Source organism: Microbacterium sp. LB12 (assembly GCF_037150835.1).
Classification (GTDB): Bacteria; Actinomycetota; Actinomycetes; order Actinomycetales; family Microbacteriaceae; genus Microbacterium.
Genome location: NZ_JBBCPF010000012.1, coordinates 1 through 54,124 on the forward strand (window position 1 = coordinate 1; position 54,124 = coordinate 54,124).

The 54,124-nt window shown below is 65.4% G+C and carries 66 protein-coding genes (1 of these 66 cut by a window edge); 28 read left to right on the forward strand and 38 right to left on the reverse strand.

The genetic code is table 11. The annotated features are described in order from the left end of the window. From WFM69_RS16665 to WFM69_RS16685, 5 genes are all read left to right on the forward strand, one after another. The coding region (locus tag WFM69_RS16665; protein WP_337006679.1) for a transporter substrate-binding domain-containing protein at positions 1-422 on the forward strand (422 nt) is incomplete at its 5' end. Positions 423-475: 53 nt separating this feature from the next. Further along, positions 476-1,270 (forward strand): amino acid ABC transporter permease, encoded by a 795-nt coding sequence (locus WFM69_RS16670; RefSeq protein WP_137772155.1) that lies wholly within the window; start codon positions 476-478, stop codon positions 1,268-1,270. Then, entirely contained in the window at positions 1,267-2,037 is a 771-nt protein-coding gene (locus tag WFM69_RS16675; protein ID WP_137772156.1) for an amino acid ABC transporter ATP-binding protein, read from the forward strand. Before WFM69_RS16670 ends, WFM69_RS16675 begins: the two co-directional genes overlap by 4 nt. Beyond that, the gene (locus WFM69_RS16680) at positions 2,037-3,068 is read left to right on the forward strand and encodes a Gfo/Idh/MocA family protein (protein WP_137772157.1); all 1,032 of its coding nucleotides are present in this window, start codon (positions 2,037-2,039) and stop codon (positions 3,066-3,068) included. The genes WFM69_RS16675 and WFM69_RS16680 overlap by 1 nt, the downstream gene beginning before the upstream one ends. Positions 3,069-3,093: 25 nt before the next feature. Further along, positions 3,094-4,269: an NAD(P)/FAD-dependent oxidoreductase gene (locus WFM69_RS16685; protein ID WP_137772158.1), complete on the forward strand. Its 1,176-nt coding sequence runs from the start codon at positions 3,094-3,096 to the stop codon at positions 4,267-4,269. A gap of 651 nt (positions 4,270-4,920) precedes the next feature. Here WFM69_RS16685 and WFM69_RS16690 read toward each other — a convergent pair. From WFM69_RS16690 to WFM69_RS16705, 4 genes are read right to left on the reverse strand one after another with little or no spacing between them, the layout of a single operon-like run. Next, on the reverse strand, positions 4,921-5,202 hold the full coding sequence (locus WFM69_RS16690; protein ID WP_337006685.1) for a hypothetical protein: 282 nt from the start codon (positions 5,200-5,202) through the stop codon (positions 4,921-4,923). Positions 5,203-5,247: 45 nt separating this feature from the next. Continuing rightward, entirely contained in the window at positions 5,248-7,368 is a 2,121-nt protein-coding gene (locus tag WFM69_RS16695; RefSeq protein ID WP_271986247.1) for a heavy metal translocating P-type ATPase, read from the reverse strand. 54 nt (positions 7,369-7,422) lie between these two features. Continuing rightward, positions 7,423-7,749, reverse strand: a complete 327-nt coding sequence (locus WFM69_RS16700; RefSeq protein WP_129172371.1) for a heavy-metal-associated domain-containing protein — start codon at positions 7,747-7,749, stop codon at positions 7,423-7,425. Positions 7,750-7,781: 32 nt separating this feature from the next. Further along, on the reverse strand, positions 7,782-8,063 hold the full coding sequence (locus tag WFM69_RS16705; protein WP_167255901.1) for a metal-sensitive transcriptional regulator: 282 nt from the start codon (positions 8,061-8,063) through the stop codon (positions 7,782-7,784). A gap of 216 nt (positions 8,064-8,279) precedes the next feature. On the opposite strand from WFM69_RS16705, the gene WFM69_RS16710 reads away from it, so the two are divergent. Beyond that, positions 8,280-8,609 (forward strand): DUF7882 family protein, encoded by a 330-nt coding sequence (locus WFM69_RS16710; protein WP_045264356.1) that lies wholly within the window; start codon positions 8,280-8,282, stop codon positions 8,607-8,609. Here WFM69_RS16710 and WFM69_RS16715 read toward each other — a convergent pair. The 5 genes from WFM69_RS16715 to WFM69_RS16735 all read right to left on the reverse strand — a co-directional run bounded on the left by WFM69_RS16715 (position 8,606) and on the right by WFM69_RS16735 (position 11,288). Then, the gene (locus tag WFM69_RS16715; protein ID WP_127481599.1) at positions 8,606-8,881 is read right to left on the reverse strand and encodes a hypothetical protein; all 276 of its coding nucleotides are present in this window, start codon (positions 8,879-8,881) and stop codon (positions 8,606-8,608) included. The two genes, WFM69_RS16710 and WFM69_RS16715, sit on opposite strands and share 4 nt — an antisense overlap. Before the next feature lie 54 nt (positions 8,882-8,935). Continuing rightward, a complete protein-coding gene (locus tag WFM69_RS16720) occupies positions 8,936-9,274 on the reverse strand; it encodes a DUF7882 family protein (protein WP_127481600.1) in 339 nt (112 codons plus the stop codon). A 300-nt stretch (positions 9,275-9,574) separates the two neighbouring features. Further along, on the reverse strand, positions 9,575-9,751 hold the full coding sequence (locus tag WFM69_RS16725; RefSeq protein ID WP_082066565.1) for a CsbD family protein: 177 nt from the start codon (positions 9,749-9,751) through the stop codon (positions 9,575-9,577). Positions 9,752-9,788: 37 nt separating this feature from the next. Beyond that, entirely contained in the window at positions 9,789-10,550 is a 762-nt protein-coding gene (locus tag WFM69_RS16730) for a DUF2382 domain-containing protein (RefSeq protein ID WP_127481601.1), read from the reverse strand. A gap of 75 nt (positions 10,551-10,625) precedes the next feature. Next, positions 10,626-11,288, reverse strand: coding sequence for a hypothetical protein (locus tag WFM69_RS16735; protein WP_206516654.1), 663 nt, complete (start codon positions 11,286-11,288; stop codon positions 10,626-10,628). 214 nt (positions 11,289-11,502) lie between these two features. Between WFM69_RS16735 and WFM69_RS16740 the strand changes: the two genes are divergently transcribed. The 4 genes from WFM69_RS16740 (at position 11,503) to WFM69_RS16755 (ending at position 14,321) form a co-directional block, all read left to right on the forward strand. Then, positions 11,503-12,210 carry a hypothetical protein gene (locus WFM69_RS16740; RefSeq protein WP_127481602.1) on the forward strand — a complete coding sequence of 236 codons (708 nt, stop codon included), beginning with the start codon at positions 11,503-11,505 and terminating at the stop codon, positions 12,208-12,210. Then, entirely contained in the window at positions 12,188-12,601 is a 414-nt protein-coding gene (locus tag WFM69_RS16745) for a phage holin family protein (protein ID WP_046746438.1), read from the forward strand. The genes WFM69_RS16740 and WFM69_RS16745 overlap by 23 nt, the downstream gene beginning before the upstream one ends. Next, positions 12,598-13,161, forward strand: a complete 564-nt coding sequence (locus WFM69_RS16750; protein WP_058631421.1) for a DUF3618 domain-containing protein — start codon at positions 12,598-12,600, stop codon at positions 13,159-13,161. The genes WFM69_RS16745 and WFM69_RS16750 overlap by 4 nt, the downstream gene beginning before the upstream one ends. A 62-nt stretch (positions 13,162-13,223) precedes the next feature. Next, positions 13,224-14,321 (forward strand): YihY/virulence factor BrkB family protein, encoded by a 1,098-nt coding sequence (locus WFM69_RS16755; protein WP_127481603.1) that lies wholly within the window; start codon positions 13,224-13,226, stop codon positions 14,319-14,321. 32 nt (positions 14,322-14,353) lie between these two features. Here WFM69_RS16755 and WFM69_RS16760 read toward each other — a convergent pair whose 3' ends face one another. Further along, complete coding sequence (locus WFM69_RS16760) at positions 14,354-15,070, reverse strand: TetR/AcrR family transcriptional regulator C-terminal domain-containing protein (protein ID WP_127481604.1); 717 nt, start codon at positions 15,068-15,070, stop codon at positions 14,354-14,356. 799 nt (positions 15,071-15,869) lie between these two features. Here WFM69_RS16760 and WFM69_RS16765 point away from each other — a divergent pair. Further along, the gene (locus WFM69_RS16765) at positions 15,870-16,466 is read left to right on the forward strand and encodes a recombinase family protein (protein WP_337006695.1); all 597 of its coding nucleotides are present in this window, start codon (positions 15,870-15,872) and stop codon (positions 16,464-16,466) included. 127 nt (positions 16,467-16,593) lie between these two features. On the opposite strand, the gene WFM69_RS16770 is transcribed toward WFM69_RS16765, so the two are convergent. After that, positions 16,594-17,115: a hypothetical protein gene (locus tag WFM69_RS16770; RefSeq protein ID WP_337006697.1), complete on the reverse strand. Its 522-nt coding sequence runs from the start codon at positions 17,113-17,115 to the stop codon at positions 16,594-16,596. A 49-nt stretch (positions 17,116-17,164) separates the two neighbouring features. Then, a complete protein-coding gene (locus tag WFM69_RS16775; RefSeq protein WP_337006699.1) occupies positions 17,165-17,689 on the reverse strand; it encodes a hypothetical protein in 525 nt (174 codons plus the stop codon). Positions 17,690-17,790: 101 nt separating this feature from the next. Between WFM69_RS16775 and WFM69_RS16780 the strand changes: the two genes are divergently transcribed. The 4 genes from WFM69_RS16780 (at position 17,791) to WFM69_RS16795 (ending at position 23,289) form a co-directional block, all read left to right on the forward strand. After that, positions 17,791-19,437, forward strand: coding sequence for an HsdM family class I SAM-dependent methyltransferase (locus WFM69_RS16780; RefSeq protein WP_337006701.1), 1,647 nt, complete (start codon positions 17,791-17,793; stop codon positions 19,435-19,437). After that, the gene (locus WFM69_RS16785; protein WP_337006703.1) at positions 19,430-20,455 is read left to right on the forward strand and encodes a hypothetical protein; all 1,026 of its coding nucleotides are present in this window, start codon (positions 19,430-19,432) and stop codon (positions 20,453-20,455) included. The genes WFM69_RS16780 and WFM69_RS16785 overlap by 8 nt, the downstream gene beginning before the upstream one ends. Before the next feature lie 54 nt (positions 20,456-20,509). After that, entirely contained in the window at positions 20,510-22,222 is a 1,713-nt protein-coding gene (locus WFM69_RS16790; protein ID WP_337006706.1) for an AIPR family protein, read from the forward strand. A 731-nt stretch (positions 22,223-22,953) separates the two neighbouring features. Next, complete coding sequence (locus WFM69_RS16795) at positions 22,954-23,289, forward strand: hypothetical protein (protein ID WP_067117672.1); 336 nt, start codon at positions 22,954-22,956, stop codon at positions 23,287-23,289. 95 nt (positions 23,290-23,384) lie between these two features. Here WFM69_RS16795 and WFM69_RS16800 read toward each other — a convergent pair whose 3' ends face one another. From WFM69_RS16800 to WFM69_RS16810, 3 genes are read right to left on the reverse strand one after another with little or no spacing between them, the layout of a single operon-like run. Beyond that, entirely contained in the window at positions 23,385-24,272 is an 888-nt protein-coding gene (locus tag WFM69_RS16800; RefSeq protein ID WP_067117675.1) for a hypothetical protein, read from the reverse strand. Between the two features lie 11 nt (positions 24,273-24,283). After that, positions 24,284-25,828 carry a relaxase/mobilization nuclease domain-containing protein gene (locus WFM69_RS16805; RefSeq protein WP_337006709.1) on the reverse strand — a complete coding sequence of 515 codons (1,545 nt, stop codon included), beginning with the start codon at positions 25,826-25,828 and terminating at the stop codon, positions 24,284-24,286. 26 nt (positions 25,829-25,854) lie between these two features. Continuing rightward, positions 25,855-26,253, reverse strand: coding sequence for a MobC family plasmid mobilization relaxosome protein (locus WFM69_RS16810; protein WP_337006711.1), 399 nt, complete (start codon positions 26,251-26,253; stop codon positions 25,855-25,857). A gap of 138 nt (positions 26,254-26,391) precedes the next feature. On the opposite strand from WFM69_RS16810, the gene WFM69_RS16815 reads away from it, so the two are divergent. After that, positions 26,392-26,676, forward strand: a complete 285-nt coding sequence (locus WFM69_RS16815; RefSeq protein ID WP_067117683.1) for a hypothetical protein — start codon at positions 26,392-26,394, stop codon at positions 26,674-26,676. A 169-nt stretch (positions 26,677-26,845) separates the two neighbouring features. On the opposite strand, the gene WFM69_RS16820 is transcribed toward WFM69_RS16815, so the two are convergent. The 22 genes from WFM69_RS16820 to WFM69_RS16925 all read right to left on the reverse strand — a co-directional run bounded on the left by WFM69_RS16820 (position 26,846) and on the right by WFM69_RS16925 (position 42,665). Beyond that, positions 26,846-27,856: a zeta toxin family protein gene (locus tag WFM69_RS16820; protein WP_082914300.1), complete on the reverse strand. Its 1,011-nt coding sequence runs from the start codon at positions 27,854-27,856 to the stop codon at positions 26,846-26,848. Next, entirely contained in the window at positions 27,853-28,326 is a 474-nt protein-coding gene (locus WFM69_RS16825; RefSeq protein WP_137772170.1) for a hypothetical protein, read from the reverse strand. The genes WFM69_RS16820 and WFM69_RS16825 overlap by 4 nt, the downstream gene beginning before the upstream one ends. A 47-nt stretch (positions 28,327-28,373) precedes the next feature. Then, positions 28,374-28,592: a hypothetical protein gene (locus WFM69_RS16830; protein WP_067117690.1), complete on the reverse strand. Its 219-nt coding sequence runs from the start codon at positions 28,590-28,592 to the stop codon at positions 28,374-28,376. Between the two features lie 235 nt (positions 28,593-28,827). After that, entirely contained in the window at positions 28,828-29,301 is a 474-nt protein-coding gene (locus WFM69_RS16835; protein ID WP_067117693.1) for a hypothetical protein, read from the reverse strand. A gap of 14 nt (positions 29,302-29,315) precedes the next feature. Continuing rightward, on the reverse strand, positions 29,316-29,903 hold the full coding sequence (locus tag WFM69_RS16840) for a thermonuclease family protein (RefSeq protein WP_337006715.1): 588 nt from the start codon (positions 29,901-29,903) through the stop codon (positions 29,316-29,318). 72 nt (positions 29,904-29,975) lie between these two features. Then, positions 29,976-30,578, reverse strand: a complete 603-nt coding sequence (locus WFM69_RS16845) for a hypothetical protein (protein WP_067117699.1) — start codon at positions 30,576-30,578, stop codon at positions 29,976-29,978. A gap of 41 nt (positions 30,579-30,619) precedes the next feature. Further along, a complete protein-coding gene (locus WFM69_RS16850) occupies positions 30,620-31,411 on the reverse strand; it encodes a ParA family protein (RefSeq protein WP_067117702.1) in 792 nt (263 codons plus the stop codon). Beyond that, positions 31,408-31,743, reverse strand: a complete 336-nt coding sequence (locus WFM69_RS16855; RefSeq protein ID WP_171011028.1) for a hypothetical protein — start codon at positions 31,741-31,743, stop codon at positions 31,408-31,410. The genes WFM69_RS16850 and WFM69_RS16855 overlap by 4 nt, the downstream gene beginning before the upstream one ends. A gap of 26 nt (positions 31,744-31,769) precedes the next feature. Further along, positions 31,770-32,216 carry a single-stranded DNA-binding protein gene (locus WFM69_RS16860; protein ID WP_067117708.1) on the reverse strand — a complete coding sequence of 149 codons (447 nt, stop codon included), beginning with the start codon at positions 32,214-32,216 and terminating at the stop codon, positions 31,770-31,772. Between the two features lie 102 nt (positions 32,217-32,318). Continuing rightward, a complete protein-coding gene (locus WFM69_RS16865; protein ID WP_067117711.1) occupies positions 32,319-32,555 on the reverse strand; it encodes a hypothetical protein in 237 nt (78 codons plus the stop codon). Between the two features lie 3 nt (positions 32,556-32,558). Beyond that, positions 32,559-32,804, reverse strand: coding sequence for a glutaredoxin-like protein NrdH (nrdH, locus tag WFM69_RS16870; protein ID WP_067117713.1), 246 nt, complete (start codon positions 32,802-32,804; stop codon positions 32,559-32,561). 435 nt (positions 32,805-33,239) lie between these two features. Continuing rightward, complete coding sequence (locus tag WFM69_RS16875) at positions 33,240-34,178, reverse strand: DUF3560 domain-containing protein (protein ID WP_337006719.1); 939 nt, start codon at positions 34,176-34,178, stop codon at positions 33,240-33,242. 88 nt (positions 34,179-34,266) lie between these two features. After that, a complete protein-coding gene (locus WFM69_RS16880) occupies positions 34,267-34,485 on the reverse strand; it encodes a hypothetical protein (protein WP_067117720.1) in 219 nt (72 codons plus the stop codon). A gap of 54 nt (positions 34,486-34,539) precedes the next feature. Continuing rightward, positions 34,540-35,907 carry a ParB/RepB/Spo0J family partition protein gene (locus tag WFM69_RS16885; RefSeq protein ID WP_067117723.1) on the reverse strand — a complete coding sequence of 456 codons (1,368 nt, stop codon included), beginning with the start codon at positions 35,905-35,907 and terminating at the stop codon, positions 34,540-34,542. Between the two features lie 76 nt (positions 35,908-35,983). Then, positions 35,984-36,202, reverse strand: coding sequence for a hypothetical protein (locus tag WFM69_RS16890; RefSeq protein WP_113681848.1), 219 nt, complete (start codon positions 36,200-36,202; stop codon positions 35,984-35,986). A 357-nt stretch (positions 36,203-36,559) separates the two neighbouring features. Further along, positions 36,560-38,455, reverse strand: a complete 1,896-nt coding sequence (locus WFM69_RS16895) for a helix-turn-helix domain-containing protein (RefSeq protein WP_137772175.1) — start codon at positions 38,453-38,455, stop codon at positions 36,560-36,562. A gap of 242 nt (positions 38,456-38,697) precedes the next feature. Beyond that, entirely contained in the window at positions 38,698-38,949 is a 252-nt protein-coding gene (locus WFM69_RS16900; RefSeq protein ID WP_067117872.1) for a hypothetical protein, read from the reverse strand. Between the two features lie 79 nt (positions 38,950-39,028). Continuing rightward, positions 39,029-39,379, reverse strand: coding sequence for an ArsR/SmtB family transcription factor (locus tag WFM69_RS16905; RefSeq protein ID WP_067117729.1), 351 nt, complete (start codon positions 39,377-39,379; stop codon positions 39,029-39,031). A gap of 96 nt (positions 39,380-39,475) precedes the next feature. Next, positions 39,476-39,778: a helix-turn-helix domain-containing protein gene (locus tag WFM69_RS16910; protein ID WP_137772176.1), complete on the reverse strand. Its 303-nt coding sequence runs from the start codon at positions 39,776-39,778 to the stop codon at positions 39,476-39,478. A 15-nt stretch (positions 39,779-39,793) separates the two neighbouring features. Beyond that, positions 39,794-41,278 carry a hypothetical protein gene (locus WFM69_RS16915; RefSeq protein ID WP_337006726.1) on the reverse strand — a complete coding sequence of 495 codons (1,485 nt, stop codon included), beginning with the start codon at positions 41,276-41,278 and terminating at the stop codon, positions 39,794-39,796. Further along, positions 41,275-42,246: a M15 family metallopeptidase gene (locus WFM69_RS16920; RefSeq protein WP_337006728.1), complete on the reverse strand. Its 972-nt coding sequence runs from the start codon at positions 42,244-42,246 to the stop codon at positions 41,275-41,277. Before WFM69_RS16920 ends, WFM69_RS16915 begins: the two co-directional genes overlap by 4 nt. Before the next feature lie 119 nt (positions 42,247-42,365). Further along, positions 42,366-42,665, reverse strand: a complete 300-nt coding sequence (locus tag WFM69_RS16925) for a hypothetical protein (RefSeq protein WP_067117740.1) — start codon at positions 42,663-42,665, stop codon at positions 42,366-42,368. 315 nt (positions 42,666-42,980) lie between these two features. On the opposite strand from WFM69_RS16925, the gene WFM69_RS16930 reads away from it, so the two are divergent. The 12 genes from WFM69_RS16930 to WFM69_RS16980 all read left to right on the forward strand — a co-directional run bounded on the left by WFM69_RS16930 (position 42,981) and on the right by WFM69_RS16980 (position 53,887). After that, positions 42,981-43,634, forward strand: a complete 654-nt coding sequence (locus tag WFM69_RS16930; RefSeq protein WP_147251370.1) for a DUF6668 family protein — start codon at positions 42,981-42,983, stop codon at positions 43,632-43,634. Next, positions 43,631-43,912: a hypothetical protein gene (locus WFM69_RS16935; protein WP_067117746.1), complete on the forward strand. Its 282-nt coding sequence runs from the start codon at positions 43,631-43,633 to the stop codon at positions 43,910-43,912. Before WFM69_RS16930 ends, WFM69_RS16935 begins: the two co-directional genes overlap by 4 nt. 14 nt (positions 43,913-43,926) lie before the next feature. Further along, entirely contained in the window at positions 43,927-44,691 is a 765-nt protein-coding gene (locus tag WFM69_RS16940; protein ID WP_137772146.1) for a hypothetical protein, read from the forward strand. A gap of 104 nt (positions 44,692-44,795) precedes the next feature. After that, complete coding sequence (locus tag WFM69_RS16945) at positions 44,796-46,034, forward strand: hypothetical protein (protein WP_171011025.1); 1,239 nt, start codon at positions 44,796-44,798, stop codon at positions 46,032-46,034. Then, on the forward strand, positions 46,027-47,538 hold the full coding sequence (locus WFM69_RS16950) for an SCO6880 family protein (RefSeq protein ID WP_067117755.1): 1,512 nt from the start codon (positions 46,027-46,029) through the stop codon (positions 47,536-47,538). The genes WFM69_RS16945 and WFM69_RS16950 overlap by 8 nt, the downstream gene beginning before the upstream one ends. Positions 47,539-47,543: 5 nt before the next feature. Beyond that, positions 47,544-49,223, forward strand: coding sequence for a hypothetical protein (locus WFM69_RS16955; RefSeq protein WP_212742678.1), 1,680 nt, complete (start codon positions 47,544-47,546; stop codon positions 49,221-49,223). Further along, complete coding sequence (locus WFM69_RS16960) at positions 49,223-50,968, forward strand: type IV secretory system conjugative DNA transfer family protein (RefSeq protein ID WP_137772147.1); 1,746 nt, start codon at positions 49,223-49,225, stop codon at positions 50,966-50,968. Before WFM69_RS16955 ends, WFM69_RS16960 begins: the two co-directional genes overlap by 1 nt. After that, positions 50,961-51,341 carry a DUF4913 domain-containing protein gene (locus WFM69_RS16965; RefSeq protein WP_067117765.1) on the forward strand — a complete coding sequence of 127 codons (381 nt, stop codon included), beginning with the start codon at positions 50,961-50,963 and terminating at the stop codon, positions 51,339-51,341. The genes WFM69_RS16960 and WFM69_RS16965 overlap by 8 nt, the downstream gene beginning before the upstream one ends. 98 nt (positions 51,342-51,439) lie before the next feature. Further along, positions 51,440-52,021: a hypothetical protein gene (locus WFM69_RS16970; RefSeq protein ID WP_337006739.1), complete on the forward strand. Its 582-nt coding sequence runs from the start codon at positions 51,440-51,442 to the stop codon at positions 52,019-52,021. Between the two features lie 6 nt (positions 52,022-52,027). Next, the gene (locus WFM69_RS19435) at positions 52,028-52,426 is read left to right on the forward strand and encodes an A1S_2505 family phage non-structural protein (RefSeq protein WP_137772149.1); all 399 of its coding nucleotides are present in this window, start codon (positions 52,028-52,030) and stop codon (positions 52,424-52,426) included. A 241-nt stretch (positions 52,427-52,667) separates the two neighbouring features. Continuing rightward, positions 52,668-53,306 (forward strand): hypothetical protein, encoded by a 639-nt coding sequence (locus WFM69_RS16975; RefSeq protein WP_337006740.1) that lies wholly within the window; start codon positions 52,668-52,670, stop codon positions 53,304-53,306. After that, a complete protein-coding gene (locus WFM69_RS16980) occupies positions 53,303-53,887 on the forward strand; it encodes a hypothetical protein (protein WP_337006742.1) in 585 nt (194 codons plus the stop codon). Before WFM69_RS16975 ends, WFM69_RS16980 begins: the two co-directional genes overlap by 4 nt. A 60-nt stretch (positions 53,888-53,947) precedes the next feature. Here the strand turns inward: WFM69_RS16980 and WFM69_RS16985 are convergent, their stop codons facing one another. Then, on the reverse strand, positions 53,948-54,124 hold the 3' portion of the coding sequence (locus WFM69_RS16985; protein ID WP_137772152.1) for a MarR family winged helix-turn-helix transcriptional regulator. 69 nt of this gene lie beyond the right edge of the window; 177 of the gene's 246 nt are visible here — the last part of the coding sequence; its start codon lies beyond the right edge, outside the window; its stop codon occupies positions 53,948-53,950.

Below are 54,124 nucleotides of genomic sequence, written 5' to 3' on the forward strand. Positions count from 1 at the left end.
CCGACGAGGACAGCCTGGCTGGCAAGCGTCTCGGCGTCGTGCAGGGCACTCTGCAGGAGGCGTACGCGGTGAAGAACTTCACCGACACCGAGCTCGTGCGCTTCCCCGACAACAACTCCGCGATCTCCGCCGTCAACAGCGGCTCGGTCGACGCGCACTTCCTCGACTTCGAGGCGGCGAAGGAGTACGCCGAGCAGTACGGCCTCAAGAACGCCATCGACATCCCGTCGTTCGACGCCCCGGCCGGCTTCGCGATCGCCAAGGGCAAGGACGAGTTCAAGAAGGCCCTGGACGACGCCCTGCACGAGGCGATGGAGGACGGCACGTGGAAGGAGCTCTACGAGAAGTGGTTCCCCGGCTCCCCGATGCCCGACCAGTACCTCCCCAGCGCAGAGCAGGGCGAGGGCGACGACGGCGAGTAGTCGCCCCCAACGGATGCGGGGCTTCGGCCCCGCATCCTGACTAGGAGATCCTCATGGACTGGCTCGACAAGATCATCAAGACGTTCCTCGACTTCGACGCGATGCTGCAGGTCATGCCGCAGCTGCTCGGAACAGGCCTCGTCAACACGCTCATCATCTCGCTCGCGGCCACGGTGCTCGGCATCGTGATCGGCATGATCCTCGCGGTCATGGGCGTCTCCCGCACCGCCTGGTTGCGGGTTCCCGCCCGCATCTACACCGACATCTTCCGCGGCCTCCCCGCGATCCTCACCATCCTGCTCATCGGCCAGGGCTTCGCGGCACTGAGTCGGCAGGTCTTCGGCCCGTCTCCCTACCCGCTCGGGATCCTCGCGCTGAGCCTGATCGCCGGTGCCTACATCGGCGAGATCTTCCGCGCCGGCATCCAGAGCGTCGAACGCGGCCAGCTCGAGGCGTGCCGCGCTCTCGGGATGACGTACGGCAGCGCGATGCGGCTCGTGGTCGTGCCGCAGGGCATCCGCCGCGTGCTGCCGGCGCTGGTCAACCAGTTCATCGCGATCGTGAAGGACTCGAGCCTGGTGTACTTCCTGGGTCTGCTGGTGAGTGAGCGTGAGCTCTTCCGCGTCGGGCAGGATGCTGCAGTCCTCACCGGAAACCTGTCGCCGCTGGTGATGGCCGGCGTCTTCTATCTCGTGATCACGGTGCCGCTGACCCACCTCGTCAACTACTTCGACAACCGCTTCCGCACGGGTCGTCGCAAGGCGTCCCCGCCCAAGAGCGGCCTCGAAGAGGTCGCCGAACAGCAGCCCCCGCTCAGCCCGGTCTACACCCGAGGAGAGAACACATGACCTACACCTCGCCCCTCCCCGTGACCGACGGCCACTTCTACGAGGGCTCCCGTCTGCAGATCGAGAACCTCGAGATGGCGTACGGCGACATCGACGTGATCCGCGACGTCTCGATCACCGTCGAACCCGGCACCACGACGTGCATCATCGGCCCCTCGGGCTCGGGCAAGTCCACGCTGCTTCGCGGGGTGAACCGTCTGCACGAGCCGAAGGGCGGCCGTGTGCTGCTGGCCGACGACGATGCGCTCGCGCTGAAGCCCGACGTGCTGCGCCGCCGCGCGGGTCTCGTCTTCCAGCACTTCAACCTCTTCCCCGATCACACCGCGCTCGAGAACGTGGCGCTGGCGCTGCGCAACGTGAAGCGCAAGTCGAAGGGCGAGGCCGAGCGTATCGCCCTCGCCCGACTCACCGAGGTGGGTCTCGCGGAGCGCGCCGATCACCGACCGCGCGACCTCTCGGGTGGGCAGCAGCAGCGCGTCGCCATCGCCAGGGCGCTCGCCATGGAACCGGAACTGATGCTCTTCGACGAGGCCACCAGCGCGCTCGACCCCGAGCTCGTGAAGGGTGTGCTGAATCTGATGGCCGAGCTGGCGCAGCGCGGAATGACCATGCTCGTCGTCACACACGAGATGGGCTTCGCCCGCAAGGTCGCCGACCAGGTCGTGTTCATGGACGAGGGCCGTGTGGTCGAGGCCGGAACACCCGAGGAGATCTTCGACGCCCCGAAGAGCGACCGGCTGCGGCTGTTCCTCTCCGAGGTGCTCTAATGGCGATCCACACCGCGATCATCGGCTTCGGCACGGCAGGGCGGATCTTCCACGCACCGTTCCTCGCGGCGAGCGCGGAGTTCGAGATCGACGTGATCGTCACCGCCGACCCGGATCGGGCGGCGCAGGCTCGGCGGCAGCACCCGCAGGCGCGGGTGCTGCCTGACGCCGACTCGCTGTGGACGGATGCCGCCGATATCGACCTCGTCGTCGTCGCCTCCCCGAGCGGCACGCATGCCGCCCTCGCGGAGGCGGCTCTGCGGGCGGGATGCCACGTCGTCGTAGACAAGCCCTTCGTGGCCGATGCCGCGCAGGGTGAGGCACTCATCGCTCTCGCCGCCTCCGAGGGACTGAGGCTCACCGTCTTCCAGAACCGGCGGTGGGACGGCGACTTCCTCACACTCCGAGAGCTGGTGCGATCCGGACGGCTGGGAGAGATCCGGCGTTTCGAGTCGCGGTTCACCTGGTGGCAGCCGCAGGCTCCGCAGGGGTGGAAGGCCGATGCCCCGGCATCCGAGGCCGGCGGCATCCTGTTCGACCTGGGCCCGCATCTGATCGACCAGGCCCTGCAGCTGTTCGGTCCCGTGCGCGATGTGTACGCCGAGATCGATCGCCGGCGCGAGGGGGTGGCCGCTGACGACGATGTCTTCCTCGCCCTGGAACACGAGAACGGGGTCCGCTCGCACCTCTGGATGAGCGCTGTGGCTCCCACTCCGGGGCCGCGATTCCGGGTACTCGGGTCCGAGGCGGCGTACACGTCGTGCGGGCTGGACGGACAGGAGCCCGCGATGATCTCGGGTGCGCGCCCCGGCGACCCCGGATTCGGTGAAACGCCGGAAGCCGCATGGGGAACCCTCGACGCCGGCGAGCACAGCGAACGGATTCCGAGCGTTCGCGGCGACTATGGGGCGTTCTACGCCGGAGTCGCATCCGCGATCAACGACGGCGCGGCCGTTCCGGTCGATCCGACGGATGCCGTGGCCGGGCTGCGCGTGATCGCGGCCGCGCACGCGGCCGCACAACAGAAGTAACGACAGAAGAGAAGTAAGGAAGAACATGTCTGTAACTGGATCCGAGAAGATCGTCGTCATCGGCGGCGGCATCCTCGGCGCATCGACCACGGCGCACCTCGCGCGGGCCGGCGCCGACGTCACCCTCGTCACCCGCGGCGCGCTGGCCGACGGCGCATCGGGCCGTTCCATCGCGTGGCTGAACTCCTCGGGCGACCGCTCGACGGAGTACCACTACCTGCGCCTGCTCGGCATCGACCGCTACCGCACCTGGAGCGCAACCCGACCCGACAGCAGCGCCTACCTGCGATTCGACGGGGCGCTGAAGTGGGCGGGTCCGGGTGAGAGCTTCCGCTCGACGTTCGACTTCGAGCGGGCCGGCGGGTACGACGCCGTGTGGATGGACCGGGCTGACGTCGCACGCCACGCGCCGGATGTGAACGCCGATGCGGTGGCCGACGAGGGCGCGATCTTCAACCCCGGCGAGGGATGGGTGAACCTGCCGCACGTGATCGCCGCGTTCGTGGACGAGGCGCGGAACGACGGAGCGACGATCATCGAGAATGCCGGCGAGGCACGCGTCGAGGTTCACGACGACGCGGTCGTCGGTGTCGTGCTCGAGGACGGAAGCCGCATAGCCGCCGACCGCGTGGTGCTCGCGACCGGACCCAGCGTGCCGGGGCAGCTCGCCGAACTGGGCGTGGTGGTGCCCGATGCGTCACCTGCGGCGTTCGTGCTCTTCACCGAGCCGGTGGACTTCGAGGTGCGCACGGTGCTGAACACGCCGCGGGTCGCCGTGCGTCCGACACCGGATCGCCGGCTCGTGCTCGATGCGGGCTGGGCCGAGGAGTCGGTCATCGTCGGCGACGACGGCTCGATCACGGTGCCTGAGGAGTCGGTCCAGGGCCTGCTCGACGAGGCGTCGAAGGTGCTCACGGGAGCGCCGACGCTGGTCGCCGGGCACGTCGGCGCCGGGTGGAAGCCGATTCCCGGAGACGGTGATCCGGTCGCCGGTGCCGTCCCCGGCATCCGCGGTCTCTTCACCCTGTTCACTCACTCCGGTGCGACTCTTGGGTTGATCCTCGGGGAGCTCATGGCTGAACAGGTGCTCACTGGCATGGCGTCGCCTGTGCTGTCGGCCTTCCAAGTCGACCGCTTCGACGAGCAGGAGTTGCCTGCTGAGGTCGGTACCGACGCCTGGGCACCGGTCGCGCCGCACTAAGAGCGGCGCGGGGCACAAATCAGGGCGACTATCGCTGGGTTGCAGGAGGTAACTGCTCCCCGGTCGTTGGCAAGCTCATGACTTGCGTTCGATCTCCGGCGATGTAGTGATTCCTCAATGGGCCACACCACCAGGTTTTGGCACCGTCGTCTCCATCGATAGCCGCAAGTTTCGCTTGCCTCCGGTCGCGACACGATTCGCGGACGTGCGTCCAAGCTGTCCCCGACGAAGATGCGATCCTCAACCCGGGGGAGGGGGTGGGGCTATTTGCCACACCTAATCCAAGGGCCTGCGGCGGAGGCGGCCGCGGGCGGCCCCCGTTCGCGGCGTGCGCCTTGCAAACGGAAAGCAACCGACGCGTCTCGGCTTGTGCTCGCGACAGGTGCTGGGGCTCCCGCACAGCTGGGTGTGCTCGGTATCGTCGTGCCGGATGTGACCGTTCCGGCCTGCATAGTCGTCACGGACCCGCTCCCTGTCCCCATCCGTACCGTGCTGAACACGCTGCGCGTCGCCACCCGCCCGATGCTTGACGGAGGCATGTCGCTCGTCGCGGGGTGGGTACGAGCGATCAATCGTCATCGGCATGGACGGTGCGCTCGTGGTGCCGAGGGAAAGCATCGCCGGGACTGCTCGCCAAGGCATCGGAGGTGCTCAGGCAGGTCCACTCGATAGGACACCGATCGAGATAGTGCAGGAATCGGTCGGCGATTCGAAGATGTCATGGCGACCACCGTGCACCCAGATGCCCTGTTCTTCTTCCTCTGGTATCAGCCCGTCATGAGCCTGATGTGTCGCTATCGCGGAGAAACGTCGCGACGGCATTGAGTGTGCGCGAATGATGCCCACGGCGACCGCGATGACGGCCAAGACGGTGTGAGTGAGCGTGCGCGGTCCCCGCACCTGTTGTGCGACGTTGATCAGCGACATACTCACCTCCCGTTCCTATCAGCCTACGTCCGTCGTCCCGACTGTTTCTTGCTACTTGCTGGCCACTGCGTCGGGGCGCAGGTCCAGCCGGCGCAGCAGCTGCGCGTTGAGCGCGACGACGATGGTCGACAACGACATCAGCACGGCACCCACGGACATCGGGAGCACGAAACCGATGGGGGCGAGTACGCCTGCTGCGAGCGGGACGGAGAGGAGGTTGTAGCCGGCGGCCCACCAGAGGTTCTGCTTCATCTTCCGGTAGCTGGCTCGGGACAGTTCGATCACCGAGAGCACCGACCGGGGGTCGTCGCTGGCGAGGATGACGCCGGCGGAGGCGATCGCGACATCCGTTCCCGCACCGATGGCGATACCGACATCCGCCTGCGCGAGCGCAGGCGCATCGTTCACACCGTCTCCGACCATCGCGACCTTCCGGCCTTCGCCTTGCAGCTCTTTGACCTTCGAGGCCTTGTCCTCCGGTCGCACCCCGGCGAAGTAACGATCGATGCCCAGCTCGCCCGCCACGGAGGCGGCGACCGCATCGGCATCACCGGTGATCATGACCACCTGCACACCGCGCTCATGGAGGGCCTCGACTGCGTGACGCGACTCGGAGCGGATCTCGTCTGCCAGGCGTAGAGCGCCCGCAACCTTGCCGTCGACGAGGACGTGGAGGATGATCGCACCCTCATTGCGCCACTCGTCGGCAACCGGCAGCTCGTGGGCGTTCTCCTGCTCGAGCATGTACGGTCCACCGACTTGCACAACGTGTCCATCGACACGCGCACGAACTCCGACAGCCGGGGACGACTCGAAGTCAGAGGACGCGGGAACGGTGAGGTTCTTCTCCTTGGCCGCGTTCACGATCGCGCGGGCGAGGGGGTGCTCGGAGTCCGCTTCCGCGGCCGCAGCCCACGCCAGCAACTGGTCGGAATCGGTGCCGGAGACGGGGTCGATCGCGGTAACGGCGGGGGTGCCCTTAGTGAGGGTGCCGGTCTTGTCGAACAGGACCGTGTCGACGGTACGCATGCTCTCCAGCGCGAGACGATCCTTGATCAGCACACCCCCACGGGCGGCGCGCTCCGTCGCGATCGACACAACCAGTGGGATCGCCAAGCCGAGAGCGTGCGGGCAGGCGATCACGAGCACGGTGATCGTGCGGATCACCGCGGCGTCGGGCTGGCCGACGACCGTCCACACGATCGCGGTGATCGCGGCAGCGCCGAGCGCGAACCAGAACAACCACCCCGCCGCCTTATCCGCGAGCCGTTGCGCCCGCGACGACGAACTCTGCGCCTCGGTCACCAGCTTCTGAATCCCCGCCAGAGCAGTGTCCTCACCGATCGCAGTGATCTCCACCCGCACACCAGAATCGGTCGCGACCGTGCCGGCGATCACCTGATCGCCGTCGCTACGGCGCACCGGCCGGGACTCGCCAGTGATCATCGACTCGTCCATGCTCGCCGAGCCCTGCACGATCCGCCCGTCCGCGGGGACCCGCCCGCCGGGGCGCACCACCACGACATCCCCCACCAGCAAGTCAGCAGGCGCGACAGTGGTTGTCGTGTCGCCCTCTACCTTCTCCGCCTCATCGGGCAGCAGAGCGGCAAGGGAATCCAGTGCCGAGGTGGTCTGCGCGAGAGAGCGCATCTCGATCCAGTGACCAAGCAGCATGATCACGATCAGCAGGGCCAGCTCCCACCAGAAATCCAACTCGTGGTGCAACAGGCCCAGACTCGCACCCCATGACGCGAGGAACGCCACCGTGATCGCGAGGGCGATCAGCAGCATCATCCCGGGCTTACGGGCGCGAAGCTCACTCACCGCGCCGGTGAGGAACGGGGCACCGCCCCACACATACATGACGGTTCCGAGAACCGGGGAGATCCACCCGACCCAGGCGGTGTCTGGCAGTGGGTATCCGAGCAGCATCGAGAACATCATCGAGAACCCGACAACCGGGACCGCGAGGATCAGCATGATCCAGAACAACCGCCGGAACTGGCCCACATGATCACCGTGGCCACCATGTCCGCCGTGACCACCATGGCCGCTATGTTCTGGCGAAGTGTCGTGATCGTGGCTCATCGCCGCGTGGTCATGCTCCGTTGTCGGCGCGCTGCCGTGGTTCTCGTGCGCGGCGTGATGGCTATGTTCGTCGTGCTGGCTCATCGGAACTCCTTGCTCGGATGCGCCCGGTCGAGCCGGGTGCAGACAGTTAGCGACTCAGGCCTGGCTGGTCGCGAGGGTATAGCCGGCCTCTTCGACCGCAGCCCTCACAGCAGCAGGATCGACCGGTGCTGCGCTGTGGATGGTCACGCGGGAGATGCCGCCGGCGTTCAAGTCGACGTCGACGGACTCGACACCGTCCACAGCCGTCAGTTCGTCACTGACGCTCGACACGCAATGCGAGCACGTCATACCCGCAACCAAAACCTCTTCCGAGGAAGACGAGGCCGCAGTGGGTGTGGATGCCTCGGTGTTCGATGGAACGGCACAGCACGCGCAGCCAGCGTTCTCGTCCTTCAGGCCAAGTTCAATGCGATCAGTCATCGTGTGCTCCTTCAAGTAGACAGACGTGGCGGTTATGAACGGACCAGGCGGGCAATGGCTTCGTTAGCCTCGCGGACCTTCTCTGCCGCGACTTCGCCGCCCTCAGCGCTGGCCTCGGCGACGCAATGACTCAGATGATCGCTCAGCAGCGACAACGCCACCGCTTCGAGCGCTTTCGTCGCTGCAGAAACCTGCGTGAGGATGTCGATGCAGTACTTGTCTTCGTCGACCATCCGTGCGATCCCTCGCACCTGACCCTCGACGCGACTCAACCGCTTACGCAGATCAGCCTTGTTGTCGGTGTACCCGTTCATGATTAAAACATACCCCCTGGGGGTATCCAACTCAAGGCCAGTCGTGTGCATTCCCGCGTGACTGGTAGCTCTAGCGGTGCGAGTCCGACGAGAACTCGTGCGCCTGCCGTAAACGATCGTTTCCGGCGCGGGCATGACCGGAGGGCGCGGGTCCTGCCGTTAGCAGCAGCCGAAACTAGATCTTAGGGGTGGGTCCGGGTCGCTAGGGTGGTTCTCATGGCCAGTCTTGTGTACGGGGATGGCGTGGATCCGATTCATATTGAGGATCGGGCGCTCGCGCATCTGAAGATCGTTATTGCGACGAAGTTGCGTCGTAATGAGAGCTTCACGTTGTCGTGGAAGCATCCCGAGGGTGATCCGGGTGGGCGTTCGACGATCTGGATTCATCCGTCGATTCCGCTGCGGTTCACTTTCGATGAAGTTGAGCCGCCGCCGATCAGTCTCAGGTGGGTCGAGCAGCTAATGCACACCGCGAATTCGTCGGGCGGGATCACGCTCGTCGACGAAGTGCTGGATGCCCCTGAGATCGAAGCTGCTGCAGACTAGAGCAGATCCCAGCTGCCGGACAGGCCGAGTGTCAACACTGCCTGGTCGGAATCCAGTGTCACTTCTTCCTCGGTGATGATCACGTGACTGGAGGGCGTGACCAGGGAACGGACGAGTCGATCTCCTGCATCTTTGAAGCGCACGATTCTTCCTGTGCTGGCGGCGGCCACTTCTAGGTCGTCGCACAGCTGTTCCGCGTCCTGTGTCGGGGAGAGGACGAAACTTGCCCCGTCGATGGTGACAAGCGTCTGAAGTGCGGTGCGCTCGCTCATCCGACCAGGGTAGGAGCCGGGTGGGTGGGATCCTAAGGGGCTTGCGTGAACAGGTCAGGCTGATGCATTATCCAGATCGCGTTCGAGGCGAGTGCCCCCGGCGGGTTCGGGGGTGAGGTACAGGCCCGTGGGCGAGCTGGCGGTGAAGGCGAGAGCGTCGACCCACGCCCGATTGATTGCCGGTTGCCGGCTGCCGAAGTATTTGTACACCAGTGAACTCCCGGCATGGACCCACACGGTTGTCCGTCCACCGCCCGTACTGGCATCTTCTTTCCATGTGAACGCGAAGGGCTCACCGCGGCGGAGCTTTGCCGAGATGACGAGCTGTAGATGGCTGAGTGCCCGATCTTCGATGTCGACCTTCAGTCCGCCTTCGTAGATGAACTTTCCCATGCCGTGCACTCCTCGGTCTTATCGCCACGGACCATGCCAGCAGGGGGAATGAAGGGATCGTCGTGACGTGAAACTTCATTGTCTCACCGATCCTTGGCGGCCTGCCTCCGCGTCTGACCGTGACGTTCATCGACGGGCAGGTGTGCTTCGGTGCGCCATCAACCGTGACATTCCTGGCGCCCGGATACGCGTCAGATCTGCATTCGAATCGGAACCGCGAGCATCCGGTACGGAGCACTCGCAGAGAAGTATCCGGTGCCCGCGGGGGCGTGGGCACCGGATACGAGGGAGCGAGATTTGTTAGTTGTCGGACAGAGCGTCCTTGACGTTCTCGCCAGCCTTCTTCGCGCTGGCCTTGGCCTGGTCGGCGTGACCGTCGGCTGTGGTCGACTTGTCGTTGGTTGCTTTGCCGACAGATTCCTTGGCTTTGCCTTTCAGATCTTCGGCAGTGTTCTTGATGTCATCTCCGATACCCATCGGATTCTCCTTTCAGCGGGCTGACAACGGGGAGTTGTCAGCGGTCGGTGGGGGTGTCGCCCTCGAGCTCGATCTCTTCCTTGCGGACCTCTGCGCTGACCTGCTCAGTGTCGGTCTTGGTTTCTGTGCCGATGCGGACACGCTCGACCGGGACCGTTTCCTTTTCGACCACGGGGCGCTCCTCCGTGAGGACGACCTCGTGCTCTTCCTCGCTGATGTCCGGACCATCTAGCGCGTCGCCGACGTTCGCCTCCGTGATGGGTTCACGCTCGAGACGAACCTCTTCGTGGCTGACGGGGACCGTGACAGTCTCCTCCTCGGTGACCACGTACTTGCGGAGGCGGGCTCGACCGGTCTCGACGCGCTCCGTGCCGACGTGCAGCTGTTCCTCGGACCGCGTCATCGCGTCGTCGGTCGTCGGACCGGAGGTGTCGTATCCGTCGGTCGATGCCACATCCCGGTCCGCGGGTGCGTTGTCGACGGGAGCGGCGCCGGTTCCGTAGTAGGTGTACAGCTCGTCCTGTTCGTTGTCGGTGAGGTCGGTGCCATCATCGATGCGAGGTGCGTCTTTGACGAAGTCTTTCCCGTACGGGACTCGAAGATCTCCGTCGACGGCGTCGGCCTGGTCCAGGGGCACGAACGATTCCGAGGTTCCGAACAAGCCCGTAGCTACGGTGGCCCAGTTCGGTCGACCGCTGGTGGGGTCAACGAAGATCTGGCCGACCTTTCCAATCTTGTTGCCGTCAAAGTCAGTGACGGTGGCTCCGATGAGGCTGGCGATGTTCTGTTCGCTGATCATGAGTGGTGCCCTTCGTTTCTGTCGTGCGGTGGATGGTTGGGGAATGTGTTGCGTCGGGAGCGTTGATCGCGAGGGTTAGCGGCCGAGTCCCACACGGTCGACCCTGCGGTGGTATCGCATCCCCGCCAGGCCTCCGAGGATCGCTCCGATCAGGGCAACAATGGCGGCGCCGACCGCGGTGAGGATGCCGGTGAGGGTGGCAGTCTCCGGGGTCACGGGAATCCGCGGGAAGCTCTGCAGGTTCGCGAGAATGTCCCACTGGGAACCGGCTATCGCGGTGACGATGGCGAGAATGATCGCGATCACGATCGCCCACAGCCACACCGCGATGCCCTGTTTGGCTCCACTGAATCGGGCCATTCGTCCGGCGACATAGCCTCCGGCGAAATAGGCGATGAGCAGGACGAGTCCGATCGCAATGGCGCTGATGATGCCGGTCGCGCCGACGTTCTCTGTCGCGGCGTCCGCGGCCTCTTCCGGGGTGGTGCCGTTGCCGAGCCCGATAGCGGCGCCGATCGCGGCGACCAGCGCGGTCAAGAGCACGGTGGTGCCCATCGCGGTCAGCCACCCGAAGAACGCAGAGCCGAACTTGAACCCGCCAAATTCTGCTTTCTCACGCTCGTGGACATCGGTGCGGAGAGTGTGATCCGCATCGACGGGAACCGCAGCGTGGGGGGAGTCTCTGTCGTACACGGGTGCTCCCGGCTCCCGGGGCTCAGGGGAATCGTTGCTGTTCATACGGCGAAAGTAAGCCGAAGGAACAGAGTGTAGGAGGTGGTTGTCTCGATGGCTTGAGGCGCGTACTGTATGCGAACTTACAAAGTAAGTCTGTGTCTGATCCCGGACTAGATACACCGTAAGTCTGCTCGGAACAAGGGTCCTGGCGAAGAAGGGGGAGTAGGTCTAAAACGGGTTCCACCGACTGTTCGGTCGGTCCGCGAGAGGAGCACTAATGTCGGACAACTATGAGACGACCAGCCCGAGCGGCTCGGGCGTGAACACCCCCGGTTCTTCGGGCAAGGTGGACGCTGCCAAGCAGGAAGCCGCCGACCTGAAAGACACGGCGGCGACGCAGGCGAAGGACGTTCTTGGCACGGCCAAGGATGAGGCTGCGACCGTCGTAGGGGAGGCGAAGACGCAGGCGAAGGATCTGTACGCGCAGACCCAGCGGGAGTTGTCGGAGCAGGCACACACCCAGCAGCAGCGTCTGGCCGGCGGCCTTCGCTCTGTGAGCAACGAGCTCGGCTCCATGGCCACCAACTCGGAAGGCAGTGGCGTCGCCAGCGATCTGGTCCAGCAGGTGTCGGGCCGTTTGTCTGCTGCCGCGACCTGGCTCGGCGACCGGGACCCTGGTTCCGTGCTCACGGAGGTCAAGCGCTACGCGCGTCGTAAGCCCGGCACCTTCATCCTCGCCGCAGCGATCGGCGGCATCGTTGTGGGACGCCTCACCCGCGCTCTCGCCGCGAACGCCTCCGACGAGAAGGACGCCGCCCCAACGCCTGCTCCCGCGCCGGCACCTCGACAGGTCCACCCAGACCCGTCCGTGCCCGTCCCGGTGGGCAACGACACGGGCACCGGGACACCCCTCTACTCGCAGGCGGACGCAAGCCGTCCGGACATTCTGGGGGAGGACGGCTATGACCGACCCCACACCGTCTGAAGCGAAGGCCGCATCGACCTCGATCGGAGATCTGCTCGGAGAAGTGTCCCGTGACATTTCGACGCTGATGCGCCAGGAGGTCGCCCTCGCTAAAGCAGAGTTGAAGGACTCGGCCACGAAGTCCGCCAAGGGTGCGGGCCTGATGGGTGCAGCCGGCTACGGCGCACTGATGGCGGTGTTCTTCCTGTCCGTCGCGCTGTGGTGGGCTCTGGGAACGCTGATGGGCGGCGGCTGGTCCGGCGTTGTCGTCGCGGTCCTGTGGGCAGTCATCGCCCTGATCCTGTTCCTGGTCGGGCGCAGCCAGATCAAGCAAGTGAAGGGCGTCCCGCAGACCGTGGACACCCTCAAAGAGATCCCCGAAACGCTGAAGAGAAATGAGGAGAACCGATGAGCGATTCACCCGACGAGATCCGTGCCGACATCGAGCGGACCCGCCAAGACCTCGGCATGGACGTTGACGCCCTGGCCGACAAGGTCTCCCCGTCGAAGATCGTGGACCGACAGCTCGGCAAGGTGCGCGGTGCGTTCACCTCCGTGCGCGAGCGCGTGATGGGCGCCGCGGACGACGCCGGCTCATCACTGTCGGATGCGGGCTCTCACGCGGGAGAGCTGAAGGACCGGGCGGTCGCGAAAGCGGAAGGGAACCCGCTCGCTGTCGGACTGATCGCCTTCGGCGCCGGCCTGCTCGCGGCGTCGCTCATCCCCGCATCATCGAAGGAAAAGGACCTCGCCGCTACCGTGAAGGAGCAGGCACAGCCTCTCGTTGACGAGGTCACCGATGCGGCGAAGGAAGTCGGCGAGCATCTGAAGGAGCCGTTGCAGGCGTCCGTCGAATCCGTGAAGGCGTCCGCCCAGGACTCCGTCGCCACAGTCAAGGACGAAGCCCAAGGCGCGGTCGGCGACGTGAAAGACCAGGCTCAGCACGCTCGCGAGAACATCTCCGACAGCTGACCCCGCACGAATCGGGCGGGCCCGTCACACGACGGGCCCGCCCCTTCACGAAGGAACCTGCAATGACCAGCACAGCCCCCTCCACCCCGCGCAACGCCCCAGATCCCGAAGCATCAGGCAAGCCCGATTCCCCAGACGATCTGCACAAGAGGTCCTGGAAGTACGTGTTGCGCAAGACGATCCGCGAGTTCTCCTCGGACCAGTGCACGGACATCGCTGCGTCGCTGACGTACTACGCGGTGCTGTCGCTCTTCCCTGGCCTGATTGCGATCTTCTCGCTGCTGGGTGTCTTTGGGCAGGGAAAAGCCGCCAGCGATGCGGTGCTGGGAATCATCGAGCAGGTCGCTCCCGGCGACACGGTTGACACGATCCGCGGGCCGATCGAGCAGATCGCGGAATCCCCCGGTGCCGGATTTGCCCTCGTCACCGGCATCCTGCTGGCCATCTGGTCAGCATCCGGGTACGTGGGAGCGTTCAGCCGTGCGATGAACCGGATCTACGAGATCGAAGAGGGCCGGCCGTTCTGGAAGCTGAAGCCCGCCCAGCTGCTGGTCACCGTCATCACCATAGTGCTGCTCGTGATCGCCGCGATCATTCTTGTCGTCTCCGGCTCGGTCACCAAGGCGATCGGCGACGCACTCGGCATCGGCGACGTACCCCAGACGATCTGGTCCATCGCCAAGTGGCCGTTGCTCATATTCATCGTGGTGTTGGTCGTCGCGATCCTCTACTACGCCACCCCAAACGCGAAGCAGCCGAAATTCCGGTGGATCAGCATGGGCGCCCTGCTGGCAATCATTGTGCTCGCCTTCGCCACCGCAGCCTTCGGGTTCTACGTCGGCAACTTCTCCAACTACGACCGCACCTACGGCTCCCTCGCGGGAATCATCATCTTCCTGCTCTGGCTGTGGATCGCCAACCTCGCCCTGCTGTTCGGGGCAGAGTTCGACGCTGAGCTCGAGCGCGGCCGCCAACTGCAGGCCGGCATCGCAGCGGAGGAGGACATCCAGCTCCCGCCACGCGACACGCGCAAGAGCGACAAGGCCGCCGCAAAGGAGCAGGAGGATGTCGAGAAGGGCCGAGAGATCCGACAGAACGTGGACCCGGACGATGACACAGCCGAGGACACCACCACTCGAGGAACGCCTCGGAAACGCTGACGTCTGCCCGGCCTTGGGCGCTCACGTCATGTCTATTGGGTCAGCTCTCGGGCGAGACGGTCGAGGAGTACTTCTAGCGATACCTCGAACTCTTCGTCGGAGCGATCCTCGCTCAGAAGAGCCCGTAGCCGCAGGACCTCCGGCGCGTCCTGCAAGCTGATGCTGCCGTCGCGCTCGGGAATATCCGCGCCTCCTTCGTCCAGCGGTTCTTCCACCGGGCCCGTCTCAGCCCCCCGGACCGCGGACTCCAGCAAGAGTTGACCCAGTAGGAAACTACTGAAGGCACGGTACGCATCCACCGCTTGAGCGTCGGTGAACCCATGCCCCAAGAGGGCGCTGAGGAACGTGTTCACCACCTCGACGCTACGAAGCGGCGGGCGCAGCCAAGGGGCCGCGGGATGACGGGTCGCCACCAACGGAAACGCCTGCGGATGATCGATCGCGATCTGACGCACCTTATGTGCGACATCCTGCAGAAAGCCTTGCCAATGCTCTGTCAACTCGTCATCCAGGTCCGATGTCAACTGGCCGAGGAGCAGGGCGATCACACCCTCGAGTAGATCCTCACGCCCGTGCACGTACCGGTAGAGAGACATCGCCTCCACGCCCAACTCCTGAGCGAGCGAACGCATCGAGAGCCCCTGCGCACCTGAGCGATCAATCTGGTCCAGAGCAGTCTCGATAATGAGTTCGCGGCTCAGGCGGCCAGCCGATGACCCTCTGGACTCCCGGCTGGATTCCTTTGACATGACGTGCCATCCCTCCCACCGGTCAAAGCACGCACGCTATCCGTGAATGCGGATAGGACCGACCGATGTATGCCCACGGTAGACCCGCTTACGTTGTAAGCAGGGCTACCGACCCCCGCGCTGTCCGAGACTCGCCGCGCGACTCCGACCACTAGACGGGTTGAGCTCGATTGGCGGACCAGAGAGAGTGCTTCGGTCGTAGGCGATAGTCGGGAGCGTCAGTTGTCCCCGTCGGCGGCTTCGTCTTCTTCTGGGTTAAAGTGCGAAGGCGAGTCGGAGAGGCCTGCGGCTACCCCGTCGGGGTTCGTGGGGATGGTGTTGTCTTCCCCCAGGCCCCCGGGCTTGACTGTCCCATCGGAATCGTTGGTCGGAACATCGGTGTCGGAGTGCTCACGGCTCGAAGCATTGCTATCGTTCGTCATCGGCTTCTGCTTTCACTATGTCCTGTACTGCAAGAGACGGCAAGAATACCTCCTGCGACACGTTAGTTAGCACCCCACTGCCTATGAACCCAGGTCACGGTCGACCGAGGTTGGGAATTTCGCCACGCCTCAGCGTCAAGACGGTCTCACGACGCCGCGACTCAAGTCGGACGCTAGCGTCGACTGCTGCGCATGACCAGGTATCGGGACTAGGCCCGCGATGCTCCGGCCGTCGGGATAGTTGCCGACCGAAAACGATCGTTTACGGCGGGCTCGTCGACGAGCCCGCCTAGGTGCACGACACGCCGTGAAACGATCCGCCGAAACCCCCTGCCGAAACCTAACCGCGCCGGAACATCGGCAGTACCGTTTTCGGCATGGCACATGAAGTCGGATACGCCCGCGTCTCGAAGCGAGAACAGAACCCCGAGGCGCAGGAAGCCGAGCTACGCGCCGCCGGCTGCGAACGAGTGTTCGTCGACCACGGCGAATCCAGCCGCGTCACCGACCGACCGCAGTGGCTCGCCTGCCTCGACTACCTCCGACCGGGGGACACCCTCAAAGTCCGACGCCTCGACCGTCTCGCCGGCAGTGAGCGAATCCTGATTGAAACGCTGCAGGATCTCGACACTCGTGAGGTCAACATCATCAGTCTCACCGAGCCGATGATCGACACGACGACCCCGATGGGCCGAGCCCTCTTCGGCATTGTCGCCGTATTCGCGCAGCTCCGGGTTGACACGATCCGAGACAACACACAGCGCGGCCTCGACTACGCCCGAAGCCAAGGTCGCGTCGGCGGCCGCCCGAGCGTGATGACGCTCGAGCGGATCGCGACCGCGGAGCGGATGCGGGCCGAGCATCAGAGCTGGGAGAGCATCGGCCGCGTACTCGGAGTCGGAGCCACCAGCGTGCGTCGGGCCCTCAGCGCAGAGCGCACGGAGATCCTGGCAGTCGAAGATCCTCGCAGCTAACGCTGCCTGGACTATGCGATCAGCAACGATGCGAAGGTGCACTCGAAAAGTTGAAGTTGCCATTGGCTTGCAGCCTGTCGGGCACAGGCTTGACGGGTGCGCTAGCGTCGCGCGGTCCCGCGGTTCGTCACGCGGCCAAATCCTCCTGCAGGCCTTCAAGCAGGCGCATGATCGGTCCCGGCTCGTCCACCTTGTGTGGCTCGACGCCGAGGGCGGATATGGACACCTCACCGTCGAGTCCCCGATAGTGGGCCGTGACTGTCAGCAGGCCCGGCCAGCCATAGGATGCCGAACCTCCAGTGTCGATGCGCATTCCGGCGGAGACGTCGAGCGCTTCGAGGCTTTGGCGCGAGAGGATGCGCGTCTGCACATCCGTGTCGTCCTGTAGGGCGTCCGCGACGTCGACCACGATCACACGACTCCCTGTGTACAGCACTATCTGGGCCTGATGGTCCGGCTTCGCTGCGTCGTACGTGGTCTGCGAGTACAGGACCGTCGTGTCGCCCAAGATCAGGGAGAGCGTGCTCAGCAGCTGCCCGTACCAGTTCGCGTAGCGCTCGCCCTTCACGGGGACGTCCTCGAACGCACCATTCCGTACCGCGTAGTCGAGATCATTAGAGATCCGCCCGAGGCGTTCGTCAATCTTCATCGTGCACGTCCTTTCGTGTGATCGGAAGCGTACGCGGCGGTCCAGACACTCAGCTCTCGGGCCACCGGCCGTTATCGTCCAGATTCGAGCCGAGCGGGGTCCGCCACTCCACTCGCCAGTTCACGATGGGGATGTGACCGGTACCGACGAACCGGTCGGGCAGCTGGATCGATAGGCCGGTGCCTGGAGGTATCTCGTCCTCCTCTTGAGACTGCTCTTCGAGCATGGTCGCATCCGCGACCAGACGAACATCCAAGGCGACGTCCTGCCCACGGTTCCCGAGGAACCATTTCCCGGTCGCTTCGTGCCACACTGGCACCCAGCGCACGTCATGCCGTTCGGTGTCACGCGCGTCTTGCTTCCGCATGAGGTCCCGAGCATCAGCGGCGATGCTGTTCGCTTCCTCGAGCGCCAGCGCGGACGCCTTCTGCGCGGTGACGGCCTCGTCCCGCGCGATCTCCGCCTTGCCGGCGTCACGCAGCGCCGCGCGCGCCTGAACTACAGCGACAAGGGCAGCGGCACCGCTCACGAGCAGGATGCCGAAATTCACGATCAGCGCGGGGATATCCGTCATAGCGCGACCGTATCGGACCGCAACCTACCTCGGCAGAAGGGTGCGTCTTAGGCGCTGCGTCGTTCCCGGCGTGTCGGACCCTATCGGCATAGTCTGATGTCGTGCTCATCAACCCTCCGTACGCGGCAGATACCCCCGAGGTGAGGAAGGCTCGTGGAGCGTTCTTTACACCCGATGGCATCACCGCCCACCTCGCCGAATGGGCGCTCCGTCAAGCATCGGACTCGGTGCTGGAGCCATCGGCGGGAGAGGCAGCCTTCCTTATCGCCGCTGTCGAGCGGCTCCGTACCCTCGGCGCGACCGAACCACTCGTTCACGGCATCGAACTACACCGGGCGAGCGCTCAGGTCGCCCGAGATCTTATTCAGCAAGTCGGAGGCACCGCCCGCATTCGGGTCAGTGACTTCTTCCGTACTGATGCGCGTCCCCGGTTCGATGCGGTGATCGGCAACCCGCCGTTCATCCGATACCAGGACTGGACTGGCGACCAGCGCGACCGTGCTCGTTTCGCTGCCCTGCAACAGGGTGTCGCGCTAACGGGCCTTGCGTCATCGTGGGCCGCATTCGTCATCCACGCCGCGGCGTACTTGAAACCCGGCGGTCGACTCGGCATGGTGCTGCCGGCTGAACTTCTGAGTGTGAACTATGCAGCGCCGATCCGGCGCTTTCTTCTGGAACGATTCGCAACGGTCGAGCTCGTCACCTTCGAGGAACAGGTGTTTCCCGATGCGGAGGCCGACACCGTGCTCGTCAAGGCGGACGGATGGGGCGGCTCTCCAGCGGCCAAGGCCACTCTTCGCCAGACGCGCAACGCAGACACTCTTGGCGAACTGCACGAGGGCACCACCTGGACGCCGCTAGACACTGGAGACCGCTGGCACCCTCAGCCGCTGAGTCCCACCAGTATCGACGCGATCGCGCACGTCATCGGTAACGGCACCTTTGTCCCGCTGAAAGACCACGGCGAAACGAGCCTCGGGGCGGTGACGGGAGGGAACCGGTTCTTCGCGCTCTCGCCCGAACGTGTGCGCTCTCTTGGAATCCCTCAACGAGATCTCGTTCGGATCAGCCCTCCTGGGAGTAGCCATCTCCGCGGCCTCGCGCTCACCGACTCGGCAATGACTCGGCTCGGCTCGGAAGGGCACTCGACCTGGCTGCTCTACCCCTCAGCACGGCCCGCCGGCGCCACCCTGGACTACATCTCAAAAGGCGTCGACACTGGCGTTCACCAGGCTTACAAGTGCCGTGTGCGATCGCCATGGTGGCGTGTACCCCTTCTCAAGCCCGCAGATCTGCTCCTTACCTATATGAACGCCGATACCCCGCGCCTCACTACCAATGCGGCCGGGGCGCGCCACCTCAACAGCGTTCATGGCGTCTACCTTCACGACGAGATTCGCGACCTTGCTCGTGACGTGTTGCCCATCGCATCGTTGAACTCGATGACGCTACTTGGAGCGGAACTGGCTGGTCGTTCCTACGGCGGCGGCATTCTCAAGATCGAACCCCGCGAAGCAGACCGATGGTGGATGCCGTCCGCTGCGCTCCTCCAACAACACCGGGCCCAGCTGGCAGCGCTCAAACCGTCCGTGCAACGGCTCCTTCAGAACAAGAACCTTCTTGCTGCGGTCGAACTCGTTGACTCTGTCCTTCTGGATGGGAAGCTGTCGCTCCACCAGATCGATGCTGTGAGAACCGATCACGCGGATTGGATGAGACGGCGGATGGTGCGGGGGAAGAGTGGCTGAGCCAACCAAGAAGGCCCTTGCGTGGGCAATCTTCGATCGCATCGTCGCAAGCGCCGCAACGACGGAACGCTACACACGAGGACCTTGGATCGGTGATGACTACGATCCCGATTTTGAGACACTGCAGCGCCTCCTCGGCGTGCCGCTCCATCTCAAGGCCAATAGCCAAAGTGGGGTTCCTGCCCTTGCGTTGGACGTGTGGGTTGCCTACGAACTCAGACGCTCCGGTTTCAGACGCGATGCAGTATGGCCTAGGGCAGAACATCCGCGTGTGATGCCGGGACCGATATCGCGCCTGCTCCCGCAGCTCGCCAAGGGTCCCCAAGCGGATGTCCGGAAGAAGCTCACCCAGAAGACGCCGCCAGCAGGCGTTGTCGCGACATCCGCCAATATTCTCGGCGGCCTTTACGTCAAACAGGTCGACGTCGTTATGTCTGCGTGGGACACCGGGCCCGAGCTACTCATCTCTACCAAACGTATGGACTCCAGCTTCGGCAAGAACGCGGCGAACCGCATCGAGGAGTCCTTCGGTGATGCGCGAAACCTCCGCACCCGACACCCGATGGCGGCCCTCGGGTTTCTGTACGGGCTCCGATCAACGATCCTGGAGAGCGAGCCCGAAAAGGCCAAGTGGTTGATCGACCTGCTCGCCAAACTGTCGACCGGCGACAACGCATACGATGCGGCCTGCCTGCTAATGCTCGCGTATGACGTCGAGCCGCCACCCGACTCCGACGGAGGACACGGTGACGAAGAAGACGCCGCTGTGGCTGACGTCCAAGACGACTCAGTCAACACCGGCGAGGACGACGCAGCTCCCGAAGACGTCGAGGCGAGCAAACTCGACGCGGAGATCGCAGCCCTTCCCTCCGTTCGCATACTTCACGACGAGGTTCCCCCGCAGCTGCAGGTTGGGCCCTTTCTGAAGGCCATGGTCGAGGGAGTCCTCAACGCAACGCCAGTAAATATGCATACCGATGCAAGGAAACTGCGCGGCTGGGCAGCGGCCGGCGCGTAGGACTGCAGCGACTCACCGCCCAGGTGTCGAACACAACGAAGTGAAGGAGCAACCGTGACCGAGGAAGACCTTGGCGATGGTACCCACGCCGAGACGCTCGCAGTTGAAATAGCGGCGCATCAGATTGGAAGCCGTACTCCTCAAGCCGCGCTTCTTGCCTGGTTTCTCGAGGCTGTCTGGAAGCTCGATCCAGAAGAGGTCATCGACGCGATCTGCGACGGCCCAGGGGATAAGGGTATCGACGCGCTATACGTCGACGAAGAGGCGTCTGAGATCACCGTTTTTCAGTCGAAGATGCGCAAGAACCCCAGCACCTCTACGCAGGGAGATTCCGAGCTCAAAGCGTTCGTCGGCGTCGCGACGTACTTCGAAAGTGTTGAGGGGATGGATTCCCTCATCGCCTCTAAGCCGAACGCAGAACTCAGGAAGCTTCTCACCCGCCAGAAGATCAGGGATCGACTTGCCGACGATTCTTACTCAGTGAGGTTGGTGTTCCTGACGAACGCTCCTCTGGATGCAGCTGGCGCGGACTACGTGCACGCCCGTGAGGGCGTCGAACCGACGCTGGTGGTGTACGACGGCCCGATGCTGGGGGAGGTGGCGGAGCGTACGCGGCGGCCAGATCTGCGCCAGGAGACTGTGACCATCAAGGCTCTGGATCCGCCAATTGTCCGGAAGCTCACTGAGACCGAGCAGATGGCCGTCACGCTCGTTCAGGCGAAGGAACTCATCGCCCTGCCCGGCATCTCGGACCAGACCCTCTTCAGCCGAAACGTGCGACTAGCGGTCGGCCGAACGGGTGTGAACAGTCAGCTCAAGGAAACAGTCCGAAAGCCGAGCGAGCATCGACTGTTCCCGGCATTCCACAACGGACTGACGCTGCTCACTGACAAGCTGACAGTTGAGGGAACGGAGCTAACGCTCACCGGTGTCGGCGTAGTAAACGGTTGCCAATCCCTCACCACGCTTTACAACAACTCAGACGCCATCACCGACGGCCTCGCTCTGCTGGTGAAAGTGGTCCAGGTTCCCAGTTCTACCGATGTCTCGGATCGGATCACCTATCGGTCGAACAATCAGAACGCTGTCACGCTGCGGGACCAACGATCCAATGACAAGGCTACGCGCGCGTTGCAGCGAGATGTGGAAGCGAATCTCGTGGGGCTGCTGACGCTGCAGGTGAAGACCGGGGAACAGGCCGTCGCTGGAACGCCGTCGATCGAGAACACCATTGCAGCTCAGCTGATTATGGCGTTCTACCTCGGAGAGCCGTGGGCCGCAGTGAGGAAACTGCGATTGTTCGACCAGGACTTCCGCCGAATCTTCTCGCGCGATATCAAAGCGCACCACCTCTACCTTGTACATCTCGTCGACGAGGCAGTTAGTGCGGCTCGGTCAGGCCTGCGGAGCGATCTGGCTGCCAGCTTTGCCGCGGTGCGGTTCACCCTTGTCTACCTCGTGAGTTGCGTGCTCGACCAGTCTGAGGCCGGATTGCAATTAAAAGCCGAACCAGAAAGATGGCTTGCTGACGCCACGGTGCGGGCCGAAACGGTCTCGAGCCTCAACGCGATCGCCGAAGAGGTCGTGGACAGCGTCAATGACTTCATCGAGACCCGGTTGGCCGAAGACGAAGATTTCGACCCCAAGGTCACGTTCAAGAGTCAGGCGGGTGTAGCCGGCGTGAAGACGTCAGCCCTGCGCACAGCGAAAACACTGAACCGTCGCGGGATTGGGTTCTATTTCTCCATCTCGCCGGTGTCAGAGTGACTTCACCAGCGGCGTAGAACATGCTGCGTTAGTACTTGCTGCCCCTGCGGAAGCCACCTGATCAGCGTCAACAGGTGACCCGTCGGTACTCAACTCCTCTTCGGAGGGACGACAGGCTGTATCAATGGGTCAGAGCGCCGAGAAGGTTTGACCAGTCCATACGCTCTAGTGCCGCGGGGAAGCCACTCGGAGCTGACGAGTCCCCGATTTGATTCTTTGTGCGCGGGTCGAAGGCCCATACCACGTGGACCCTTTCGGCGACGTTGTCTGGCCCCTGGAAGTCAAACCGCACAGGATGTCCATCGATCGATCCGTTGATTGAGGTTGTAACGCCAGGGATGCGAAGCGTCTCAGCGCCGAACACGAACTGGGCCCCTCGGGTGAGGAGAGCCGTATTGATCGCGTCGGTCAACTCCGAGCTGTTCATCGATACCCCCGTTGGTGCTGCTACGAATCGGCTGAGCTGCGAGTGCGCCGTTCCAGGATTCCAACGCTCACGCTAGCGGACGTTAGACGGCCACCAGCGCCCAGAGGTCAAGGTCCGGACGAGGTGAGGCTCTACAGGAGGGGGACGTTGGGGCTCGCAACGCCACCGCGCAAACCAGCCGGTGGGGTCAGCTGAGTATGACATAATTACGATTATCGGCTATTTCCCGAGCGTCGAGATTAGAACATACGAACTACCATAGCAAGGTACTCCGTGGACCGCTGTGGGAGGTGATCGTGCGCCGATGGGCACGAACAAGCGCTACCCGCACATGTCAATGCAACGGCTCGAAGAGAGCCAGCTGCGCGCGGCGCGCAAGCGCGGTCCGCTGCACTCCCTGACGCATGAACAACTGCGGCTCGACCGAAGTCCCGTGACCATCGTCCCGGAGCGGGAGAAGCTCTGGGGACTCGCCTGGCTGCGCTTCGGGGACACGGACGTGCAGTGCACCGTCCTGGTGCGGCGATGGACGGCGGATGCCGTCGGGGTCGAACTCTCACTCGACGATGAGGTTCTACGGTGCTGGATCTGGCAAGGGGCGTGCCAGCGCATCAGCGAGCGGACAGAGGCCTGGACGTAGCCCGTTGTGATCGACTCATGGCGCGGTGGCGAGCGTCCCGGCACAGAATGGAGGGCGTGATCACCATGGTGATCACGCCCTCCATCGACCGTCGGTCAGCGAGTGAGTTCGGTGCCGGCTTTCACCTGGCGGGAGCGGTTCACGCGCGCCTTGGGCGCGCCCTTCTTCCGCCCCTCGTTCAGAGCCTGGTTCGCGGAGCGCGGGTAACCGCTGGCCGACTCAGCCCGGGCCTTGCCTGCCTGCGTCTTCGCCTCCTTCACCGCGGCGACGTCGGCGGTGAAGTCCTGGTGCTGTTCGGCCTCGAACAGGTCGGCCTGACGCTCCTCCTGGGCTCCATCAGCGCGGAGAGTGTCGGCGCGCTCTTCGTGCTCCTCGGCCGCGTCCAGGTGCTCTTGAGTCTCCTCAGCGGAGGCGCCGGTGGAGATCTCTTCCTCGGTAGCCTTCGTGCGCTCTTCCTCCGCGAGGGCGTCTTCACGGTGCGCTGCACGCCAGTCATCGATCGCGTTCGTGAGCGCGTTGTGCTGGTCGAGTGGGCTCGTGGGGTGCTTGGCCACGATCTCGTCCGTGTGGACGCCGTAGAGGTCGCGGATCCGCTCGCGCATGATGTCGCGGGCGTCGGCCGCGCGTGGGTCTCCGTCGAGCTGCTGGAGGAGGGAGAACTGCGTCGCCACACGGTTTCCGTCCGCTCCTGCCCACCATCCGTCGCGGCGCACCTGGTCGCGTGCAACGGTGATCGCCACATCGACCTGACGGTCCCCCGCGGCCTGCGCCCGCTCGAGGTGACGGGCCTGGTCGCGTTCCGCTCGTTCTGCCTCGACACGGGCGCGCTCTGCGAGACGTGCAGCGCCTTCGTCGAGCTCGCGGGACTGGCGCGCCTTCTCGGCGCTCTTCGCTGCGATGCGCTCGCCTACCTGGCCGAGCGACATGAGACCGGCACGAATGGCTTGGTCGCCGGCCTGGAAAATCTCTTCCTGTTCGTTCATGGTGTCCCCCTCTATCTACCGAGATCCGGGCCGCTGGTGCGACCTGGGTTCATTGGTCGTTGTTGCGTCGTGGGTCGTGCTCCGATCGTAGATCCAGGCACCCCCGTAACGCTCTGTCCGGTCGTCCGCTGCATGCGTTCCTGTACGGCCTTCAACGCGGCCTCCGCGCTCGAGCGGAGGGCCGCTGCGTTGTCTGCCGCGCCGCGCTCGTGCTGCACAGTTGCGATGCGCTTCGCAACGCGATTCATCTGTCGCATGACAGCGATCCACCCCTCCCTACTGTCGGTGCCGGCGCCGCGCGCCATCAACCGCATCTGGTAGCCGGCATCGAGCGCACGACGCATCGGCACGGCAGATCCGCGCTGCCCCTGAGCGACGCGGGCGAACTCGTCAGAGGCGGCCGCGAGCGGTCCCGGCGTGCCGCGCTCGAGCGCCATAGACGCGTGCGCGTAGACGCCCGATAGATCCGCGGCCGCCGCCTCAGCACTGAACACCGGGGCACTCTCCCCCGGCCGCACTGCCTCGGTGTCGTGACCTGCCACACGCGCCATGGCGATCTCCGAGACGGGCGCAGCCTTCACCTTCTCGGGGGCGTCAAAACCGCGCACCCGGGCGGCGCGGCCCGCACCCTTCCAGGCATCCACCGCGGCAAGCTCGCTCGCGTTCGTGTGCTCCCACCCGGAGCGCAGCTGGGGCAGACCGAGCGAACGATCCAGCTTGGACGGTGCGTACCAGACGGGCTTCTCGTCGGCCTTCGTGGGGATCATCGCCGCGGTGTATCCGACGACGCGATCCGTGCCGCCTTTCTCGTATCGAGGGCGCACGATCACGCGGGCATTGCGTGCGGCGGCGATGAATTCTTTCTCGGAGTCCGAGTTCGCTGCGACCGTGCGCAGGCGTCGGCGCAGCTCGTCGCGCTGCGTGTACGCCTCGCCTTCGCGCGCGGCTCGTGCGGTCTCTGCCGGCTTGTTCGCGCTGAGGGTTCGGGCGTTCTGCTGTCGGCTCTCCAGGACGTCGAGTCGGTACTTGACTTCGAGCTCGCCGGCGATCTTCTGTGCGCGCACGTAGTCGCGATGCGTGTCCGCCTTGGTGCCGTCCTCGCGCACCAGGTTGACGGCGATGTGTACGTGGTCGTTGCCCGATGTGGACAGGCCGTGACGGATCGCAACCCAGCGGCAAGACCGCTCGCCCTCCTCGTCGACGAAACCCATCTCGCGGACAAAGTCGGTCGCGATCGCGGACCACTGCTGGTCACTCAGCTCGCCCTCTTCGGCCTTCACGCTGAGCGAGCAGTGCCACACGTGAGCGTCGCGCCTCTCCCCCGTCGCGACTCGCTCACCGGTCTCCTCGTCGATGTCGTACACCGGCACGGTGACCTCCGTGCCGAACAGCTTCGACGGCAAGTCGAGCGCGTTCGCGAGGTCCAAGCCCGCGTCCGCTGAAAGCTCTCCCTGCCCGGCCAACTCCACGATCACATCGTGTCCCGCGACAACGTGCGGCGCCGTGTGCTCGTTCGCCCGACCCGGACCACGGAGGTACATGATCAGCCCCGGCATACTCCCACCCCGGGTGATGTTCGGCATCATCGCGAACTCACCAACTGCGGCAGCAACTCGTCGATCTTCGCCGACACCTCACGCACCGCACGCAACGCGTGGTGCAGCTCATCCCCCGGCTGCTCCCCCGCGTTCGTCGCACGCGCGATCTGGTTCACATTGTTCGCCAGCGACGCAAGAAGGCGACGCGTGTGGAAGAACTCGGCCGCAAGCCGACGACGATCCGTCGACGTCTCGCCATGCTCCGCAAGAGCGGCCTCGACCATGAGGCGCGGAATGGTGACGTCCGCCTCCAGCGCACGCTGCAGCAGCAGCGCCTCCTCCTCCGCTGTCACTCCCACCTTGTGGGTGTGCTGGCGGCCGCCCGGCGCGTTCTCACGCCGCCGCCGCCCGCGAACTCGCGACGGAACAGGAGCGTCAGCCATGACTCTGCTCCCCTGCCCAGTGCAACGACCCGACCACGTTGGGAACAGCCCGGCACAATGCCGGCAAGCGACTTAGGGTACCTAAGTCTCTAGCTTGCTCCCGTTCCATGCGTTCATCATACCTGCTAGAGTTGTGCTATGACAGCCGAACACGTGATTGAATCCGCCGAGCGCAAAGCGCGCGAGCTTCTGGATCAGCGCATCGAATCGGTGCGTGCCGTCGTCCGTGCGCAGCACGACACCGCGGCGCTGCGAGAACAGCTTGCCGAGTCCGAAAGGGAGAGCGCTCGCCTGTACCGTGCCGCGCTCAGTGACGGCTGGTCGGAGGCCGAGTTGAAGAAGCTCGGGATCACGGAGACCGGGCCGAAGACGTCACGACGTCGCAGCGCAGCCGCGTCCTCAGACAGCGAGCAGAACGGCTAATCAGCCTGGCTCACGATCCGCATTCCCCCTCACCCGATGCCGGATCATCGCAGCAGAAAGGACCCTGTCAAGGGCGCTTCGCGTCGCTACGCGATGAGGCACGGCCTCCCCCTTGACAGGGTCCTTTCTGCTGTATGGCGGCTTGATATCGGGTAAGGGAGAAGAGCGCTTAGGACAGCTCCGGTCCCCCGCGCCCTAGGTCTTTCTGCGATCCGGGTTTCCGAACGGCCGCCGTCGGCGCACGCTTCATGTACGCGGCATCGACCATCGGCCCGCCCGGGTGCAGGCGCGCCAGATTCAACTCTCGCGCTGGCTGCGCCCGACGCCCTTCCGCGATTGCAGAACGGTGCTCGTCCATCGATGTGAAATGACGCTCGAATCGCTGAACCGCCGGATTCTCCGCGAGCAGAGCTGCAGCATCCTGCGAGCGGGCACGACCGTGCGCCGTGTCGAAGAGAGGACGCGCATACGCGCTCGGCACCCAACGGCCACCGAGTGGATCCTGCCCCGCCTCGGCCGCGGTGATGGCCTCAGACCACCGCTGCACGATGCGCTCCTCCGAGACCTCGAACGGCACCTCCACGTCGACAACATGGACGCTGTAGCCGGCACGCTCCAGCTGTGTGCCGAGTTCGACCGCGGACGCCTCACTGCCCAACACGGTGTCGACGATGATATTCGTCCCTCGGGTCATCATCCGCGCCCGCTGCGCGGACGCAAGCTCCGACGACTCTTCGTGAACGAGCGCCGCCAACTCCATCGGGTAGAGCCGCTCCCCCGCCACCTCCAGGTCGCGGACGGCCGCCGGCTTGATCCATGACTCGTACGATCCATCCGCGATCGACTGGCGCAGCAGCGCGGCCTTGAAGTCGTCGGCATCGATGTTCACGTACGACGACTTCGACGCTCCGAGCACCCGATCCGCAACGCTCCCCTTGCCGGCACCGGGCGGCCCCGCGAGCACCAGAGCCTTGCTCTCGCCCCGCGCGTCCGGATAGCGCGCCGCTGCGTCTGCGAGCAGCTGCCCAAACAGTCGCCCCCGCTGCGGTGTCAACTCACCGTCGACCCACCATGTGGGGTTGTTGATCGTCGCCGTCGGCGCATCCTTCGACACAGGCCCACCCGGACGGGAGAGCTGCCGAATCAGATCGATATGACGCTCAGCTTCCGCCGGACTCACTCGGCCGCCGCTCGCGGGTGACGACGCTCGAAGACCTCTTCGTAGATCTCGTCATCGATCAGTCCGGCATAGCTCGCCTGCTCGACCTCAGCCCACGACCCCTCAGGGTGAACAATCACATCGTCAAGCTCGAGCTCGGGATTCGTCTTCCCTCTCGGGGCATACGGCCACCGCGTGAGCTCGTCAACCAGGTGCTCCCGCTCGAGGAAGCCGGCCGCATATCGCTGACAGATCTCATACGGCGATGCACCCGAGAAACCCTCTCGCGGCAGCGCCGTCTTCGTCGCCGTCTTCAACGCATTCGTCACCGACGGCTGCGCAATCCCCAGCCACCCCGCGATCCGCACCTGCGTGTACCCACGCTCCCCCAGAATCCGCAACGAACGCCGATAGTCCAGGTCGTCAATTTCCTTCCTCAGCCGAGCCCGAACAGCAGCCCGCGCCTCAGCAGGGATCTCCATGACAGTCATGATCACCACCTCCTATAGCCCAGTCTATAGGAGGATCATAGAAGCGGCTATAGCGACTGATCGCGACGGGCGGTTCCGAAGTCCGGGTCTCGATCTGCTCGCCACAGACCGTTCCATGCCCTGGTCACCAGCTCCCGAGTGCGGGAGGCGCGATCGTCGTCCGATCCGCGAAGCTCGGGCGGCGGCTCGAAGTAGGGCTCTTTCAGCTGCTTGGCGACCAGCGATTTCGAGATCTTGAGCATCCGTGCGACCTCTCGAACGCTCATCCCCTGCTCAGTCAACACAGCGATCGCTTGCGCTCGTACAACGTGGTGTGCGCGATACGCGTCCCACTTGAACTCCACGGCACGCTCTAGCGCAGCGGCCGCATCCTCCGTGGAAACAGGCTCGCCGTGCCAAGTGGGACGCGGCGCCGGCGTCAACGAATCAAGGAACTTTCGCTTCGACTGTCCACTCATGTGGACAGTCGATCGCAGAGTGTCCATTCGTGTGGACACTTGCTCAGAGAATCAGCTGCATCTCACTCGGGTGCACGTGCGCGACGTCGTGGCCTCGACGGAGGACGCATGGCCACTCACCGCGGCCGCCGTGATTGCATCGCAGCTCGTCGAGCGCTTCATCCGCGTCCTCCCAGTCCTCCCGTAGGTCAGTTGCGCGGTTTGCTTCATCGCGGAATCGGGCGAGGGCTTGCGCGTAGTTGTCGGGTGCTGCGTCGGACTCGTCGAAGTCCTCCCGGTGCTCCCCCGCATGCCCCTGGGAGTACGTGCACTTCGCGTCGATCACGTACTCATCTTCTTCACCATCGGGCCCAGTGACCGCGTAGGCGAACGGCGCTCGGCATTCGAGCGCTTCGAGCGCGGCCTGCGCGTCGTCGACGCGGGCGGACGCCGCCCGGTATGCGCTCAACGCCTCGTCGAAGCGCGTCGCCGCCGTCGTGAAGTTGCGGGGATCCACAGGCGTGTTCTCTGCGTTCATGGTCGTTCCCTTCCTCACCGGTCCACTGAGGGGCAGGCGCCCCACAGCCCAACGCGTTCGTCTCTGGCGGCCGCTTCCGCGGCCAGGTGGTCAGATTGTCCCTCATAGGACTTGTCGTAGGTGTACTCGTAGCCGGTGCCAGCTGCGATCGCGAGCACCGCGGCGCTCTGCCCGTCGACGTCGACGTGGCGGAGTAGCCGGCCGTACGCGTCTACGTCGGCCTGCGTGCTGTCGCTCTGCAGCTCAACCTTGCGGCCGTACAGCAGCTCGTCTAGGAAGTTGCGAGCCTCGATCGCGTAGCAGTCCCCCGCTGCGCCGTCGCGTCCGATCTCAGGCGTATCGATGCCGATGATTCTGACGCGCGACTCCCCCGCGCTTGTCTTGACGTCGATAGCGTCGCCGTCGACGACGGCGACAACCTCGGCCGCCTCGGCGGCCGCCACTACTGTCTGCGTTTCTGCAGGGCGTTCCTGCGGCGTACAACCGGCCGTCGACACGAGGGCCACGGCGAGCCCAGCGGTGGTGATCAGCAACGCACGCGTGCGCCGTGGCGGGCGCCGCGTGACGACCGGCCGATTGCCGGGGTTGTTCTCGTCCGTCACGATGTGCTCCTTGTCGATGTGGGGTGGTAAGTCCCGGTGGTCTGCCGTGTCTGGTTGGTCTATCGTGTGCGGTTAGCGAACGAGCCGGTTCGGCAGGCGCTCTGGCGGGGTCGGCAGCGTTCCTCCGTTGCTCGCTCGGGCAGCGTCGACGGCGATGCCGATGGCTTCGGCGGCCCATGCGCTGTCGGATGGCCAGCGGCCGGCCTGTTGATCGGCAGTGATAGCCGCGCGCATCCGCTTCATGGTGACGGTGGGGATGTTGAAGGACCGGGTGGAGCCGGTGCGCTCCTCGGAGCGCCCTCGAAGGCCGCCCCGAGTGGCACGCTGCTTCGGAGTCCGCGCCGCGTGTGTGTCGAGCGCTGCGGCGATCCAGCGGGCGAATGTGTCCGCCTCTCCCCCGTTGGTCCAGTCGGCGAGATATGCCGCTCGAGCGCCATTGAACTCGTCGGGCGTGAGGTAGATGCCCAGGCGGTCCGTGTCGCCGGGAGCCGCCTGCGGTCGCTTCTTCGGCGCCGCTGTCGGCCGACGCTCGGGCGTCGCTCGCGCCGGCGTGACCTCGTTGACCGGCTCTGCGGGCGGCTCTGCCGGCGCTTCCTCGGCGGGCGCGTCGACGGGTTCATAGAATTCGTGCGCGAGCGCGGCCGCGTTGCGGTCGCGGAGGCTTCGACGTGCCATGGCTGTCTCCTTGGTCTGGTTGGTCAGTGCTGTTTTGTTTGTCAGGCGGTGACGGGCACGGGTGGTGCGGTCTTTCGCGCGGGAATGGGAGTCCCGATGATCGGTGCGAGCGCCTGGGCGTAGTCCTCGGCGATCGCAGAGCCCGGCGCGTAAACGCTGACGGGCTTGCCGTCGGTGTAGGCGTCTTTGGCGGCTACTGCCTCGCGGACGGGGCTGGTGATGCGGCCGGGGAACTGCTCGGTAAGCACTTCGACGACTTCTCGATCGATCAGCCGCCCGTGGCGGTACTTGGTGGGGACGATCCAGTGGATGCGCTGCCCGACGTGCAGCCGGGGTGCGACGCGCTGCGCCACGAATTCATTGAGCTTGCCGAGCTGGTCATACGCTTCGGTCGCGCATTCGACGGGTGCGATCACGACGTCTGCAGCTGCAAGGGCAGAGAGGGTGAGGAGGCCCAATGCCGGCGGGGTGTCGATTACGACGTCATCCCAGTGGTCGGCGAGCTCCGGCATGTCGCGCAGCGAGGTGATGATCTCGGGCCGCTGGTCTAGAGAGGCGAGGTCCTGGCTTCCGACGAGAATGCTCACACCCGGCACGCTCGGCGACGGGACGGCCGCCTCGAGCGCGGATGCTTCCCCGACCAGCACGTCAGCTGCGACCGCCGACAACTCCGTGTCTTCGGTCACGCCGAGGCGCTTGGTGAGGTTGCCCTGCTGGTCGAGGTCGATTGCCAGCACGCGCCGCCCCATGGCGACGAGTGCCGCCGCGAGGTCTGCGGATGTCGTGGTCTTGCCCGATCCTCCCTTGAGGATCGCGAGCGTGTAGACGGTCACTTGGAGTCTCCCTGAGGGTCGAGCTGGTCGATGCCGCGCTGCACGGTCTCGATCAGCGCCGTGTTGACGGACACCTTCTTGCGGTCGGCGTAGTCCATGATCCGATCGCGGGTGTCTTCGTGGCCTGCCCACTGGATGAGGTTCGCGCGGGGTGCGGAGCGTTCGGGACGGGCGTCTTCTTCCGCCTTAGCGTCGCGCAGCTCCTTGATCAGTTCCCGCAGCCTGTAGATACCAACGATGATCACGGTCACCAGCCCGCAGAGCACGAGCCAGCCGACGACGATCAGCACCCAGGCCCAGATGCCCCAAGCCAGGAATCCTTGAACAATCATGTTTTCTCCTTCGTCTCAGGCGGGGTTCAGAACGGGGTGTCGCTGTTGGGGATGTCGGCGACTTCCCATGAGCCGGCCTGGTCGCTCTGATTGCCCTGCTCCCCCGCTGCGGTCTTGCGCTCGGCCTTCTTCGCGGTGACCGTGTGGTACTTGAGGCTGAATCCCACCTCAACGGCGGTGACCTGCTGCGCGGTGCGCTCCTGCTCGGTGCCCTTATCGGTCCACCGGTTGGTTTCGATGCGTCCCTCGATCGTCAGTCGATCTCCCTTGTGGGACGAGGCCGCGACGTTCTCGGCCTGCTCACCCCAGGCTTCGACGCGGAACGCGTTGGGCTCGGCGTCTTCGAATCCTCCGTCGGGCGTTCGGCGCTGTCGGTTCTCGATGATGGTGAAGTGGACCACGGGGCGGCCGTTCTGCGTGTAGCGCAGCTCGGGATCCGCGGTGAGGTTGCCGGCGAAGGTGATGGTCGACATGGGTTCTGCTCCTTGTGGTTGGTGGTGTTGGTCCGCCGTGTTGTTACTGTCAGTCTAGCCTAGTTGGTCAATGTGGTCTAGTTCATATCACGTGTTTTCTGGTCACTCTGGTGCGTCATCAGTCGGCACGTCGAGCTGAGCCCGCTTGCGTGCAAACTCCGCGAGCTGCTCGGGGGAGTAGTTGGCCTTCATGTACCAGTGATTCGCCTGCCACTGCCAAAGGTCAACGTCCCGCTGCAGCTGCGCGTTCTCGCTGGTGAGCCGGATGATCTCTTGCCGCATCCAGTTGAAGGACTCCCACGACACCGGGCCGCGCTCGTCTCTCTGCTCCTCGTCCATCGCTCAGCCCATGTGAGCGGCGACGCGCTCGATGTGATCAGGACGGAAACCGCTCCAGTGATCCTCGTCGTCGACGACCACGACGGGCGCCTGTGCGTAGCCGAGTTCCTTGACGTACTCGAGCGCAGCGTCGTCCTCGCTGAGGTCCACGACGCGATAGGGAATGTTCTTGGCGTCGAGCGCCCTATACGTGGCGTTGCACTGGACGCAGTTCGGCTTACTGTACACCCGCAGCTCGTTCTCGATCATGTCCCTTGTCCTTTCTCGATCAATTCGCTGGCTCGTTCCTGATAAGCGGAGCAGTGCCGCAGCAGCAGGGCCGGAACACAACCGCTAGGCGGTGGGGGAGAGAATTTCGTTGCGATGTGAGGGAGCGTAGCGACCGCGTGGCGAAAATCTTGGAGGAGCCGGCCCCGCAGGGGCTTGTGTGTAGGACCGCGGCGGCAATGATGGAGCGGCAGGAACGATGCCCGAAGCTCTTAGAGCCTGGTGGCCCGCGAGGGCCACTCCTGGCCGCGTAGCGGCCCCGACGGGGGAGTGCGAGGGGGTTGCTCCCCTCGCGCCCCGATAGGGGCACGGCGGGCCTGTGCGGCTGTAGAATTACGGTGTGCTTCCGGTGTGGTAACCGGTCGCCGTGTTGATGTCAGGCCCGGCTTCCCCATTGGGGAACCGGGCCTGACTGCGTCAGGCGGCGGGCTGGTGGTCCTGGATCTCGGCGTATGGTGCGCGGTCGGTCCAGCTGTAGGGCGTCTCGACGCTGACCGTCTTGGCGTTGACGCGGGCGACCTTGGCCCAGTGGCCGCGGATCTTCACGGCGTCACCTTTGGCGATCGTGTCGCGGCTGTAGCCGGTGGCCGTGCCGGTGGCGATCTGGTCGGCGCGTACCTGCTCCCAGTAGGCGAGCTGGTCGCGCAGCTCGTCGAGCTTGGGCGCGTAGTGCTTTGCCCTCTTGGCCTTCTGCTCGTCGATCGCGGGGCGGTAGCCCTTCTCCGGGTCGTACACGTCAGCGATGATCTGGCGCTCGTAGCGGCGGATATCAGCGCCGATCTTCTCGATGCGGTTGGCCACGGTCACCGGGTTGTAGCGGGCGTCGGTCGTTGCGGCCGCTGCGTCGGCGCGGCGGGCGGCTTCCTCGGCGTCGTTGTGGGCGTCGATGCTGCGCCGCATGCTTTTGTGCGCCTTGTCGATCGCGTTGCGGTGGCGGCGCTCGGAGTGGTGGCCCACCTTGATCGGCTCGCCGCCCTCGGGCAGGCTTCCCACGTCGCGCATGTGCTTCTCCCATGCGGCGTCTGAGTTCGCGGCCTTCCGCTCGGCCTTGGCGTCGAGTGCTGCAGCGCGGTCGGCCTGGCGGGCGATCTTCGCGGCCTCGACTTCGGCGGTGCGCCGGGTCGTGCGGTCGATCTCCAGTGGTGCCAGCTCGAACCCTGCGGCCTCCAGCGCGGCGGCGGTGCGGGTGATGATGTGATCTTGGGGGAGCCGGTCGCGGCTGTTCGGGACGAACCATGCGCCGATGCTCCGGCCCCAGCGCCAGCGGTTGGCCTTGAGGATTGTGGCGGTTCCGTCGCCCTTGGCGGTTCCCTCGATGATGGTTCCGGCTTCATGCGTGTGGGTGATCGTCAGCATGGCGTGTGCTCCTTGTTCATGTGGGGTGGTTAGTCCCGGTGGTCTGCCGTGTTGTTACTTTCAGTATAGTCTAGTTGGTCAATGCTGTCTAGTCTGTGTCTGAGTGGTCTTCGATGTCTTCGAGCTCGACGCGGTCGAATCGGTGGGCGATCTTGTCGGCGACGCGCTGCGCTCGTGCGCGGGTGCGGTAGGTGCCGGTGCGGGTCTCGTCGAATGTGACGCCGTAGCGGGTGCGCAGATCGATCCCGGTTTCGCTGTGGAGATATCCGGTTTCGCCCTTGTAGGTGACGAGAATGCGGGTGCTCATGGGTGCCTCCTGGTTAGGGCGGGGCGGGCCTGTGACCCACCCCACCGAGTCTCACTACGGGGTGTCGGTGCTCTCGACCGTGGCGGCGATCTGCTCGACGGGGGAGAGGGTGTAGCCCCAGCCTGCGAGGGTCTGCAGGTAGTGTGCCGTCTCCGGTCGCGGACTCCGCCAGGTGGTGCGCCCGGTGCTGGCCTCGATGCCGCCGAGGACGATTGCCAGGGTGACGTGGCCCGCCTTGGTCGGGTGCGCGGTGAGGAAGTCCGCGAACCGGTCGCCGTAGTAGCCCGATACCGGCTCGACGCCGAGAAGGTCGGCCGCGAGGGCGTTCCCGCTCAGTTCCCCGGCGACCAGGTAGCGCGCTTCGGTGAGGCTTCGGGCGATGACTTGTGCGGAGTCCTTGGGGAGCGTCTTGCGCCCGAGGAACTGGGCGAGCCATTCCCGGCGCACGCTCTCGGCGGCGTCCCAGTCCTTGTTGTTGGCGATCAGCTGCTTGCGCTCTGCCTTCTCCTCGTCGGTCATCGGTCCGGCCTTGCGGCCCATGCCGTCGTCGACGACGGTGTAACCGAGGGCTTCCGGCTCGTCGACGTAGTAGTTCACCTGGTGGTTTCCGTCGCGCTGTCCGAGCACGTAGACGGCCACGCCGTCTTTCCCCTGGATCTCGTCTACGCTCACCCGCTCGCCCTCGCTCGTGCGGAGGTCACCGAGGCGGTAGGGGGTGCGGGCGTCCCATGCGGGGGCTTCGGAGAGGATGCGGTGGCCTTTGGCGGCTTCGACCTGTTCGCCTGCTTCCCGGGCCTGAGCGGTGGCGCGCTCGTCGCGGGCGCGCTGGACGGCGTGGGGGAAGTATCCCGGCTCCTCGTTTGCGATCCGGGTCAGCGTTGCGACGACGTCGGGGGCGTCTTCGAACTCGATCAGTGTTGCGGCCTGGTCCAGGGTCATTCCGGTTTCCGCGATCAGGCGGGTTCCGGTTTCGCTGGCCGCGACCGTCAGGCCCGTCTTGATCTTGTCTCGCTTCGTGCCGGTGCGCTTGGCGATCGCGGTGACGGAGAGTCCTTCGAGTTCCAGGGCCTTGTATGCCTGGATGCGGTCGCCGTCGGTGAGTGCCTGGCGCTGGTCGTTCTCCACCAGCTGTTCCACGATGCGCTGCGCGTCGTCGGCGGCGTCGGCCTCGACGATGTAGACGGGCACGCTCGGTAGGCCGACCTGCTGAGCGGCGAGGGTGCGGCGCTGGCCGTAGCGGACGTGCACGCCGTTCTCATCGCGGGTTGCGACGATGGGGACAAGAACGCCGTTCGCGCTCACGCTGTCAAGGAATTCCTTGTCCAGGCTTGCCTCTGCCGCCGTGCGGACGTTGGTCGCCACGTCGATGGTCTGCGGGTCGATAAGTTCGAGGACTCCGGCGGATGCTGTTGCAGTGGTCATACTGTGCTCCTTGTTCATGTGGGGTGGTAAGTCCCGTTGGTCTGCCGTGTTGTTACTATCAGTATAGTCTAGTTGGTCAATGCTGTCTAGGGTGTTCTTCGTCTCCTTCGTCGTGTCCTTCGCTGTGGCACTGCACCCAGTAGTCGGCGGATGCGGGGTAGCCGTGCGCTTCGAGCAGCGTGGCTAGAGCGTCGACTTCGCCACAGTTCAGGCTCATGGCCGTCTCTCGGGCCAGGTCGGCGTTTGCGAAGGTGTCGCAGAATGTGGTGGATGCGTCGAGCCGGGTAGCGCTCATGGTGACCTTCTTTCTGGACTGGTGTCCGATATTCGGGTGCAGGGGCCCTCGGCCCTTGCCCTAGCGGAGCGAGAGGGCCTCGGCCCGTCTTCTCTTCCTCCCCCACGTTTTTTCGCCGTGGAGGCACTCCGTGCCGACTAGGGAGGGCTGTTCTGAGCGCGAGAGACCGTGGAATACCGGACTGAGCGCAGCGAGGGAGGATATGCCGCGAAAGCTCTCGCGCTCAGGGCTGACCGACCGCACAATGCCACAGGCTCTATGGCGAAAATGTGGCGCCACCGGCGCCAGACAGCGGCCGCGTGCGTCCGGCCTCCACGAGGGCGTAGCCCTCGCCTCGAGCTGGGAGAGCCGTTCGGGTCATCCGGTGAGCTGCGCCTCGAGGAACGTGGCCAGGTCGCGCGCGTTGAGCCGGGCCGCTTCGAGTCGACGTGCGGTCTTGTGGTCGTACCGCTGGTTCGGTCCGCGTGGGTATCCCACGCGTTCGTGGACAGACTGACCGGGCAGCTGCAGAGCGCTCGGGTGAGCGCGTCGGCCTCGACGCCTCTTGCGATGCGCCTGGTGCTCCTCATGCATGATCAGCCGCCACTTCGCCCACACGATCCGCTCGACGTCGTACCGCCTCGCGCGATCGGCCAGGTACCCGTCGACGAAGAGGCGGACAGCGATCGGCTGCGGGTCGACGTCCTTGGCCGCCGTCCAGGAGCCGTCGACGAGGCGGACGAGTCCGTGGCTGTGCAGACGGTGCAGCAGACGGCGGACGGAGGCAGCGGTGAATCCGGTGCGGAGGGTGAGATCTGCCACAGTCCAGGAACCTCCGGGCAGCAGTTGGAGGTGGAGGTAGCCGGCGGCACGTCCGAGAGAGCCGGGAGCTGCGTAGATGTCCTGGTTGAGTGCGGTAGTTCTCAGGGTCAGCTCACGGAGGAGGGCGGTGCGGGCGGGGGGCATACGCCCTTGTGACAAATCGGGTTCGTGAGGATCTGTGGAGAACTTTTCGGAGAGGGTGTACCGAGCCCCGTGCTCGCCTTCGGCCTGGGCGGTGCGCCGGATCCAGCCGGCGTCCTGCAGCGCGCGGAGGGCGTTGTGGGCTGTCTGGCGGCACCAGCCGGTCTCCAGTGCCAGACGGCGGATGTCAGCCTCGATATCGAGTGAGACGGCTTGTGCCATGTACAGGCAGAGGGCGTCGAGAATGGCGCGGTGCGCCGCGGAGCCTCGTGCGGCCCTGTGGGCCGTGGAGCCGCGGTCGGCTCCCCACATACCGGGGAGCGCGTCAGCGCGCTCCTGGACGCGTGTGAGGGCTGCGACGACGTGATTTTCTCGCTGAGGGAAGGTGGGGTCGTCGCCCTGACCGTTAGAGGGGTTTGCGGCGGCGTAGTAGACGGCCATTCGCCAGGCCCCATCGATGACGTGTCGCTGTCCCGCCTCGGTGCGCGGCACGCGGGTGCCGACGTGGCGGCGTGTGCGTGCGTGCTCGAGCGCGGGGGCGGTGCGTGCGAGCGCGGCGACGTCGGCGCGGCGCCAGCGGGCGTTCGCGGCCGCAAGGAAGATCTGCGCCATGGTGGCGGAGGTGTCCGCGGCCGGGGGAGCGGCGAGGATCTCCCGGATGCGGGGGGACAGGTCGCGGCGTTCGCCGGCGAGGTAGGGGTGCCCGTCGGCGTCAGCGTCGACGTCGCGGGGACGGGTGGCCTGTGCTGCCGGCGGCAGCTCCACGCCTTCCTCGTCCAGCCACACGTCCAGGTCCTGGAGGCGCTGCGGGGTCGTGGTGGGCCTCAACAGCACCTCGACCGGTCCCAGGGGACGGGAGTGCCCGCCCGCGCGGTGTGGCGACAGCGGCGGCCGAACCGCACCGGTCGCGGGGTTCGTGAGCGGCGAGAGATCCAGAGAGGGCAGAACGGTCCGCGCTCGGCGCGCGAGCTGGTTCACGGTGCCAGCGTCAGCGGGCGCGGTGAGCGCGATCCAGACGTGGCGGCCGCCAGAGGGGCCGGACTCGCAGACGAGATACGCGATCGCGAGCTCGTCGAGCCACCGGGTCAGTCGGCGAGCATCTTTCGCCGGGTTTCCGCCCTTGGCGTCCAGGTCGAAGCACAGGTACCGGAATCCGCCGGCGGTGTCGGTGAGGGGGAGGGCCCAGGGGCCGTCAGGGGCAGCGGTGCTGTCGGACGGGTAGGTGGCGGTGTAGCTGTTCGTGAAGTCGCCGTGCGCGTCGCGGACGTCGACGCGGACGCTGCGTCGACGCGTGAGCTGGGACAGCGACACGGTGAGATCCCAGGCAGACTCCGGTGTCCCCCAATCGGAGGACACCCCGCGGCGTGTCGCGTCTAAGACGGCATGGAAATCTGCGTCAAGTGGCGTTATGATGGGGTCAACTCCTTTCGAGGTAGCGCATGACGAAGCCCCGGTACCCTCCGGTCTTCACTTCTCGATCCGTGTCCGTCGCCAAACATCTACGGGTCGAAATACTTGGGAGAAACCCGCCGCACATGCGGCGGGTTCTTTCGTTAAGCGGCTGGCACGCGCAGCATCCCGTCTTTGAGTGGCCGTTCGGGGAACCAGGTGGGACGCCCATAGGCGTCGAGCGGAAGGTGCTCGACCATGAGGTCGAACAGCTCCGACGGCGAGATCTCGAGTTCCTGCGCGAGCGCTTCCCAGCGCTTCTTGCTGGTGAGCTCGACCTCGTAGCCAAGGTTGGTCGGCTGTACCATCGTCCCTCTGGGACGGCGGTAGGTCCGCCGCTTCTTTTCGTCAGCCATGCAGTCAGTTAACCCCAAGGTCAGGGTTAACACCGGCGCGACACTCCGGGCCTTCAACCCGTACTTGAAACCCGGCATCTCAGCTGGCGTCGTCGCCCGTCAGGGGCTCTCCGAGGAGGTACTTCGAGTACTCGCGGAGTTCGCGGCGGATCGCCTCGCGATCGGCTGCGTATCTGACCCGCTGCCCGTTGCGGTCGTCGCGTGCGTCCGAGGTGACAATGCCATCAGCTTCAAGCTCGCGCACGTGGTTGAAGATCGTGCGGTGCGAGGCGCCGCCGAGGGCCTTCTCGATTTCGCCTGTCGTCATGGGCTCGGGGTTGGTCGCTAGGAGCCGCACGATGGCCGCTCGGATGGGGTTCGCACCAAACACTTTGACCGCCCTCGCTGGTTCAGGAGGCAGCGGCTGATCGGGAGATGCGTAGCGAGGCATCTGCCAAGTCTGCCGTAGCCGGTTCTGAGGCTATCAAGCAGGCAGGTTAACTGCAAGCTTGCAGAAGGTTTGCAATCTCGCAGGCGGCACGCACCGCTACTCTCCGAGGAGTTCGGCGTGCAGCGCGGCGAGAATCTGGCGGACGCGGGTCTCGTTGACGGTGTAGCGAAAGTTGCGCCCGGTGCCGCGCTTCTCGGGCGGCACATCGATGGTGACGACGTCGAGCTCGACGAGGGTACGCAGGACGCGGCCCAGAGATCCTCGGGGAGTGTCGGTGCCGGCGAGGATGTCGGAGAGGTACGCACCGGGGTTCTCGCGGATGTACTCGACCACGCGGAGGTGTGCGCGGTTGCGCACCAGGTTGACGGCGTCGTCAAAGAGATTTGGGGTAGCAGGCATGCGGCTCAGCATCCTTTAGGGTGCGGGCGTGGCGGTCGGGTCGCCAGGGCCGGTTCGTCGAGGGAGGGCGTACAGGTAGGTGGTTTCGACTTTGTCTGCGACGATCCAGGCCATCTCGGTGGTGATCCCGCTGGGTGCTATCGGGTCTAGCGGGAGTTCTCGGGTAGTGAACGGGGTCACCTGTGGCTGGTCATCGCTGACGTTGGTCCAGCTAGCTTGACGGCTGGCTGTCCCGTACACAATGGTGCCAGTGATTGCGGTGGGCGTGAGGTTGCCGAGCGGTTGAACGCTGGGATTGGTGCCGTACCGGATCCAGACGTTGCCGTAGGTGAGGGTGGTCCCGTCGATCGCGTGCAGCGGCACGGAGTCACTGCGGATGCCGCTCGTGCGGGTTTCGGCCTGGGAGAGGGTTTCTCCCGTGGCGACGTCGACGGCCGCGACGATGCTCTGCTGCCCTTCGGTGCTCCACACGGCGATGAGGGTGGTGGCGTCGGCTGCGGAGACGTTACTGAGCTCGGTGGTCCCGTCGGGGCGGGTGTACGGGGTCTCGGACACGTCGCCGTCGACGGTGATGGTGTAGATCGTGGTGTCGTCGACGGCGATCACGCCGGCGTCGATGGTCATCACGGGGCGAGCGGTGACGGGGATGTCCTGTCGGGTGATGCCGTCAGCGGTGACGAAGCCCACGGTCTGATCGGGGAGGACGATCAGCGGTTCGGTACCGAGGAAACTTACGTCGGCACCGCGGGGGAGGTCGTAGTCGACGGAGTCGACTGTGCTGTCTTCGACGTAGAGCGGCCAGACGGTGAGGGCGTTGGAGCGCGAGGTCGCGAGGACCTCGTATCCGCCGATTGTGGTGGCCGCGAGCTGCGCGCCTCCACGAGGGGAGCCGTTGCCTTTCCAGACCGTCTTTCCGGTGTCGGGATCCAGAAGCCGGAGATCTCCGGCTTCGGTGGTGACCGCGACACGTCCGTCCGGGAGGAAGGTGGGTTCGGTGTTGGAGCGGATCGGCACGGCCCACGCTGCCGTCTGGTCGTATCCGGGAGGAGAGAGGACGGCGAGCTGTTCTCCGACACCGGGCGGCGGCGCGATGGTGGCCGTCGGCGTCGGTGCAGGCCTCGTCAGTGCGATCGCGACCGGCGTGGCTGCGCCGATGACGACGAGGCCGGCGACGGTGACGATCGAGGCGATGACAGCGCGTCGACTGACGCGCCGGTTGCCGATCGCCATTTTGCCGTCGTGCACCTGGTCGACGATGACGTGTGTGGTGCCGTCAGCTTCGACGACCATCCGGTCTGTGCCGTCGGGGGTGGCGGCGATGACGCGGACGGCGTCGTGTCCGTCGGCCTGCAGGATGCCGGCGACGTGGTCGATCGCCGCATCGGTGGCACCCTCGCCGGTGGCGATGGGTACACCGTCGAGAGTGACGGCGCCCTCGGCGTCGACCTCGAGGCGGTAGACGGGGTAGGGGGGAACGGTGGTCAGATCGATGTCGCTCATGCGGGGATGGTCTCCTCAATGCCCCAGAATTCCCAGTGCCAGGCTTCGTCGGGACCTGGTCCGCCGGGTTCGGCCCAATCGGGGTGCACCCAGCCGTAGCGGGGGGCGTTGGCTTTCAACCACAGGTAGATCGGGTGAGAGAATCTCAGCCGATAATGGCTGCGGTCGCCGACGTCGATAGCGAGCGCCCATCCGTGGTTGGAGGTGCCAGGCTCGGCGGCCTCATCCCCGTAGATCGCTTTGGCCTCGACCTGGCCGGCGTAATCCCGGTACCCGTCGTTGATGGGCAGGTCATAGCCGAACTCCGCCCGGAAGGCGTTGTTCATCGCGATCAGGTTGGCGACGGCGTCACCGCGCAGGGTGTAGTTCGGCGCCCAAGGAATGGGGGCGAGCAGGCTCTCGTCGATGCGGCCGTTCTCGAAACCGCCCCACTGGCCGGGGGGATTCTTCCCGGGCGGGAAGTTGCCGTTATTGCCGATCGGGTTCGCGCACTGGGCTGCTTCTGCCCCGTTACCGGGGTCGATGTTCACTTCCGCGAGAGCGGCGGCGACGTCGACGGCGTCCTCATAGAACTTCTCGTAGTGGTACGGGTCGTCGTTGCCCTGCACCTTGTGGGCGGCAATGCTCGGCTCCATCGATTCCCACCCGGCGACCTCTGCCAGCCGGGTCAGGAAGGTGCGGGATGCCGTCGCCGGATCCGTGACTTCCTCCCAGGTTCCCCACCCTTGGGACACCTGCTGCTGGAAGAGACCGCCACCGTCCGCGATAGAGCCGTCCGGGTTGGTGGCGTCGTCGTCGTGGTTGAGGTTGATCAGCGACGATTCGCCCATAGCAGTCATCACGCCGATGACCTGCGCCTTGACGGGCAGCTTCAGCTCCGTGGCGGCGTTCATGATGATCGCCGCGTTGACCAGCTGCTCGCCCTTCCAGGTGCCGACCTCGTCGACGGGCAGGTTCTCGATGTTCACCTCGTAGTCGATCGTGGGGAACTTCCCCCCGGGGAGGGAAGAGCACGACGTGGCGATGAGGACGAAGATCGCGATGAGCGGGATGCAGATGACACCGCAAACGGCGGCGGCTGCGCCCTTCATCCCAGATCCGCCGGGGGAGTGAGGCGGTCCACGAACCAGGATGGTGTGCCGTTCCCGTGTCCGTCTCCCTGACGGATGAGTTCGATCGTGTACTGGCCGATGTCGGTGGGCACGAGCACGCTCATCTGATTGAAGTTCGGGGCACTGGCGACGACACCGGGGCCCGTGACCTGGGAGGGGCGAACCCTGGCGGGGTTTGTGCCCTCGTAGGCCAGCAGGGCGTCGTTGGTGAGCATGGGAGAGAGCTCGGCCCACCACTCCTCGTAGGAGCGGTTGTGGTTCGCGAAGCTGGTCATGGCTTCCTCAGCCACCCGCACCCCGTCGTCGAGCGCGTCCGGCGCGATGGTGCTGGTGGGCGCGGGCTGGGCCGTCGCTGTGTCCGTGGGTGACGGGCTCGGGTTAGGTGTTGGTCCCGCGTCGGTGCATGCCGATAGCGTGAGCATGAGACCAACGGCGACGACGCTGATATGGGAAGTTCTCGGCTTCCGCGTCATATTCCGCGAGTTTCGGCGTCTACTAGATGACGGTTTCGTCATTTTCCCACCCCCCGTATCTGACTCATCCTTGATACTATAGGATCGCATTAGATCCTGTACACGAGGGGGGCTTCGATGACAGATACACCGACGACCCGCGTTAACCCGTTCCATCGGGTGCGCGGCGCCGAGCAGAGCGACGCCGATGTCGACCAGCTGCGCGGCGAGGAACTCGTGGGTCCGCCGACGCCAGAGTCTGCGCCGTCGGTTCCGCATCCGCTCGAGCAGGTCTTCCCGACGATCCCCGAGGCGCCTGGTGCTCTCGTGTATGTCATCGCACTGCACGGCGGCGCGGGAGCCTCGACGATCGCGGGCCTGATTCGTGAGCAGGCTGCGGATCTGCCGGGGGAGGCTGCCCGCGAAGGACATCGGGCCTGGCCTATCTCCTCGTATTCCGGTATGCCGATGAACGTTCTTGCGGTGGCACGCACTCACTATCACGGCCTCCAGACGGCAGAGAGATTCGCGCTGGCATGGGCTGCGGGGGAGTACCGGGACAGCCGGCTGCTGGGAATCGTGCTCGTCGACGACGGCCCACAGCTGACCAAAGCGCAACTCAAGGCCGTTGAGCGCATCGGCCGGATGACGCCGCACGGGTGGCGGGTTCCCTGGGCCGAGGGATGGCGCCTGGCCGAACCCACTCTCAAGACCTCTTCTCCTCGCGTCCGGTGGACCATCGGACGCATTCGCAAGCTTGCTCAAACCCCGCCTACGGAAGGAAAGAAATGAACACTCTGATTGAGGTCGCGACCGCGATCACCGGCGTCCTGCCCAACCCTGAGCCGGAGCAGCCTCCGGGCACGGAGGGCGTATCCACGCTGATCAACTGGCTCGCCTGGGGTGCGCTCATCCTGGGTCTTGCCGGCTTCCTCGCAAGCGCCGGGTATCTCGCGTTCGCTGCATTCACGGGCCGTGAGATCCAAGGCTTCAAGGGCCTCGTGATCGCGCTCATCGTGTGTGTCCTCGTCGGCGCTGCCGGCGGCATCATCGCAACGTTCACCGGCTGAGCAGGGGAGAGATCATGAGCGACGACAACAGCGATAGCAACCGCGGCCTGGTCAAGTTCAACGCGTGGTGGCTGGCGGCAGCGATCTTGGTGCTCGCTGTCATCGCCGCTCTCGTACTGGTGCTGACCTTCGGCGGCAGGGACAACCCCGAGGGCGGCACCTCCCCATCAGGTGCACCGTCGACGCCGTCTCAGCCGAGCGAAAACGAGTCGAATCCGCCCGAGACAGGGGGTGTCTGCGACCTGCCCTCGGGATCAGACATCCCCACGGTCGGACCCGACGCCGAGTGGGTCAACCGCAGCTTCCTCCTCGTACCCGAATCCCCGACGTTCGGTCCGGTGGAACGAGAGGACTCCTCCTGGGGATGCTTCGCTCATTCCCCAACAGGAGCCCTCTTCGGTGCCGCCAATTTCATGGGGGGCCTGCAGGCGAGTAGCGACGCGGATTCGTTCCTGGCATTCGTCGAGACAGCGACCGTCGACAACCCCGGCCGCGCAAACTTCATCGAAGAGCAGAGCGCCGCATTCGGAACCCCGAAGGAGCCAGGCCGGACCGGTCAGATTTCAGGATTCAGGTTCGACCGTGTGGAGGCGGATGAGGTTGTGGTTCGGATCGGCCTGAATCAGGGCACAGGCTCTGAGACAGTCACCGCCTTCATCTCTTTCGCGATGGTCTGGGACTCGTCCGCGTCCACGTGGCTTGTTGACGTGGAGCGCGTCCCCTTTAGCCCGTCAGTCGGTGACCTCGTCGGCTTCACAACGTGGGATGCGTCGAAATGATTGCTGTCACAGCGGCCGAGGGCGAGGAGTGCGAAGGGTTCGATCCTCTGTGCTGGGCTGGTGAGGGAATCGGCAACGCTGCCAATAGCGCGTTCACGGATTTCGTGCGTGATATCTGGAAGCTGCTGATCGATTTTCTCGGGTGGATCAACTCGTTCTGGGTGGGCATCCCGAGTGCGGATGTGACGGCCCCGGCGATTGGTCAGATCAACGGGTGGATGGGCTGGTACACCGCCGCGATTGCGTTGATCGGGCTTCTTATCGGTCTGGGTCGCATGGCGATCTCGAACGACTTCAAGGCCGGTCTGCCGGCGGTCAAGATGGTTGTGAACCTCATCCTGGTCACGGGCGTGTACGCGGTGGCGTTCGCGGGTCTGATGACGGCGGGCGACCAGTTCGCGCCGTGGATCATCCAGAAGGCGACGGGGGAGGAGCTGAGCCTATCGGGCATGCTGTCTCTCTCGGAGATGATGCTGATCTACCCGGGCGGCGGGCTGTTCCTCGCGATCATCGGCCTGCTCGGCGCCGTTGTGAACGTCCTGTTCATGGTGATCCAGGGTGCTCTCGCGTCCACGATGTTCGCCCTGCTGCCAGCGGTGGCCGCGGGCAGCGGGACTGAGATGGGATCGAACGCATTTCGTCAGCTGCAGGGCTGGTTGCTGGCCGTGATTCTGTTCAAGCCGGTGGCTGCGATCATCTACGCCTTCGGGATGATGCAGATGAAGAACCCGCCGGCGATCGAGGGCCTCGATGACATCGGGAAGTCGATCTACAACGCCTGCGTCGCCATGGTGATTCTCGGCATGGCGGCCCTCGCTCTGCCGGCACTGATCAAGTTCCTGGTGCCGGTGGCAGCGGCGGCAACCTCGAACGCGTTCTCGGGTGGCGCGGCGGTCGCTGGCGTTGCTGCAGCCGGGTCGGCCGTCGTGATGGTCGGGGCGGTAGCCGCGACCGGTGGAGCGGCTGCACCGGCCGCGGGCGCTGCTGCAGGAGCCGGTGGTGCCGGCGCCGCGGCCGGTGGCGCTGCATCGACTGCAGCTGCAGGTGGAGCGGCTGCCGGAGGCACCGCGGCGTCGACGGGCGCTGCTACCGGGGGAGCGGCGGCGAGCGGAGGAACGGGCGCTGCTACGGCGGCCGAGTCCGGTACGTCGGCCGCCGCATCCTCGCCGTCGACGAGCCCGGGCGGTGCGGCACCTGCCGCTGTGGACAGCGGTGGAGCTGCGCCCTCGAGCGGCGGTAGTTCCTCTGGGTGGAATGCGGCGGGATCCGCGATGAACAGTCTCGGCAGCTCGGCATCGAGCAGCAGTAACGGAATTGACGAACAGGGGTCGAACGATGAGTAGCAATGACACCACGATGGTGGAGCACGGCAACATCGTCATGCCCGCCAAGCTCGGCATCGGCGGGCTGGGTGCGGGTGTGACGTTCGGGTCTATCCCGTTCGCACTCGTCCTCATTGGATGCATCGTGCGCGGCTGGTGGCTTGCTGCCGGCATCATCACGCTCCTCGGTGTGGCCGCGGCGGTAGTGACCGTGGTCACCGTCAAGCAGGGCCGCAACTGGTATCGGCGCAAGGCGAACCGCATGGCGTTCCGCGCTGCGGAGCGTCGCGGCGACACACTTCTGGTTGCGGGGCCTGCGGGACGGATCCCGGATGGGAGCTTCCGTCTGCCGGGCCTGCTTACGGCGTCAGAGCTGAGCGAGCACAAAGACAGCTACGGCAACCCGTTCGGGATGATCCGTCTCGCTACAGCGACGACAAAGCACTACACCGTGGTGATCGAGTGCTTCCCCGATGGGGACTCGCTCGTGGATCAGGACAGGATCAACCGGCAGGTCGCCCATTGGGGTGGCTGGCTCGCGCAGCTGGGTGTGGAGGATTCGATCGTCGGCGCATCTGTCACGATCGAGAGCGCGCCGGACTCTGGCCTGCGGCTGCGGCGCATGGTCGCGGAGAACGTGTCTGACCACGGCAGCGACTTCTCCACCGCTGTTGTCGGTGGCCTCGCGGACACGCTGTCGGGCGGTGCTCCTCAGCTGAGCACGCGTCTGGCTCTGACGTTCAATGGCACGGGTCTGGAGTCGAAGAACTCCGATCGTGGCGTGCAGGAGATGGCGGACGAGATCGGCAACCGCCTCCCGGTCCTGTTGGCTTCGCTGGGCATGACGGGAGCTGGCACCGGGGCGCAGGCGTGCACGGCGCAGGACATCGTGGACTTCACCCGCGTGGCGTACGACCCGACGGTGTCGGCCCGCGTCGAGCAGGCCCGCCAGGAGGGCGGGACGGGCTTGACTTGGTCGGAGGCCGGCCCTGCGTTCTCCGAGGCGAAGTACGACCGGTACTACCACGACCGTGGTGTGTCGAAGTCGTGGACGATGTACGAGGGTCCGCGATCGAAGTTCTACGCGACGGCGCTGCGCCGCGCATTCGAGCCGATGAAGGGCGTTCTCCGCAAGCGGGTGACGATCCTGTATCGTCCGATCCCCGCTGGGGATGCGCCGGATGTGATCGAGGCCGAGATCAACAACGCGCAGTTCAACTCGTCGACGAAGCAGCGCGCGACGGCCCGGCAGAAGAACCGCATCCGGTTCGCGAACAAGGCGGCCGAGGAGGAGGCCGCGGGTGCGGGTCTCATCCGGTTCGGCATGATCATCACCACGACGTGCCGGACGAACGATGAGTTCCCGCGTCTGGAGAAGGTCATTCCGTCGCTGACGAATCAGGCGCGGCTCAAGATCCGTGAGGCGCTGGGGAACGAGGACGTGGCATTCCTCGCGGGCCTGCCCCTGGGTGTGGTTCTGCCCGCGCACATGACGTTGCCCGATCAGATTAGGGACTGGCTGTGATGACGATGACGACGACGAGAGCGCAACGACGACAGACGGAGGCGGGAGAGCTGCGGCTGACCCCGCGTGAGGCAAAGCGCCTGGAGCACAAGGTGCGACCCCCGGCTGTCACGCCGCTGCAGCGCTGGCTGCAGTTCCTCGACCGCACCCGAACGCAGCGCCGCCGTGCGCTGGGGCGTGCGGGTCGTCGAGGCTGGCGTACCAGCGGCACGGGGCGGATGCCCTGGATCGAGCCGCTGCCGGAGGCGCAGGGCACCACGGTGCAGGTGTGCGGTCTCTGGCCGTTCATCGCCGGTTCGAGCGACCTTCCCGTGGGCGTCCCCCTCGGGAAGAATCTGCTGAAAGGCACGGTGGTCTGCGCCGATCCGATCAGTTGGTTCCTCGCCAATCTGATCAATCAGCCCTCGTGCTTCGTTCTGGGCCGTCCCGGCCTGGGAAAGTCGACGCTCGTACGTCGCATGGTGACGGTGCTGGAGGCCTGGGGGCACATCCCGATGGTCCTCAGTGACACGAAGCCTGACTACGTTGATCTGATCGACGCGCTGGGCGGGCAGGTGTTCCACCTGGGCCCTGGCCAGGAAGTCATCAACATCCTCGATTTCAGCCAGTTGCTGAGCGAGCTCGAGCAGATCCCCGACGACATCACCCGTGGCGACGCGCCGCGGCGTGAGGCGATCGACGCGATGAAGCGGCGTCGGGCCACTCTCGTGACGGGTCTGCTGGAGCTGGGCCGTGATGCCCGGATCAGCGAGAAGGAACGCAGCATGGTCGTGGAGGGCCTGCGCATCCTCGATGAAGAATTCGACATCGAGAAGGAAGGCCGGCAGCCGCGGATTAGCGACCTGGTGGCCCTGGTGCGTTCTCGTCACCCGCGCCTCGCCGCGATCGCGCAAGACCGTGGCGATGAAGAACGGTATGCGGAGCGCGCGGAGCTGCTGCTGGACGGTCTGATTGCGTTGACCTCGTCGGGTGTGTACGGGTCGATCTTCGACGGTGATAGCACCGTGCAGATCGAGGCCGGTCGGCCGGTCGTGTTCGATCTGTCGTCGATTGATGACGGCGACCTGACGCTGCAGGCGGCCGTGCAGGCCGTGTCGTGGTCGTTCGGGTCTGCGGTCGTCGACGCGGAGAAGTACCTCGCGGATGCCGCCCTGCGGCCCCGCCGTCACTACTTCCTGGTGATGGATGAGCTGTGGCGCATGCTGCGCGCCAGTTCGGCGATGGTGTTCTTCGTCGACGCGCTGACGCGTCTGAACCGTGCACGCGGTATCGCACAGGCGATGATCACGCACACGATGGATGACCTCAAGCTGTCGTCTGATGAGCTGACGACGATCGCGTGGGGCTTCGTGGCCCGGTCCGCGATGGTGTTCATCGGCGGGCTCGCGCAGTCCGAGATGGGGAACCTGGAGCAGGTGTTCGCGATGTCGGCACGCGAGAAGTCGATGATCATGGACTGGAGTGCCGACGGTTCGCTGAACCCGCACACGGGCACACAGGCGGTCCCGCCTGGGCGAGGAAAGTTCTTGCTCAAGATCGGCAAGAAGCCGGGGACACCGTTCGAGGTGGAACTCACGGCTGCAGAGATGGACGTGAACAACACGAACCGGGCCTGGACGACAGCGGCAGAGCGGTTCCGTGCGAACGCGGCGCGCGTGACCGAGACGCTGGAGGAGGCGGCCTGATGCGCCCGAACCGGCGGGCACAACCTCTCGCGGCCGACACCGGGTGGCTGGTGATCGGCGGGGTACTCGCGGTGGCGATGTTCGTCGGGGTGCTGGGCTGGTTGGCTGCGCTCACCAACCCCGGCGTCGACGAGCTCGGCCGGCGTGACCCTTTCACGGTGCTGGCGGCTGTTCTGACAGGGAAGCTGTCGCCGGCGCCGCTGCAGGTCGTGATCTTCCTGCTCGGGCTGATTGTCCTGGGGGTGGCGGCCGCCGCGATCGCCACGCTGGCGCTGCGGCGCCGGTCATCGGGATCCCGGGTCGACCACAAGGCGGCGTCGATGGGACAGATCCGCGAGCTGGATGAGATGACGCAGAAGAAGGTCGCGGAGGACACCGCCCGTCTCGGCGCAGAAGGCGCAGCGGACGGTGTCCCGCTCGGCCGACACGTCCCGTCCGGCAAGTTCCTCTTCGGTACGTGGGAGTGGGTGCAGATCTGGCTCATGGGACCGCGTGCGGGCAAGACGAGCTGCGTGTGCGTGCCGCAGATCCTGGAGACGCAGGGGCCGGTGTTCGCGACGTCGAACAAGCGAGACATCGTCGACCTCACCCGCGGGCCGCGATCGGAGATCGGCCGCATGTGGATCCACGACGTGCAGGACATCATCGGGGCGGAGCCCACCTGGTGGTGGAATCCGCTGTCGTTCGTGACGAACTTCGAACGTGCGGAGAAGCTTGTCGACGTGTTCGTCTCGGCCGCGCAAGAAGCTGACGCGAAGGAAGATGCGTACTTCGGGCCGGCCGGCCGGGAGACACTCGCGCGGTTGTTCCTCACCGCTGCGGTGACGGGGAGACCCATCACTGACGTGTACCTGTGGGCGATGGATCCCAGCGGGCGGGATCCCGAGATCGGAGATCCGTCTGTGCTGCTCGTCGAGGACGACTACACGCAGGCACAGGGCCTCTCGAAGACGCAGACGCTCACGGAGAAGCAGCGTGACGGCGTGTACGGCACGGTGCGGACCTTTATCGGCGTCCTGGCCAACAAGAAGGTGCTCCCGTGGATCACGGACACCGACGGGCGACCGCACTTCGACCCGTACGACTTCGTCAAGTCCACAGACACCGTCTACGCGATCTCTCGCGAGGGCGGTGGTAGCGCCAGGGCGATCACCGCGGCGCTGACGATGGCGGTCCTCACGGCCGCCGAGGAAGTCGGTTCCCGGATGCGTGGCGGCCGCCTCGCAACACCGTTGATGGCGGTCCTCGACGAGGCCGCGAACGTGTGCCGGTGGCGAGACCTGCCCGACGTGTATTCGCACTACGGCAGCCGCGGCATCATCGTCTCCACGTTCTTCCAGTCCTGGCAACAGGGCGTCGAAGCGTTCGGCATCAACGGGATGGACAAGCTCTGGGGAGCCGCGAATATTCGCGCCTCGGGCAGCGGCCTCGCGGACGATAAGTTCCTCCCGCACCTGTCCCAGCTGATCGGTGACCACGACGTGGTGCACCGCACCAGCACCCAGCAGCACGGAGGCCGGTCGACGACGACCAGCATCAGCCGCGAGCGGATCTTCGACGTCTCGGAACTCGCAGCGATGCCGCGCGGCCGCGCGGTGATGATCCCCGCCACACAGCCGGCGACGCTGTTCGCGCTCGAGCACTGGTCGGCGAAACCGTACGGCGAGAAAGTGGCCGCGAGCCGCGACTACTACGAAGCGCAGGCGGTCCAGACGGGACACCTCGAGGAGACATCGAATGTCTGATTACGACGACGAGACCCCGGATGAGCCCGAGGTCGAAACGTACTACCCGAACGTGTATATGTGGGTCGAACACTGGCTGTTGCCGCACTGGAAGCGTGACCTGTCCCCGGCTCGGTGGGATGCCCGCTGGTGGGAGTACACCGAGGTCCTCAGCCGGTTCGAGGCCCTGTGGCGGGCGTGGGAGTTCCTGCGCCTTGAAGGGCCGACCGGTATGGCGGTCTTCTTCCGCGACTACCTCGACACGGCCATGCCGATCATCACGGCCAGCGATGGCCCGTTCTGGCGCGTCGAGAAGGTCTCTCGAACGCGCACGCTGCCCGAACAGTGGCCGAGCGAGCTTCCCTCGCCCGAGGACATGCCCGACCTGGTCTGACCGGAGCTGACGCGATGCTGTTCTATGACATCTTCTTCCTCGTCCTGGCGGCGGTGGGAGCGGCTTTTCTCCTGGTGCCTGTCTTTCGGGATCCCGGGATGGCACGTCGCAAGCGCGTCACCCGCTGGGTCCACGCGATCGGCGTGTGCCTGGTGGCGGTGGCTCTCGTGGCCGTCGGCCGGACGTCGGCCGAGTGGGCCGCGTTTCTCGTCCTCGCCGTCGCGGCCGTCTGGGCGCTGGTGATCCTCGCGCTCCGCCTCCAGGACCGCATCGAGCAGACTCGGGGACTCAGAGCAGATGCCACGCTAGGTCAGCTGGCCGCCCCGACACCGATCTCCGCGACCCGGGCGTTCTTCCACTGGATCGCCTGGTCGGTGGGAGGGGGCACGGTCCTCCTGCTGGCAGTGATGCTGCTAGGCGGGGTTCTGGAGCCCGAACTGGCGTCGTCCGTGATGAACGTGCCGGACGCCTGGAAGCTGATCCTCGGTGCCGACATCCTGATCATCGTGACGGCCGGGATCGGCGTGCTGATCCAAAAGCTCACGCGTGACGAGGCGGTCCGGTACCACGAGGCTCTGACAGAGGGCATCGCCGCCCGGTTGCGGGCGGAAGAGGCCGCCGGATACGGCAAGGGGTATTCGGATGCGCTGTCAGGAACCGCACCAAACGAAGGCAGCTAAGTACCCATGGGACTGTTTTCGCGGCGCGGTAGTGCAGAGCTGATCACCGATCTGCGGCCGGGGGAGATCTTCGTGTTCGGATCGAACGCTGCGGGCTCTCATGCGGGCGGCGCCGCCCGACAGGCCGTGCGAGACTTCGGCGCCATCATGGGGCAGGCCCGCGGACTCCAGGGCCGCTCATACGCGCTGGTGTCGATGTCTGGTCTCGACGTGATCGCGGAGGAAACCGCCACGTTCTGCGCGTTCGCTCGCACGCATCCAGAGCTGACGTTCTTGGTGACGGAGATTGGGTGTGGCATCGCTGGCCACACCCCCGCAGAGGTCGCGCCGTTGTTCGCCGGGGCTCCGCGAAACGTCGTCCTTCCGCGCTCATTCCGGGAGCTTCTCGAGGGTGCACATGAGTGAGTCGGGAGAGCGGGCTCGTACAGCTGCTCTCGGGCGGCAGCGCGCGCAGGCCAAGCAGAGAGAGGCGCAAGCGATCCTCGATCGGATGCCGCCGCCGCGGTACCGGGTGGGAGCTGCGCGTGCGCATCGTCGTGCGGTCGATGACGCCTGGGTCGCTTTCCACCGTGCAGGGTACGAGATAAGAGAACACGAGAATGCTCTCGCGCATCTGGGTGCCGGCGCAGATCCGGATGAGTGGGGAGTGTTCAGCCTCGCTCCCGGCGTCAGCCTGGAGGCGACTCTCGCCCGACTTGAGGCGGGGCGACACGAGAATGCGGATCTGGCGGCCGCCGCCGCCGAACTGCGGCCGCTCGTCGCTCCCGCGCGGGCGTCAACCGTTCTCGGTGACGCTGCCGCCCGGAAGGAGATCGAACGGGCAGTGGCCGCCCTGGCGGCGCAGGCACCCCCCAGGCTCCTGCGCGAGCTCGTCAACCATCTCCCCGCCCGCGAGCGACCGTTGCCGGCACGCGCCGAGGATCTCGCTCACTACGGCAGGTACAAGCTGCTCGTCACCGAGGGCGCATCAGAGATCCGGCTCGACGACATCGTGATGGGCTCGGTGCGGGGGAGGGGCTTCGGCAGCTCACTCCTGCAGGAGCTATGCCGGTACGCAGACCATCGCTCCCTGCCGATCGTGTGCACCATGATGACCGACTACCCGGACCTGTCGCGGGATGCGTCCCCGGAGGAGTACAAGGCGGCCCAGCGGACCGCTGAGCGTCGCCTGGCCGGGTGGTACCACCGCCATGGCTTCCGGTCCTCTCGCCCCGTCGACGAGTGGAGATCCCGCACGGATCTACGGCGGGAACCCGGCCCCCACGAACGGAAGGAAACGACATGACCGAGAACACGACAGTCCCAGAGGATCGCGCGCGCACGACGCTGCGCGACGCGCTGCGACAGATCTGGGATGAGGTCGCGGCGCAGTTCGCGATCGACCGGACTGGCATCGCACGCCGCGATGTTCCTGCCCGGGCGAAGGTCGCAGCCTGGGCCGCGATCGCCGGAATCTACCTCGTGGGCTGGAGCGAGGGGGTCCGGGTTGCTGTCGTGATGCTGCTCGGATGGACTCCTGTGCCCGACACGTGGCCCACGGGTACCGTTGCGACCGCCACGGCGGGCATCGTACGACAGATCGCCGTGGTGTTGATGGCGGCCGCGTTGATCTGGGCGTTTCGTCGGTACGCGGGCGCTGAGGTACAACGTGCCACCTGGAGGACCGGCGTCAAGACGTTCCCCGTCGGCTACCTCGCCGTGTTCATCGGATTCACCCTCGCGGGGGCGCTCAGCACGGTCTTCGGGTTGCCGTCCAACGAGTTCGATCTTGCGCCGATCGATGACCCGCTATGGTGCACGAGTGAAGCACCTACACTATGGCTCAATTGTCATCGCGATCTCGGTGAGAATGTCAATCTGTTCTGAGACCGGTTTGTCACTCTGATTCGGGACCACCCCGTCGGCCAGCGAAGGGGGCGTGTGGGCTCATCGGAGTTGCTGATGGGAGTGGCGCAGGGTTGCCAGGAGGGCGGTCAGTTGGTGGGTGCCTGTTACGCCGAGCGCGGCGAAGAAGGACTCATCGGCATCCTCGACCGAGCGGTTCGCGTTAGTGATGAGGTCTTTGCCTCCTGCGGTGGGTGCGAGGAGTATTGCCCGGCCGTC

Bases quoted from the DNA above. Each gene is read 5' to 3' on its own strand.
- WFM69_RS16885 (WP_067117723.1), bottom strand. From the start codon at position 35,907: ATGACCACTGCAACAGCATCCGCCGGAGTCCTCGAACTTATCGACCCG.
- WFM69_RS16970 (WP_337006739.1), top strand. From the start codon at position 51,440: ATGGCACGTCGCAAGCGCGTCACCCGCTGGGTCCACGCGATCGGCGTG.
- WFM69_RS16935 (WP_067117746.1), top strand. From the start codon at position 43,631: ATGAACACTCTGATTGAGGTCGCGACCGCGATCACCGGCGTCCTGCCC.
- WFM69_RS16800 (WP_067117675.1), bottom strand. From the start codon at position 24,272: ATGAACGAACAGGAAGAGATTTTCCAGGCCGGCGACCAAGCCATTCGT.
- WFM69_RS16715 (WP_127481599.1), bottom strand. From the start codon at position 8,881: ATGAGCGAGCGCACCGCACTTCAGACGCTTGTCACCATCGACGGGGCA.
- WFM69_RS16745 (WP_046746438.1), top strand. From the start codon at position 12,188: ATGACCGACCCCACACCGTCTGAAGCGAAGGCCGCATCGACCTCGATC.
- WFM69_RS16930 (WP_147251370.1), top strand. From the start codon at position 42,981: ATGACAGATACACCGACGACCCGCGTTAACCCGTTCCATCGGGTGCGC.
- WFM69_RS16680 (WP_137772157.1), top strand. From the start codon at position 2,037: ATGGCGATCCACACCGCGATCATCGGCTTCGGCACGGCAGGGCGGATC.
- WFM69_RS16805 (WP_337006709.1), bottom strand. From the start codon at position 25,828: ATGCCGGGGCTGATCATGTACCTCCGTGGTCCGGGTCGGGCGAACGAG.
- WFM69_RS16830 (WP_067117690.1), bottom strand. From the start codon at position 28,592: ATGAGCGTTCGAGAGGTCGCACGGATGCTCAAGATCTCGAAATCGCTG.
- WFM69_RS16980 (WP_337006742.1), top strand. From the start codon at position 53,303: ATGACCGAGAACACGACAGTCCCAGAGGATCGCGCGCGCACGACGCTG.
- WFM69_RS16835 (WP_067117693.1), bottom strand. From the start codon at position 29,301: ATGAACGCAGAGAACACGCCTGTGGATCCCCGCAACTTCACGACGGCG.
- WFM69_RS16700 (WP_129172371.1), bottom strand. From the start codon at position 7,749: ATGACTGATCGCATTGAACTTGGCCTGAAGGACGAGAACGCTGGCTGC.
- WFM69_RS16725 (WP_082066565.1), bottom strand. From the start codon at position 9,751: ATGGGTATCGGAGATGACATCAAGAACACTGCCGAAGATCTGAAAGGC.
- WFM69_RS16825 (WP_137772170.1), bottom strand. From the start codon at position 28,326: ATGACTGTCATGGAGATCCCTGCTGAGGCGCGGGCTGCTGTTCGGGCT.
- WFM69_RS16865 (WP_067117711.1), bottom strand. From the start codon at position 32,555: ATGGACGAGGAGCAGAGAGACGAGCGCGGCCCGGTGTCGTGGGAGTCC.
- WFM69_RS16955 (WP_212742678.1), top strand. From the start codon at position 47,544: ATGACGACGACGAGAGCGCAACGACGACAGACGGAGGCGGGAGAGCTG.
- WFM69_RS16965 (WP_067117765.1), top strand. From the start codon at position 50,961: ATGTCTGATTACGACGACGAGACCCCGGATGAGCCCGAGGTCGAAACG.
- WFM69_RS16670 (WP_137772155.1), top strand. From the start codon at position 476: ATGGACTGGCTCGACAAGATCATCAAGACGTTCCTCGACTTCGACGCG.
- WFM69_RS16775 (WP_337006699.1), bottom strand. From the start codon at position 17,689: ATGACGGATATCCCCGCGCTGATCGTGAATTTCGGCATCCTGCTCGTG.
- WFM69_RS16875 (WP_337006719.1), bottom strand. From the start codon at position 34,178: ATGCTGACGATCACCCACACGCATGAAGCCGGAACCATCATCGAGGGA.
- WFM69_RS16810 (WP_337006711.1), bottom strand. From the start codon at position 26,253: ATGGCTGACGCTCCTGTTCCGTCGCGAGTTCGCGGGCGGCGGCGGCGT.
- WFM69_RS16730 (WP_127481601.1), bottom strand. From the start codon at position 10,550: ATGATCAGCGAACAGAACATCGCCAGCCTCATCGGAGCCACCGTCACT.
- nrdH (WP_067117713.1), bottom strand. From the start codon at position 32,804: ATGATCGAGAACGAGCTGCGGGTGTACAGTAAGCCGAACTGCGTCCAG.
- WFM69_RS16720 (WP_127481600.1), bottom strand. From the start codon at position 9,274: ATGGGAAAGTTCATCTACGAAGGCGGACTGAAGGTCGACATCGAAGAT.
- WFM69_RS16910 (WP_137772176.1), bottom strand. From the start codon at position 39,778: ATGCCTGCTACCCCAAATCTCTTTGACGACGCCGTCAACCTGGTGCGC.
- WFM69_RS16855 (WP_171011028.1), bottom strand. From the start codon at position 31,743: ATGATTGTTCAAGGATTCCTGGCTTGGGGCATCTGGGCCTGGGTGCTG.
- WFM69_RS16795 (WP_067117672.1), top strand. From the start codon at position 22,954: ATGGGCACGAACAAGCGCTACCCGCACATGTCAATGCAACGGCTCGAA.
- WFM69_RS16845 (WP_067117699.1), bottom strand. From the start codon at position 30,578: ATGGCACGTCGAAGCCTCCGCGACCGCAACGCGGCCGCGCTCGCGCAC.
- WFM69_RS16925 (WP_067117740.1), bottom strand. From the start codon at position 42,665: ATGACCAGCTTCGCGAACCACAACCGCTCCTACGAGGAGTGGTGGGCC.
- WFM69_RS16860 (WP_067117708.1), bottom strand. From the start codon at position 32,216: ATGTCGACCATCACCTTCGCCGGCAACCTCACCGCGGATCCCGAGCTG.
- WFM69_RS16765 (WP_337006695.1), top strand. From the start codon at position 15,870: ATGGCACATGAAGTCGGATACGCCCGCGTCTCGAAGCGAGAACAGAAC.
- WFM69_RS16710 (WP_045264356.1), top strand. From the start codon at position 8,280: ATGGCCAGTCTTGTGTACGGGGATGGCGTGGATCCGATTCATATTGAG.
- WFM69_RS16815 (WP_067117683.1), top strand. From the start codon at position 26,392: ATGACAGCCGAACACGTGATTGAATCCGCCGAGCGCAAAGCGCGCGAG.
- WFM69_RS16685 (WP_137772158.1), top strand. From the start codon at position 3,094: ATGTCTGTAACTGGATCCGAGAAGATCGTCGTCATCGGCGGCGGCATC.
- WFM69_RS16695 (WP_271986247.1), bottom strand. From the start codon at position 7,368: ATGAGCCAGCACGACGAACATAGCCATCACGCCGCGCACGAGAACCAC.
- WFM69_RS16735 (WP_206516654.1), bottom strand. From the start codon at position 11,288: ATGAACAGCAACGATTCCCCTGAGCCCCGGGAGCCGGGAGCACCCGTG.
- WFM69_RS16750 (WP_058631421.1), top strand. From the start codon at position 12,598: ATGAGCGATTCACCCGACGAGATCCGTGCCGACATCGAGCGGACCCGC.
- WFM69_RS16960 (WP_137772147.1), top strand. From the start codon at position 49,223: ATGCGCCCGAACCGGCGGGCACAACCTCTCGCGGCCGACACCGGGTGG.
- WFM69_RS16880 (WP_067117720.1), bottom strand. From the start codon at position 34,485: ATGAGCACCCGCATTCTCGTCACCTACAAGGGCGAAACCGGATATCTC.
- WFM69_RS16705 (WP_167255901.1), bottom strand. From the start codon at position 8,063: ATGAACGGGTACACCGACAACAAGGCTGATCTGCGTAAGCGGTTGAGT.
- WFM69_RS16900 (WP_067117872.1), bottom strand. From the start codon at position 38,949: ATGGCTGACGAAAAGAAGCGGCGGACCTACCGCCGTCCCAGAGGGACG.
- WFM69_RS16905 (WP_067117729.1), bottom strand. From the start codon at position 39,379: ATGCCTCGCTACGCATCTCCCGATCAGCCGCTGCCTCCTGAACCAGCG.
- WFM69_RS16760 (WP_127481604.1), bottom strand. From the start codon at position 15,070: ATGTCAAAGGAATCCAGCCGGGAGTCCAGAGGGTCATCGGCTGGCCGC.
- WFM69_RS16755 (WP_127481603.1), top strand. From the start codon at position 13,224: ATGACCAGCACAGCCCCCTCCACCCCGCGCAACGCCCCAGATCCCGAA.
- WFM69_RS16740 (WP_127481602.1), top strand. From the start codon at position 11,503: ATGTCGGACAACTATGAGACGACCAGCCCGAGCGGCTCGGGCGTGAAC.
- WFM69_RS16940 (WP_137772146.1), top strand. From the start codon at position 43,927: ATGAGCGACGACAACAGCGATAGCAACCGCGGCCTGGTCAAGTTCAAC.
- WFM69_RS16770 (WP_337006697.1), bottom strand. From the start codon at position 17,115: ATGAAGATTGACGAACGCCTCGGGCGGATCTCTAATGATCTCGACTAC.
- WFM69_RS19435 (WP_137772149.1), top strand. From the start codon at position 52,028: ATGGGACTGTTTTCGCGGCGCGGTAGTGCAGAGCTGATCACCGATCTG.
- WFM69_RS16675 (WP_137772156.1), top strand. From the start codon at position 1,267: ATGACCTACACCTCGCCCCTCCCCGTGACCGACGGCCACTTCTACGAG.
- WFM69_RS16890 (WP_113681848.1), bottom strand. From the start codon at position 36,202: ATGAGCGCTACCCGGCTCGACGCATCCACCACATTCTGCGACACCTTC.
- WFM69_RS16915 (WP_337006726.1), bottom strand. From the start codon at position 41,278: ATGAGCGACATCGATCTGACCACCGTTCCCCCCTACCCCGTCTACCGC.
- WFM69_RS16950 (WP_067117755.1), top strand. From the start codon at position 46,027: ATGAGTAGCAATGACACCACGATGGTGGAGCACGGCAACATCGTCATG.